59 protein-coding genes, 5 tRNA genes and 2 rRNA genes (1 of these 66 running past the window's edge) are annotated in these 56,279 nt (G+C 51.8%); 58 read left to right on the top strand and 8 right to left on the bottom strand.

The window, feature by feature from the left end:
- The first annotated feature begins 63 nt into the window (after positions 1-63).
- Both MJO52_RS02385 and rrf read left to right on the top strand, forming a co-directional pair.
- Positions 64-2,944, top strand: a 23S ribosomal RNA gene (locus MJO52_RS02385).
- A 204-nt stretch (positions 2,945-3,148) separates the two neighbouring features.
- A 5S ribosomal RNA gene (gene rrf, locus MJO52_RS02390) occupies positions 3,149-3,264 on the top strand.
- An 811-nt stretch (positions 3,265-4,075) separates the two neighbouring features.
- On the opposite strand, the gene MJO52_RS02395 is transcribed toward rrf, so the two are convergent.
- Positions 4,076-5,038 (bottom strand): hypothetical protein, encoded by a 963-nt coding sequence (locus tag MJO52_RS02395; protein WP_252084396.1) that lies wholly within the window; start codon positions 5,036-5,038, stop codon positions 4,076-4,078.
- 153 nt (positions 5,039-5,191) lie between these two features.
- Here MJO52_RS02395 and MJO52_RS02400 point away from each other — a divergent pair, with 153 nt between their 5' ends.
- From MJO52_RS02400 to tuf (MJO52_RS02520), 25 genes are all read left to right on the top strand, one after another.
- A complete protein-coding gene (locus MJO52_RS02400) occupies positions 5,192-6,652 on the top strand; it encodes an alpha/beta hydrolase (RefSeq protein ID WP_252084397.1) in 1,461 nt (486 codons plus the stop codon).
- Complete coding sequence (locus tag MJO52_RS02405) at positions 6,649-7,404, top strand: ABC transporter ATP-binding protein (RefSeq protein WP_252084398.1); 756 nt, start codon at positions 6,649-6,651, stop codon at positions 7,402-7,404. The genes MJO52_RS02400 and MJO52_RS02405 overlap by 4 nt, the downstream gene beginning before the upstream one ends.
- A complete protein-coding gene (locus MJO52_RS02410) occupies positions 7,401-8,591 on the top strand; it encodes an ABC transporter permease (RefSeq protein ID WP_252084399.1) in 1,191 nt (396 codons plus the stop codon). The genes MJO52_RS02405 and MJO52_RS02410 overlap by 4 nt, the downstream gene beginning before the upstream one ends.
- A 25-nt stretch (positions 8,592-8,616) precedes the next feature.
- On the top strand, positions 8,617-9,729 hold the full coding sequence (gene alr, locus MJO52_RS02415) for an alanine racemase (protein WP_252084400.1): 1,113 nt from the start codon (positions 8,617-8,619) through the stop codon (positions 9,727-9,729).
- Between the two features lie 5 nt (positions 9,730-9,734).
- Positions 9,735-10,736 carry a bifunctional biotin--[acetyl-CoA-carboxylase] ligase/biotin operon repressor BirA gene (gene birA / locus MJO52_RS02420; protein ID WP_252084401.1) on the top strand — a complete coding sequence of 334 codons (1,002 nt, stop codon included), beginning with the start codon at positions 9,735-9,737 and terminating at the stop codon, positions 10,734-10,736.
- Complete coding sequence (locus MJO52_RS02425; protein WP_252084402.1) at positions 10,733-11,470, top strand: type III pantothenate kinase; 738 nt, start codon at positions 10,733-10,735, stop codon at positions 11,468-11,470. Before birA ends, MJO52_RS02425 begins: the two co-directional genes overlap by 4 nt.
- Before the next feature lie 15 nt (positions 11,471-11,485).
- On the top strand, positions 11,486-12,175 hold the full coding sequence (locus MJO52_RS02430) for an SPOR domain-containing protein (RefSeq protein WP_252084403.1): 690 nt from the start codon (positions 11,486-11,488) through the stop codon (positions 12,173-12,175).
- Positions 12,176-12,367: 192 nt separating this feature from the next.
- Positions 12,368-12,443, top strand: a tRNA-Thr gene (locus MJO52_RS02435).
- Positions 12,444-12,554: 111 nt separating this feature from the next.
- Positions 12,555-12,638: transfer RNA gene (locus MJO52_RS02440), tRNA-Tyr, on the top strand.
- A 60-nt stretch (positions 12,639-12,698) separates the two neighbouring features.
- A tRNA-Gly gene (locus MJO52_RS02445) sits at positions 12,699-12,772 on the top strand.
- A gap of 68 nt (positions 12,773-12,840) precedes the next feature.
- Positions 12,841-12,915: transfer RNA gene (locus tag MJO52_RS02450), tRNA-Thr, on the top strand.
- A 130-nt stretch (positions 12,916-13,045) separates the two neighbouring features.
- On the top strand, positions 13,046-14,239 hold the full coding sequence (gene tuf, locus MJO52_RS02455; RefSeq protein WP_252084404.1) for an elongation factor Tu: 1,194 nt from the start codon (positions 13,046-13,048) through the stop codon (positions 14,237-14,239).
- A 101-nt stretch (positions 14,240-14,340) separates the two neighbouring features.
- Positions 14,341-14,416, top strand: a tRNA-Trp gene (locus MJO52_RS02460).
- 116 nt (positions 14,417-14,532) lie between these two features.
- Positions 14,533-14,901 (top strand): preprotein translocase subunit SecE, encoded by a 369-nt coding sequence (gene secE / locus MJO52_RS02465; protein WP_152451114.1) that lies wholly within the window; start codon positions 14,533-14,535, stop codon positions 14,899-14,901.
- Positions 14,902-14,911: 10 nt separating this feature from the next.
- Positions 14,912-15,445: a transcription termination/antitermination protein NusG gene (gene nusG, locus MJO52_RS02470; protein ID WP_252084405.1), complete on the top strand. Its 534-nt coding sequence runs from the start codon at positions 14,912-14,914 to the stop codon at positions 15,443-15,445.
- Positions 15,446-15,603: 158 nt separating this feature from the next.
- Positions 15,604-16,035, top strand: coding sequence for a 50S ribosomal protein L11 (rplK, locus tag MJO52_RS02475; RefSeq protein WP_252084406.1), 432 nt, complete (start codon positions 15,604-15,606; stop codon positions 16,033-16,035).
- A complete protein-coding gene (rplA, locus tag MJO52_RS02480) occupies positions 16,036-16,731 on the top strand; it encodes a 50S ribosomal protein L1 (RefSeq protein ID WP_152451120.1) in 696 nt (231 codons plus the stop codon).
- Between the two features lie 279 nt (positions 16,732-17,010).
- Positions 17,011-17,505 (top strand): 50S ribosomal protein L10, encoded by a 495-nt coding sequence (gene rplJ, locus MJO52_RS02485; protein ID WP_020411124.1) that lies wholly within the window; start codon positions 17,011-17,013, stop codon positions 17,503-17,505.
- Between the two features lie 78 nt (positions 17,506-17,583).
- The gene (rplL, locus tag MJO52_RS02490) at positions 17,584-17,952 is read left to right on the top strand and encodes a 50S ribosomal protein L7/L12 (RefSeq protein WP_252084407.1); all 369 of its coding nucleotides are present in this window, start codon (positions 17,584-17,586) and stop codon (positions 17,950-17,952) included.
- A gap of 294 nt (positions 17,953-18,246) precedes the next feature.
- The gene (gene rpoB, locus MJO52_RS02495; RefSeq protein ID WP_252084408.1) at positions 18,247-22,320 is read left to right on the top strand and encodes a DNA-directed RNA polymerase subunit beta; all 4,074 of its coding nucleotides are present in this window, start codon (positions 18,247-18,249) and stop codon (positions 22,318-22,320) included.
- 131 nt (positions 22,321-22,451) lie between these two features.
- Positions 22,452-26,681 (top strand): DNA-directed RNA polymerase subunit beta', encoded by a 4,230-nt coding sequence (gene rpoC / locus MJO52_RS02500; protein WP_252084409.1) that lies wholly within the window; start codon positions 22,452-22,454, stop codon positions 26,679-26,681.
- A gap of 249 nt (positions 26,682-26,930) precedes the next feature.
- Complete coding sequence (gene rpsL, locus MJO52_RS02505) at positions 26,931-27,305, top strand: 30S ribosomal protein S12 (RefSeq protein WP_067150990.1); 375 nt, start codon at positions 26,931-26,933, stop codon at positions 27,303-27,305.
- A gap of 110 nt (positions 27,306-27,415) precedes the next feature.
- On the top strand, positions 27,416-27,886 hold the full coding sequence (rpsG, locus tag MJO52_RS02510; protein ID WP_143729448.1) for a 30S ribosomal protein S7: 471 nt from the start codon (positions 27,416-27,418) through the stop codon (positions 27,884-27,886).
- A 90-nt stretch (positions 27,887-27,976) separates the two neighbouring features.
- Positions 27,977-30,082 carry an elongation factor G gene (gene fusA / locus MJO52_RS02515; protein ID WP_252084410.1) on the top strand — a complete coding sequence of 702 codons (2,106 nt, stop codon included), beginning with the start codon at positions 27,977-27,979 and terminating at the stop codon, positions 30,080-30,082.
- A gap of 76 nt (positions 30,083-30,158) precedes the next feature.
- Positions 30,159-31,352, top strand: a complete 1,194-nt coding sequence (gene tuf / locus MJO52_RS02520) for an elongation factor Tu (protein WP_252084404.1) — start codon at positions 30,159-30,161, stop codon at positions 31,350-31,352.
- Positions 31,353-32,020: 668 nt separating this feature from the next.
- Here tuf (MJO52_RS02520) and MJO52_RS02525 read toward each other — a convergent pair.
- The gene (locus MJO52_RS02525; protein ID WP_252084411.1) at positions 32,021-32,497 is read right to left on the bottom strand and encodes an aminoacyl-tRNA deacylase; all 477 of its coding nucleotides are present in this window, start codon (positions 32,495-32,497) and stop codon (positions 32,021-32,023) included.
- 175 nt (positions 32,498-32,672) lie between these two features.
- Between MJO52_RS02525 and rpsJ the strand changes: the two genes are divergently transcribed.
- The 30 genes from rpsJ to MJO52_RS02675 all read left to right on the top strand — a co-directional run bounded on the left by rpsJ (position 32,673) and on the right by MJO52_RS02675 (position 47,909).
- Complete coding sequence (rpsJ, locus tag MJO52_RS02530; RefSeq protein ID WP_010133849.1) at positions 32,673-32,984, top strand: 30S ribosomal protein S10; 312 nt, start codon at positions 32,673-32,675, stop codon at positions 32,982-32,984.
- A 111-nt stretch (positions 32,985-33,095) separates the two neighbouring features.
- Positions 33,096-33,731: a 50S ribosomal protein L3 gene (gene rplC, locus MJO52_RS02535; protein ID WP_252084412.1), complete on the top strand. Its 636-nt coding sequence runs from the start codon at positions 33,096-33,098 to the stop codon at positions 33,729-33,731.
- 18 nt (positions 33,732-33,749) lie between these two features.
- Positions 33,750-34,364 (top strand): 50S ribosomal protein L4, encoded by a 615-nt coding sequence (gene rplD / locus MJO52_RS02540; protein ID WP_252084413.1) that lies wholly within the window; start codon positions 33,750-33,752, stop codon positions 34,362-34,364.
- Positions 34,361-34,657, top strand: coding sequence for a 50S ribosomal protein L23 (rplW, locus tag MJO52_RS02545; protein WP_152451143.1), 297 nt, complete (start codon positions 34,361-34,363; stop codon positions 34,655-34,657). Before rplD ends, rplW begins: the two co-directional genes overlap by 4 nt.
- Positions 34,658-34,671: 14 nt before the next feature.
- Complete coding sequence (rplB, locus tag MJO52_RS02550) at positions 34,672-35,496, top strand: 50S ribosomal protein L2 (protein WP_020411387.1); 825 nt, start codon at positions 34,672-34,674, stop codon at positions 35,494-35,496.
- Positions 35,497-35,533: 37 nt separating this feature from the next.
- Positions 35,534-35,812, top strand: coding sequence for a 30S ribosomal protein S19 (rpsS, locus tag MJO52_RS02555; RefSeq protein WP_020411388.1), 279 nt, complete (start codon positions 35,534-35,536; stop codon positions 35,810-35,812).
- A 15-nt stretch (positions 35,813-35,827) separates the two neighbouring features.
- Positions 35,828-36,160 (top strand): 50S ribosomal protein L22, encoded by a 333-nt coding sequence (rplV, locus tag MJO52_RS02560; RefSeq protein ID WP_020411389.1) that lies wholly within the window; start codon positions 35,828-35,830, stop codon positions 36,158-36,160.
- A 19-nt stretch (positions 36,161-36,179) separates the two neighbouring features.
- A complete protein-coding gene (gene rpsC, locus MJO52_RS02565) occupies positions 36,180-36,860 on the top strand; it encodes a 30S ribosomal protein S3 (RefSeq protein ID WP_252084414.1) in 681 nt (226 codons plus the stop codon).
- A gap of 11 nt (positions 36,861-36,871) precedes the next feature.
- Positions 36,872-37,285, top strand: a complete 414-nt coding sequence (gene rplP / locus MJO52_RS02570; RefSeq protein WP_020411391.1) for a 50S ribosomal protein L16 — start codon at positions 36,872-36,874, stop codon at positions 37,283-37,285.
- Entirely contained in the window at positions 37,285-37,476 is a 192-nt protein-coding gene (rpmC, locus tag MJO52_RS02575; protein ID WP_020411392.1) for a 50S ribosomal protein L29, read from the top strand. Before rplP ends, rpmC begins: the two co-directional genes overlap by 1 nt.
- A gap of 2 nt (positions 37,477-37,478) precedes the next feature.
- A complete protein-coding gene (gene rpsQ, locus MJO52_RS02580; RefSeq protein ID WP_108731660.1) occupies positions 37,479-37,742 on the top strand; it encodes a 30S ribosomal protein S17 in 264 nt (87 codons plus the stop codon).
- 46 nt (positions 37,743-37,788) lie between these two features.
- The gene (gene rplN / locus MJO52_RS02585) at positions 37,789-38,157 is read left to right on the top strand and encodes a 50S ribosomal protein L14 (RefSeq protein ID WP_067151032.1); all 369 of its coding nucleotides are present in this window, start codon (positions 37,789-37,791) and stop codon (positions 38,155-38,157) included.
- A gap of 20 nt (positions 38,158-38,177) precedes the next feature.
- A complete protein-coding gene (rplX, locus tag MJO52_RS02590; protein ID WP_108731661.1) occupies positions 38,178-38,489 on the top strand; it encodes a 50S ribosomal protein L24 in 312 nt (103 codons plus the stop codon).
- Positions 38,490-38,520: 31 nt separating this feature from the next.
- Positions 38,521-39,060, top strand: coding sequence for a 50S ribosomal protein L5 (rplE, locus tag MJO52_RS02595; protein WP_020411396.1), 540 nt, complete (start codon positions 38,521-38,523; stop codon positions 39,058-39,060).
- A 9-nt stretch (positions 39,061-39,069) separates the two neighbouring features.
- Positions 39,070-39,375: a 30S ribosomal protein S14 gene (gene rpsN, locus MJO52_RS02600; protein ID WP_020411397.1), complete on the top strand. Its 306-nt coding sequence runs from the start codon at positions 39,070-39,072 to the stop codon at positions 39,373-39,375.
- Between the two features lie 40 nt (positions 39,376-39,415).
- Positions 39,416-39,808, top strand: coding sequence for a 30S ribosomal protein S8 (gene rpsH, locus MJO52_RS02605; protein WP_252084415.1), 393 nt, complete (start codon positions 39,416-39,418; stop codon positions 39,806-39,808).
- 12 nt (positions 39,809-39,820) lie between these two features.
- Entirely contained in the window at positions 39,821-40,354 is a 534-nt protein-coding gene (rplF, locus tag MJO52_RS02610; protein ID WP_252084416.1) for a 50S ribosomal protein L6, read from the top strand.
- A 13-nt stretch (positions 40,355-40,367) separates the two neighbouring features.
- Positions 40,368-40,718: a 50S ribosomal protein L18 gene (rplR, locus tag MJO52_RS02615; RefSeq protein WP_252084417.1), complete on the top strand. Its 351-nt coding sequence runs from the start codon at positions 40,368-40,370 to the stop codon at positions 40,716-40,718.
- A gap of 10 nt (positions 40,719-40,728) precedes the next feature.
- Positions 40,729-41,235, top strand: a complete 507-nt coding sequence (gene rpsE, locus MJO52_RS02620) for a 30S ribosomal protein S5 (RefSeq protein ID WP_252084418.1) — start codon at positions 40,729-40,731, stop codon at positions 41,233-41,235.
- Between the two features lie 38 nt (positions 41,236-41,273).
- The gene (gene rpmD, locus MJO52_RS02625; RefSeq protein ID WP_020411402.1) at positions 41,274-41,459 is read left to right on the top strand and encodes a 50S ribosomal protein L30; all 186 of its coding nucleotides are present in this window, start codon (positions 41,274-41,276) and stop codon (positions 41,457-41,459) included.
- A gap of 1 nt (position 41,460) precedes the next feature.
- On the top strand, positions 41,461-41,895 hold the full coding sequence (rplO, locus tag MJO52_RS02630) for a 50S ribosomal protein L15 (protein WP_020411403.1): 435 nt from the start codon (positions 41,461-41,463) through the stop codon (positions 41,893-41,895).
- 11 nt (positions 41,896-41,906) lie between these two features.
- Positions 41,907-43,253: a preprotein translocase subunit SecY gene (gene secY, locus MJO52_RS02635; protein ID WP_252084419.1), complete on the top strand. Its 1,347-nt coding sequence runs from the start codon at positions 41,907-41,909 to the stop codon at positions 43,251-43,253.
- A gap of 41 nt (positions 43,254-43,294) precedes the next feature.
- Positions 43,295-43,411 carry a 50S ribosomal protein L36 gene (rpmJ, locus tag MJO52_RS02640; protein ID WP_010133825.1) on the top strand — a complete coding sequence of 39 codons (117 nt, stop codon included), beginning with the start codon at positions 43,295-43,297 and terminating at the stop codon, positions 43,409-43,411.
- 348 nt (positions 43,412-43,759) lie between these two features.
- The gene (rpsM, locus tag MJO52_RS02645) at positions 43,760-44,116 is read left to right on the top strand and encodes a 30S ribosomal protein S13 (protein WP_152451165.1); all 357 of its coding nucleotides are present in this window, start codon (positions 43,760-43,762) and stop codon (positions 44,114-44,116) included.
- Positions 44,117-44,203: 87 nt separating this feature from the next.
- A complete protein-coding gene (gene rpsK / locus MJO52_RS02650) occupies positions 44,204-44,593 on the top strand; it encodes a 30S ribosomal protein S11 (protein ID WP_020411406.1) in 390 nt (129 codons plus the stop codon).
- A 15-nt stretch (positions 44,594-44,608) separates the two neighbouring features.
- Positions 44,609-45,229 (top strand): 30S ribosomal protein S4, encoded by a 621-nt coding sequence (gene rpsD, locus MJO52_RS02655; RefSeq protein WP_108731669.1) that lies wholly within the window; start codon positions 44,609-44,611, stop codon positions 45,227-45,229.
- Positions 45,230-45,273: 44 nt separating this feature from the next.
- Positions 45,274-46,278: a DNA-directed RNA polymerase subunit alpha gene (locus tag MJO52_RS02660; protein WP_252084420.1), complete on the top strand. Its 1,005-nt coding sequence runs from the start codon at positions 45,274-45,276 to the stop codon at positions 46,276-46,278.
- Positions 46,279-46,401: 123 nt separating this feature from the next.
- Positions 46,402-46,788, top strand: a complete 387-nt coding sequence (gene rplQ / locus MJO52_RS02665; protein WP_152451171.1) for a 50S ribosomal protein L17 — start codon at positions 46,402-46,404, stop codon at positions 46,786-46,788.
- Between the two features lie 72 nt (positions 46,789-46,860).
- Entirely contained in the window at positions 46,861-47,115 is a 255-nt protein-coding gene (locus tag MJO52_RS02670; protein WP_252084421.1) for a YeaC family protein, read from the top strand.
- Positions 47,116-47,273: 158 nt separating this feature from the next.
- The gene (locus MJO52_RS02675; RefSeq protein ID WP_252084422.1) at positions 47,274-47,909 is read left to right on the top strand and encodes a hypothetical protein; all 636 of its coding nucleotides are present in this window, start codon (positions 47,274-47,276) and stop codon (positions 47,907-47,909) included.
- A gap of 52 nt (positions 47,910-47,961) precedes the next feature.
- Here MJO52_RS02675 and MJO52_RS02680 read toward each other — a convergent pair whose 3' ends face one another.
- The 6 genes from MJO52_RS02680 to uvrA all read right to left on the bottom strand — a co-directional run bounded on the left by MJO52_RS02680 (position 47,962) and on the right by uvrA (position 55,949).
- The gene (locus MJO52_RS02680) at positions 47,962-49,416 is read right to left on the bottom strand and encodes a pectinacetylesterase family protein (RefSeq protein ID WP_252084423.1); all 1,455 of its coding nucleotides are present in this window, start codon (positions 49,414-49,416) and stop codon (positions 47,962-47,964) included.
- A 411-nt stretch (positions 49,417-49,827) separates the two neighbouring features.
- The gene (locus MJO52_RS02685; RefSeq protein ID WP_252084424.1) at positions 49,828-50,805 is read right to left on the bottom strand and encodes a biotin-dependent carboxyltransferase family protein; all 978 of its coding nucleotides are present in this window, start codon (positions 50,803-50,805) and stop codon (positions 49,828-49,830) included.
- 7 nt (positions 50,806-50,812) lie between these two features.
- Positions 50,813-51,517: a 5-oxoprolinase subunit PxpB gene (pxpB, locus tag MJO52_RS02690; protein ID WP_252084425.1), complete on the bottom strand. Its 705-nt coding sequence runs from the start codon at positions 51,515-51,517 to the stop codon at positions 50,813-50,815.
- 29 nt (positions 51,518-51,546) lie between these two features.
- Positions 51,547-52,296: a 5-oxoprolinase subunit PxpA gene (gene pxpA, locus MJO52_RS02695; protein WP_252084426.1), complete on the bottom strand. Its 750-nt coding sequence runs from the start codon at positions 52,294-52,296 to the stop codon at positions 51,547-51,549.
- A gap of 52 nt (positions 52,297-52,348) precedes the next feature.
- Positions 52,349-52,951, bottom strand: a complete 603-nt coding sequence (locus tag MJO52_RS02700) for a hypothetical protein (RefSeq protein ID WP_252084427.1) — start codon at positions 52,949-52,951, stop codon at positions 52,349-52,351.
- Between the two features lie 172 nt (positions 52,952-53,123).
- Entirely contained in the window at positions 53,124-55,949 is a 2,826-nt protein-coding gene (uvrA, locus tag MJO52_RS02705; RefSeq protein WP_252084428.1) for an excinuclease ABC subunit UvrA, read from the bottom strand.
- Between the two features lie 160 nt (positions 55,950-56,109).
- Between uvrA and MJO52_RS02710 the strand changes: the two genes are divergently transcribed.
- Positions 56,110-56,279, top strand: partial view of a mannose-1-phosphate guanylyltransferase/mannose-6-phosphate isomerase gene (locus tag MJO52_RS02710; RefSeq protein WP_252084429.1) — the 5' end (the start) only. Its footprint extends 1,237 nt past the window's final position; the window shows 170 of its 1,407 coding nt (coding positions 1-170); it begins with the start codon at positions 56,110-56,112; its stop codon lies beyond the right edge, outside the window.

Here is a 56,279-nt window from a genome sequence, read left to right on the forward strand (position 1 = left end):
TCAGGCCAATGATTTATCGTTGAGTCTGAATGTTAAAGTCGTTAGTAGTCGTTTGTGTTGTATGGTCAAGCGACTAAGCGTATACGGTGGATGCCTTGGCAGCTGGAGGCGATGAAGGACGTAGGAGCCTGCGAAAAGTCTAGGGGAGCTGGCACACAAGCTTTGATCCTAGAATGTCCGAATGGGGAAACCCACCTGTTTTACAGGTATCCATAACTGAATACATAGGTTATGGAGGCGAACCCGGGGAACTGAAACATCTAAGTACCCGGAGGAAAAGAAATCAACCGAGATTCCCTGAGTAGCGGCGAGCGAAAGGGGATTAGCCCTTAAGCTCTTTATGTTTTAGTGGAAGGTTCTGGAAAGTACCGCGATACAGGGTGATAGCCCCGTACACGAAAAGGCATTTAGAGTGAAATCGAGTAGGTCGGGACACGTGTTATCTTGACTGAATATGGGGGGACCATCCTCCAAGGCTAAATACTCCCAGCTGACCGATAGTGAACCAGTACCGTGAGGGAAAGGCGAAAAGAACCCCGGAGAGGGGAGTGAAATAGAACCTGAAACCGTATACGTACAAGCAGTAGGAGCCCTTCGGGGTGACTGCGTACCTTTTGTATAATGGGTCAGCGACTTATTGTCTGTAGCAAGGTTAACCGCTTAGGGGAGCCGTAGAGAAATCGAGTCTTAATAGGGCGTTTAGTTGCAGGCAATAGACCCGAAACCCGGCGATCTATCCATGGGCAGGTTGAAGGTTGAGTAACATCAACTGGAGGACCGAACCCACTAATGTTGAAAAATTAGGGGATGACCTGTGGATCGGAGTGAAAGGCTAATCAAGCCGGGAGATAGCTGGTTCTCCTCGAAAGCTATTTAGGTAGCGCCTCGCGTCTCACCCTCGGGGGTAGAGCACTGTTTGGGCTAGGGGGTCATCCCGACTTACCAACCCCATGCAAACTCCGAATACCGAGGAGTGCAATCGCGGGAGACACACGGCGGGTGCTAACGTCCGTCGTGGAAAGGGAAACAACCCAGACCGCCAGCTAAGGTCCCAAATACCAGTTAAGTGGGAAACGATGTGGGAAGGCCCAGACAGCTAGGAGGTTGGCTTAGAAGCAGCCATCCTTTAAAGAAAGCGTAATAGCTCACTAGTCGAGTCGGCCTGCGCGGAAGATATACCGGGGCTAAAACTGGTAACCGAAGCTGCGGATGCTCTTAGGAGCATGGTAGAGGAGCGTTGTGTAAGCCGTTGAAGGTGGATCGGGAGGTCTGCTGGAGGTATCACAAGTGCGAATGCTGACATGAGTAACGACAAGGGAGGTGAAAAACCTCCCCGCCGGAAGACCAAGGGTTCCTGTCCAACGCTAATCGGGACAGGGTTAGTCGACCCCTAAGGCGAGGGCGAAAGCCGTAGTCGATGGGAAACAGGTTAATATTCCTGTACTCGCTATTGCTGCGACGGAGTGACGGAGAAGGCTAGGCCGGCATGGCGATTGGTTGTCCATGTTTAAGGTTGTAGGCTGGGGACTTAGGCAAATCCGGGTCCCTAAGGCTGAGAACTGATGACGAAGCCCACTTGTGGGTGAAGTGGTTGATGCCCTGCTTCCAGGAAAAACTTCTAAGCTTCAGGCAATAGTGAATCGTACTCTAAACCGACACAGGTGGTCAGGTAGAGAATACCAAGGCGCTTGAGAGAACTCTGGTGAAGGAACTAGGCAAAATGGTACCGTAACTTCGGGAGAAGGTACGCCGGTTTTGGTGATGGGACTTGCTCCCTAAGCTGAGGCCGGTCGAAGTGACCAGGTGGCTGCGACTGTTTATTAAAAACATAGCACTCTGCAAACTCGTAAGAGGACGTATAGGGTGTGACGCCTGCCCGGTGCCGGAAGGTTAATTGATGGGGTTAGCTTCGGCGAAGCTCTTGATCGAAGCCCCGGTAAACGGCGGCCGTAACTATAACGGTCCTAAGGTAGCGAAATTCCTTGTCGGGTAAGTTCCGACCTGCACGAATGGCGTAACGATGGCCACGCTGTCTCCACCAGAGACTCAGTGAAATTGAAATCGCTGTTAAGATGCAGTGTACCCGCGGCTAGACGGAAAGACCCCGTGAACCTTTACTACAGCTTTGCACTGAACTTTGAGCCTACTTGTGTAGGATAGGTGGGAGGCTTTGAAGCAGTAACGCTAGTTACTGTGGAGCCGTCCTTGAAATACCACCCTGGTATGTTTGAGGTTCTAACTCTGGTCCGTTATCCGGATCGAGGACAGTGTATGGTGGGTAGTTTGACTGGGGCGGTCTCCTCCCAAAGAGTAACGGAGGAGTACGAAGGTGCACTCAGCATGGTCGGAAATCATGCAATGAGCATAATGGTATAAGTGCGCTTGACTGCGAGACAGACATGTCGAGCAGGTACGAAAGTAGGTCATAGTGATCCGGTGGTTCTGTATGGAAGGGCCATCGCTCAACGGATAAAAGGTACTCCGGGGATAACAGGCTGATACCGCCCAAGAGTTCACATCGACGGCGGTGTTTGGCACCTCGATGTCGGCTCATCACATCCTGGGGCTGAAGCCGGTCCCAAGGGTATGGCTGTTCGCCATTTAAAGTGGTACGCGAGCTGGGTTTAGAACGTCGTGAGACAGTTCGGTCCCTATCTGCCGTGGGCGTTGGAAATTTGAGAAGAGTTGCTCCTAGTACGAGAGGACCGGAGTGAACGAACCTCTGGTGTTCGGGTTGTCACGCCAGTGGCATTGCCCGGTAGCTATGTTCGGACGGGATAACCGCTGAAAGCATCTAAGCGGGAAGCCTCCTTCAAGATTAGATTTCCCTGACTCCTTGAGAGTCCTAAAGGGCCGTGGAAGACTACCACGTTGATAGGCTGGGTGTGGAAGCGTTGTGAGGCGTTGAGCTAACCAGTACTAATTGCCCGTGCGGCTTGACCATACAACAGAGATGGTTACTAACGACTAGCTAAGCTAGCGGATTGTGGAATGAAAGACACACAATGATCGCTTGCGGTGTATTACTACAGATTGTTTTACCGACTTATTTGGGGTTATCGCCGGTCAGCAGACCGAGGCAAACAGCGATAACACGGTAGGCCAAGCAAAATTGCTTATAAGACCAACGCCAACCCAAGCCAGTTTGCCTGACGACAATAGAGTTGTGGAACCACCTGATCCCTTGCCGAACTCAGAAGTGAAACGCAACATCGCCGATGGTAGTGTGGGGCTTCCCCATGTGAGAGTAGGTCATCGTCAGGCTTCTAATCCGAAAAGGGCCACCCAATAGGGTGGCCCTTTTTTTATGTGCAAAAAAATTGAATGCATAAAAAATAAAAACAGAGAATAAAAACAGAGAATAAAAACAGAGAATAAAAAAATAAATTCAAAATACAGAAAAAATAAAAAGCCCAATCGAATTTTTACTCGCAACACTCCCGCCGAAAAATCCAACTCGGTAAAAGCCAATGAAAAAAGCGCAGGCTCTAAAAAGCTCCGAAGAGCCTTCCCTCCTATAAATAAAGCACTTTCTTAAATTTTTTCTGTAAGGAAAAAATGGAAATACAAAAAAATAACGCGCTTTATTTAATCTGCACCTCAAGCACCACCAAAAAAACACCTGAAATTAAAAAGTGCTCTTTAGCCTAGAAAAATCATTGCGTTGAAAAAAACGGCGCAAAAATACCAATAAAAATACCGGTGATTTTTTGCACGTTTTAATGAACCTGTGCAACCACGGGGTCTGGCGCGGATATACCGCAGTTATGCACAAGTCTATCCAGACTTTCTGTTAATAACGCCAAGCGGTGGAAAGTGGATAAATGGCTGGTGTTTTTTTACCCGTTGAAAAGGGCCCCGCGGAAACAGGGGCCTGAGCGTGGATATCCCTGAGTTATACACAGCTCTATCCATGGATTCTGTTAGTAACAGCCTGTTAATGGAATGGTCATCAGCAGGAAACAGAAATATGCCTTGGTGTTGTGGGTAACTTGGAAGGATGTTCGGGTGTGTGTAAAAGGGGAGTAATAAAAAGCCCCTAGAGAGGGGCTTCAGAAAGTACTTACAACTTGAATTAATTTACCTGCTCATAGGCATTGTCCGGAACTAGATCATACTGCATTTCTTTCAAGCGTAATTCATCAAGGGGAACAAGAGCTGAGGGAAGAGTAAAGTGCCGAATAACTGTACCTGCCTGGCAGTCTATTATCTCAATATCCTCCTGTGTCTCCTGCAGACTATGTAACAAGCCCTTTAGGTGGGTTGCACTGGCATTGGAGAGGGATTGGTAATCATGTGTGCCATTGAGCCTGACAAAACGAGCTTCGGCGCCAGCTTCTTCTATACGGAGCCAGGCAATACCGGCTTCCTTTCCAGGTTCTCCAAAGACTATAGGGCCGAGAGAGTCTTCGTCGACAGGAGCAAAATCTGTGTCGGTTGGGGATAGTAAGGTACCTACCCAAACCCAGCCAGGGAGGCTTATACGGCTAAGCTGCCACTCACACAACCAGACAGTTTGATCGTCATCAATACGAAATTCTCGATAGTCTCTTTGGCTAAGGTAATTGTCAAAGGAGACTTTGGCGGTGGGGTTGTCTCTGCGGAAGCTGTGTAGTTGTTGGGTCATCTCATAATTGACTTCCCAGTGTTTTTTTAATCGCCATTGCATGGGGTATTGTCCCCACTCAACGATATATTCTTCCCGCTCAGAAATGGTTTCAACCACTCGCCAAAAAGCGCCATCAATAAGTATGCAAGTTTCACCAATTTTACATCCTGGCGCGATGATACTGCACTCGGGAGATGCTTCAGAAGCACTGACGATATGCTCAGCACGCCCCTCAATAACTTCATACCAAGGAAAACCGTGGCGCAGGGGGGGAGGAAAAGCCAGTGCTGGTCGGCCACCAAGTAAGCGACGGAAAAGTACAGACTTCTCAATTTCAAGGTCAGAAAGTGTATAGCCCTCCTGCTGGGTGATCTGGCCCCAGGCAAAAGCGGCTCGAATTAAGTGTTTTTCACGGTCTGAAAAGCTCATGGGTGCAGTCATGGGCAAGCTAAAACTGAAACCTTACCACTCAGAGCAGATGGGTGCTAATGCAATTCTTCGAGGTTGAGTGGCTGGGGACAGAGATGTTGGAAGTTGGATACACTGCGAAGCTTGGCACCATAGGTTAAGGAGAATAATAACGTGTTAGGGGTAAACAGTCTTCGAACTGCTATCGCCATATTAAGCGTCTTGTTATTAGCGCCAGTAATAACTGCAAAGGAATTGTCTAATACGCAGGAATGCTATTTGGATGGTTGGCGGCACCCATTAAGGTGCGAGCGAATTTCAGTCGGGCACGGAGATAGCAAGGTAAATTTAGCAGTATTTGTTTCACCGGCTCTAGATGAGACGCAGCGAGAGCCTTTATATCTTCTTGCTGGTGGTCCAGGTCAGGCCGCGAGTGGTTTGATTCCGCTATTGCACACATTCCGAAAAATTAATCAGAACCGGGCAATAGTCATGGTTGACCGGAGGGGAACCGGGCACTCTCGGTCATTTGATTGTGGTATAGATCGGCATACACCAATGGATTTATCACTGATTTCCAAAGAATTGAAGCAGTGTTATCTACAGCAGGCTACTTTTGCTAATTCATTGAGTAGTCGACAAGCGGTTGAGGACCTGGAAAAGGTACGAAAGTATTTTAATCACAAGCAAATATCTCTTTGGGGGGGATCTTGGGGGACCCGAACAGCACTTCTTTATCAACAGTGGCATCCGAACAGTTTGAAAACATTGGTGCTCGATGCGGTTGCACCTATCGATACTAAAGTCTTTCTAAGTGCGGCAGCTGCGGAAGACGCTATTCAAATACTGATGCGTGATTGCAGCTTAGAGCTGAGCTGCTCTAAGTTTGGAAACTGGAGGGAGGTATTGGATAAATTATTAAGTCAATGGGATGAGTCTAAATCTATGGATTTCCCTGATCCTGTGACAGGAAAGCCAATGAAGCATTCAATGTCTCGTTGGGTGCTACAAAATACCATACGTGCCGCCCTTTACTCTCCAGAAGCTGCTGCGCAATTACCCTTTGCTATTCAGCAGGCTGGCTTGGGGAATTATTATCCGCTTGCGGGTATTACTGGTTTATTTCCCGAGTCAGCTTTAGGTATGTTCCTTGGCTTAACGCTTTCTATTGCTTGTGCGGAAGAATTATCCCGTATCAGTGAGGAGGAGATTTTAGCTGATACTAATGGGTCTTTTGCGGGAAATGCTTTTCTTGAGATATTTGAACGTGGTTGTGAAGTTTGGCCTGTTGCCGATCGCTCCTATGCTAAACCACAACATCGAGAGCACCCGGTTTTACTAATTTCCGGGGAAGCCGATCCAATAACGCCTCCAAGATATGCCGAAAAACAACTTGGCTACTTGACCAATAAACAGCATTTAATCATTGCTAGCGGTGGTCATATTAATTCCATGAGAGGTTGTGTACCGCAGTTAATCGAAGAGTTCCTGGACTCTTCAGGGAAAGAATTGGCAACGACTTGTGTTGATGAAATTCACAGGCCACCGTTTGTGAGTGGAATTTATGGGCCAGAGATAATGCAGCGCGTAGCGCCTACCACTACAAGTGGAAAGCTTGGGGAGAATGCACTGTGATTAAGGTTGAGGGGGTAAATAAGCAATTTTCTGGGGTTTCTATACTGCGCAATCTTAGCTTTTCTGTGCCAGATGGTGAGATAACGGCCTTGCTTGGTGCTAACGGTGCTGGAAAGACCACGTGCCTGAGAATAATTGCCGGTCTTTTGAATGCAGATAGCGGCAAAGTTTTTGTTGGTGATATAGACCCTTGTAAAAATCCAAAAGGTGCTCGTAGGCAGCTTGGTATTGTAGGTGATAGGGAGGGGCTTTATGAGCGGCTCACTGTTGCAGAATATTTATCCTTTTTTGCCTGTGCTCAAGGGCTGACTGGGTCAGAATTAGAATTTGCACTGCAATCGGTTAAGGAAGAATTAGAACTATCGAACCTGTGGAATCGCCGAACCAAGGGGTTTTCTCAGGGAGAGCGGATGAAAGTTTCTCTCGCTAGAGCATTGGTGCATCGTCCGAGTCACTTGGTGCTCGATGAGCCAACCCGGGGGTTGGATATACTTGCTGCTCGCCTGTTACGTAAGACGCTTTTGCGCTTGAGGGCAGAGGGAACTGCTGTTTTATTTTCCAGCCATATTATGGCTGAAGTGCTCGAGCTATCCGACAGAGTTCTAGTTATGGCGGGAGGTTCGATAGTGGGGAGCGGGACCCCGGATGAACTTATGCAACAGACTGGCTCCGCAAGCCTTGAGGATAGCTTTGTGGAGCTTGCCTATGGGAATTTGTTAGAAAAAGACAAATGCGGTGAGCCGGTAGGATGAGTTTTAAAAATCTATTTTCTTTGCAGATGCGAGCATTACTTCTTAAAGAGTTACGCGAAGTTTGGCGTGATCGACGCGCCCTAATGATCACACTAGGTTTCACCTTATTGTTCCCTGTGCTGATCATTAGTAGTGGCGCTTTATCTTTGAAGGTAATGTCTGATACCTCCTTTGATGTAGCTATTATTGGGGCTGAGTATGCGCCGCTGTTGGAGGAGCAGTTACAGACAGGGGACTTGCGAATTGAGCGCTTGCAAGATGGGGCTCCTCAAGCGCTTTTAGCAGATACATATGATGTGGTTCTGCGAATAGAGCAAAACTTTACTGAAGATTATCGAAGCCTGTTGTCTCCCAAGATTTATCTGTATGTAAATAGTGCCGATCAGTCTGCGGGGCGTGCTGCACAGCTGGTGCAGCAGCAGTTGGCGCTATTTCAGCAGGTGATTGTGCGACAGCGTTTAGCGGCCAGAGGTTTAGCAACTCAGGTTTTAGCACCGTGGCAGCTTGAGGTGCGGGATGTCAGTACGCCGTCTAGTCGAGGATTGGCAATTTGGGGGCTGATGGTTCCCTTGTTACTGATAATGGCACTGCTAGTGTGTAGTGCGGCCGCTTCTATTGATACTTCTGCTGGGGAGCGTGAGCGCATGACCATCGAGGTATTATTACAGCAGCCTATAAGCAGCTGGCAACTTGTGGTGGCGAAAGCTGTAGCCGTTACCAGTATTGGTTGGTTTGGTGCACTTCTTTCTCTGGCAGTTTTAACTTTATCACTTGGCTTGCTTCCCTTGGCTGAGATTGGTGTCCGCTTTTCAGCTGGCATCAATGAACTGATGGCGATAAGTCTTATTTTACTGCCCTTAGCACTTCTGGTTGCTGTATTGCAGATTCTGTTATCTCTGCGTTCCCGTTCTTTTAAAGATGCTCAGATTCAGCTGAGTATTTTACAGGCTCTACCTGTCACACTGTTAATTGTATTGAAATTGTCCAATATTGAACTGGACTCGCCCTTGTGGCAGTTGACTCCACTTATCGGGCAGCAGCAGTGGTTGAGTGCATTAATGGCTGGTGAGTCCGTTTCTGTCTCCCTGGCGATAGCTGGTTCCCTGGTCACCCTTTCTTTGGTCGGGCTGTGTATATTAGTAGGTGCCCGTGCTTTACGGCGTGAAAGCTTACTTGGGGCAACCTAGCTGGTGAACTGAGAGTTGTAATGGCATGAACGATTTTCGCGAGGGTCTGCTGAGTATCAATTTGCAGTCCATTGCTGACAACTACCTGGATCTGACTAAGCGACTGGCAGCGGGTACTCGCTGTGGCGCAGTAGTCAAAGCGGATGCCTATGGCCTTGGTATGAATCAGGTAGTGCCGGCTCTGTATAGACAGGGTTGCCGAGACTTTTTTGTGGCAACGCAAACGGAAGGGGAGCGCCTGCGTAAAGAGCTGGGTGATAGCGTTCGCATTGTTATCTTGACTGGGGTGCGCACCGGAGCAGAGCTGGAATGTGTACGCGCAGGATTAATGCCGACACTTTTCACACTAGAGCAGTTGCGCAACTGGGTGGATATTTCCGTTAGTGAGGGGATTAAGGCGCCTTGTGCGCTAAAGATAGATTCGGGTATGACTCGCCTGGGTATGTCTCCCGAAGAGTTTGACCTACTGCTAAGAGATAGTCAGTTGTTGCGCTCGGCGGATATTCGTATTTTGCTGAGCCACCTTGCCTGTGCGGATGAACCCCAGCATCCACAAAACAATATTCAGTTGCGTAGCTTTAAAGCGGCTGGGGAAAGATTGAGGGCCCTGTGCCCTGAGGTTCAGCTGAGTCTCGCCAATTCATCGGGTATTTTCCTAGGTGAAGAGTATCACTTTGATATTGCGCGGCCGGGCTCTGCGCTTTATGGCGTCAATCCAATACCCGGGGCCACAAACCCTATGCGCTCAGCTGTGGCACTCAGTCTGCCTATCGTGCAAAAGCGATTTGTCAGCCGTGAACAGTGGGTAGGCTATGGAGCTACCCAACAAATAGCAGCGGGCAGCTGGTTGGCGGTAGCCCGTGGTGGATATGCCGATGGGATAATCCGGGCTCAGGGAGGGCGTGGTTGTGGCTGGGCCTATGGCCGCCAACTGCCGATAATTGGCCGGATTTCCATGGATTCCACAACGTTTGATATTTCTGCTCTCTCTCAAGAGGAGCGGGAATCCCTCCAATCGATTGAGATACTGAATAAAGACCTGACGGTAGATGAGGTGGCTGAATACGCTGGCACCATAGGTTATGAAGTGCTGACCAGCTTAGGGCACCGTTATTTCCGTCGCTATATAAAAAGTTAATTACCTTGCTAGACACTATTAAGAAAAGTCCACTGGAACCATTGCGCCCAGTTTTGGAATTATTGGCTGATGGCGAGACGCACTCTGGTGAGGCGCTCGGATTGGCTCTAGGAGTAAGCCGGGCTGCGGTTTGGAAGCAGTTACAGAAGCTAGAGCAGTACGGATTGGCTTTGGAGTCCATTAAGGGGCAAGGCTATCGCTTGCCTGGTGGTTTGGAGCTCCTGTCCTCAGAAAAAATTTACAGCACATTGGGTGAGCAAGCCGGGGTGCTATTGCGAGAGTTGATGTTATTTGATGAGGTCGACTCCACCAATACCGAGTTGCTATCACTCATGGAGGAGGGAAGAGGACACGGGGTTGCACTGCTCTCCGAGCGGCAGAGTGCCGGGCGCGGTCGTCGTGGTCGGCAATGGGTTAGCCCCTATGGGGCGGGCATCAGCCTATCCATTGGGTGGGAGTTCAATGGGGGGGTTCAATGCCTCGAAGGATTGAGCCTCGCCGTTGGGGTGGCTATTGCCCGGGCATTGGAGCGCTTTTCGGTACCGGATGTTCGCCTCAAATGGCCAAATGATGTTTGGTGTCGCGGTCGAAAGTTATCTGGTGTTTTACTGGAGCTTAAAGGCGATCTTACAGATCGCTGTGCTGTGGTGATTGGTATTGGTTTAAATAGTGGCCTGCGAAGTGAGATTGCCACGGCAATAGATCAGCCATGGGCAGACTTGCAACAAGTGAAGCCCGGAATATCTCGCAATCGATTGGTTGCAGCGATTCTGACTGAGCTGCTACCGCTTTTATACAGCTATACCGAACAAGGTTTTGTTGCTTACCGTGAAGCCTGGATGAAGCTGGATCAGTTTGCTGGGCAAAAGGTTACTCTGCAGGCAGGGAGTCAAACCTGGAGCGGAGTTGCAGTTGGCGTTAGTGAAAAGGGTGCTTTGAAGTTAAATATGGACGGGCAAGTGCAACACTTCCATGGTGGTGAGATTTCTTTACGGGGGCAGGTTTGATTCTCGAACTGGATATCGGTAATACCCGGGGCAAGTGGCGCCTGTTAGATGAATTACAGGTGAGCGCCAGGGGTAGCTTTATGACTGCTGATCTGCGCGATGGGCATTTGCCCGATGGGTGGGATCTGTTGGACCCGCGGAGAGTACGCGTGGTCAATGTGGCGGGACCGCAAGTTGCGGAGACGCTGATCGGGCATATTCAGGAGTTGTTTTCACTTGAGGTGGAGTTTTCGCAGGTTCTGCTGGAATGCGCTGGAGTAGCTTGTGGCTATGATAATCACCGCCTGCTCGGCACTGATCGCTGGCTGGCTATGCTGGCTGCCTATGATCGAGAGCGGCGGGCGGCCCTAATTGTCGACTGTGGCAGTGCGGTCACTCTGGATTTGGTCGACAATAGCGGGCGTCACTTGGGGGGCTACATTGTCCCTGGTGTCGGCCTTATGCAACGTTCTTTGTATCTGGATACTCATGCGGCTAAAAGTGCGCAGGATATTGCTCTAACTGAGTCCCTCGGTGCAGGCCGCAGTACCGATGAAGCCATAAACCGAGGCCTCCTGCTTATGGTACTTGGTGCCATCGATCGTGCACTGGAAGAGTTGCGTGGATACTGTGCTGAAGAACCGCTGTTGTGGTTGACAGGCGGCGATGCCCCAGTGCTGTCAGCTCTTTATCAGCGGGAGCACCATTTGGTTCCTGAGCTGGTAATGGATGGCTTGGCGTTAAGTAATCCTTGAAATAAATAACACCCTATGCGCTGGATAGCTTTTTTCTTAATACTGTTGAATTTCGGCGTCTTTGCTTGGTTTGTTGGTACTTCAACCTCTGATAAAGAGAGAATAAGGGTTGCCGATAAAAGGGCGGAGGTACAGGTCCAGAGTATTGCCCTGGTCAATGAAATATCTCCGCAGAAGCTGTCTCCTGTGCCGGTGGCTCCCATGTCGCCAGCAAAGGCAAGCTCTACTGAGCAGCTCTGCACTTTGCTTGGCCCATTTGCGGAGGAGTTATTTGGAGAGGCGATAGTACAGCGCTTAAAGTCCCTGCAGGTTTCTGCCGTATTGCGAGATGTGGAGATGCAAGGGCAGATGCGTTACTGGGTTTTTCTGCCACCATTGAATTCCAGGCGAGAAGCCTACAACCGTTTACGAGAATTGCAGGCACAGGGAATAGATAGTTATGTGATCCCCAAGGGTGCGTTGGCTGATGGTATTTCCTTTGGCATTTTCAGCGAGCGTTCGCGTGCTGAATCTCTGACAGGTGAGTTGATTGAGAAAGGCATACGGGCTCAATTCCGCGAGGAGCCTCAGACCCACGCCGAACGCTGGATCGTATTGGCGCCAGGTGCCTCAGATAGTTTAGCCCCGGATTTTTGGTTGCAGTTGCAGCAAGAGCATCCCGAGCTGGATCGTCGCCGTAATCTTTGTGCAGAAGTATCCGGTTGATGGGGTTGGGCTAGAGGTCTAGGTCCCCAGCCGTGAAACAAGGTTCACCGTATTTTTCTATACGTGGCAACAGGCGACATAAAAATTCTGATTTTTCTGCAAAAAGGGTGTTGCGTGTCGGGATAACTTCCCATAGAATCCCGCCTCCATTGACGAGGGTGACTATTCAACTTCGGCAATGGACGGGATAGGGCTGGCGTAGCTCAGTTGGTAGAGCAGCTGACTTGTAATCAGCCGGTCGGGGGTTCGACTCCTCTCGCCAGCTCCATTTTTATCCCGGCGCTGCTCGACATTAGATTTTTCAGCTAAGTCTGTGAAATTTAAAGAAAAAAATGTTGACAGTGCGGCGGAAGGTGTAGAAAATGCACCCCGCATTGAGGCAGGGGTTCCCGAGTGGCCAAAGGGATCAGACTGTAAATCTGACGCGAAAGCTTCGGTGGTTCGAATCCACCCCCCTGCACCATTTTTTACACCGTAAGGTGTTGCCGGCAAGACAGGTAGTTTTGTCTGGAGGCTCCCGCAAGCGGGCATAGTTCAATGGTAGAACCTCAGCCTTCCAAGCTGATGATGCGGGTTCGATTCCCGCTGCCCGCTCCAACTATGGGTTCGGCTGGAATGCTCTCCAAAATGGCAAGCCTTGTGGTTGCCTAGGAAGGCGTTGATTTGCTCATGTAGCTCAGGGGTAGAGCACACCCTTGGTAAGGGTGAGGTCGGCGGTTCAAATCCGCCCATGAGCTCCATTTTTCAATAGCCGCAAGAGTGAGAGCTCTTGCGGTTGTTTGTGTCCGGGGTCGGGCTTTTCCGGGTCGGATGCGCATGTTCTGTACGTGGGTGGTGCCGTTAGCGGCTCATCTATATTAGGAGGCTGCAATGGCAAAAGAAAAGTTTGAACGTTCCAAGCCCCACGTGAACGTGGGCACCATCGGTCACGTTGACCACGGTAAAACCACCCTGACCGCTGCTCTGACCCGCGTATGTGCGGAAGTTTGGGGTGGTGACGCTGTTGCTTTTGACGGTATCGACAATGCTCCGGAAGAGCGTGAGCGCGGTATCACCATCGCTACTTCTCACGTTGAGTACGAGTCCCCGACTCGCCACTACGCCCACGTAGACTGCCCGGGACACGCCGACTACGTTAAGAACATGATCACCGGTGCTGCTCAGATGGACGGCGCTATCCTGGTATGTTCCGCTGCTGACGGCCCCATGCCGCAGACTCGTGAGCACATCCTGCTGTCCCGTCAGGTAGGTGTACCTTACATCGTTGTATTCCTGAACAAAGCGGACATGGTAGACGACGAAGAGCTGCTCGAGCTGGTAGAAATGGAAGTTCGCGAACTTCTGGACCAGTACGAGTTCCCGGGTGACGACACTCCGATCATCGTTGGTTCCGCTCTGATGGCCCTGAACGGCGAAGACGACAACGAAATGGGTACTACCGCTGTTAAGAAGCTGGTAGAAACTCTGGACGAGTACATTCCTGAGCCGGAGCGTGCAGTAGATCAGCCGTTCCTGATGCCGATCGAAGACGTATTCTCCATCTCTGGCCGTGGTACCGTAGTAACTGGTCGTGTAGAGCGTGGTGTAATCAACACTGGCGACGAAGTTGAGATCGTTGGTATTAAAGAAACCACCACCACTACCTGTACTGGTGTTGAAATGTTCCGCAAGCTGCTCGACGAAGGTCGTGCTGGTGAGAACATCGGTGCGCTGCTGCGTGGCACCAAGCGTGACGAAGTAGAGCGTGGTCAGGTACTGGCTAAGCCGGGCTCCATCACTCCGCACACCAAGTTCGAAGCGGAAGTGTACATCCTGTCCAAGGACGAAGGTGGTCGTCACACCCCGTTCTTTAAAGGCTACCGTCCTCAGTTCTACTTCCGTACTACCGACGTAACTGGTGCGGTTGAGCTGCCGGAAGGCACTGAAATGGTAATGCCGGGCGACAACATTCAAATGGTTGTTACCCTGATCGCTCCGATCGCCATGGAAGACGGCCTGCGCTTCGCTATCCGCGAAGGTGGTCGTACCGTAGGTGCGGGCGTTGTTGCTAAGATCATTGAGTAATCTTTGATCTTCGTGTCGCCAGGGTTCCCTGGTGGCGCAGTAGATAAGAGGGTGGTCTGTAGCCCTCTTTATCTTCGGGTGCTAAGGCATCCAAGCTGTACAGGCCAGTAGTTCAATTGGTAGAGCACCGGTCTCCAAAACCGGGTGTTGGGGGTTCGAGTCCCTCCTGGCCTGCCATTTTAAACACTCCACTTGAAATAAGTTTAGGGGTGTCGCAAGACCCTACTTGTCAGTGGGGCTTTTGTGTTTTTGAGCACTAAGGGCTTATCTGTAGTGCGCTAAGGGCTTCATATATGAATGCTAAAGCAGAAGCGAAAACCTTTCGTCTTGACGGCCTGAAATGGCTGCTAATAGTGCTGCTGGTTGGTGGTGCTGTAGCGGGCAATTCTTATTATGCCGAATTCCCCCTGATTTACCGCGTGCTGGCAGTGACTGCAATCTGCCTGGCTGCCCTGGTTGTCGCGGTGAATACTGCGAAGGGTAATGCACTCTGGCAACTGTTGCGCGAAGCGCAAACGGAAGTCAGGCGCGTGGTTTGGCCGACTCGTCAAGAGGCCACCCAGACGACTGTGATTGTGGTGGTTTTTGTGTTGATTATGGCGCTAATTCTCTGGGCGCTGGACTCCGCTTTAGGTTGGGCGGCATCCAAACTCATCGGCTAAAGGTTGATACATGTCAAAGCATTGGTATGTGGTCCAGGCTTACTCGGGCTATGAGAAGCGTGTAGCTAGCTCTCTCAAGGAGCGAATTGAGCTGCACGAAATGGATCACCTGTTTGGTGAAGTGCTGGTTCCCACCGAAGAAGTGGTGGAGATGCGAGCAGGGCAAAAGCGCAAGAGTGAGCGCAAGTTCTTCCCCGGTTATGTCCTGGTGGAAATGGAACTGAATGACGATACTTGGCACTTGGTAAAAGAAACTCCTCGAGTGCTCGGTTTTATCGGAGGCAAGGCGGATAGGCCGGCCCCGATCACTGATCGCGAAGCGCAGGCTATCCTGAATCGAATCGACGATTCCGCCGATAAGCCCAAGCCCAAGACCCTATTTGAGCCAGGTGAAATGGTTCGGGTTATCGATGGTCCGTTTAACGATTTCAACGGTGTGGTCGAAGAGGTCAACTACGAGAAGAGTCGCTTGCGAGTGGCTGTGTTGATCTTTGGACGCTCCACCCCAGTTGAACTGGAGTTCAGTCAGGTAGAGAAAACCTGATTCCAGTATAAATTTTTTGCCCTCTTTCGCCGCAAGGTGGAAGGGGGTTTTCGCGTCCCCGGAAAATAGATTTTATTGGTCGGGGCGGGGAGCCAGTTGCAGTAACCATTAACGGTTAGGTGTAGCGGGCGTTACCACCCATCTAGAGGAGAGCTGTAATGGCTAAGAAAGTAGAAGCTTATATCAAGCTGCAAGTTAAGGCCGGTCAGGCCAACCCAAGTCCGCCCGTTGGTCCTGCACTGGGTCAGCACGGCGTGAACATCATGGAATTCTGTAAGGCGTTCAACGCCCAGACTCAAGGCCTTGAGCCGGGTCTGCCGGTGCCGGTTGTGATCTCTGTATACAGCGATCGTTCCTTCACCTTCATCATGAAGTCCCCGCCCGCCGCAGTACTGCTGCGCAAGGCCGCCAAGATCAAGAGTGGTTCCGGTCGCCCGAATACCGACAAGGTCGGTAAGGTTACCCGCGCTCAGATCGAAGAGATCGTAGAAATGAAAAAGGCTGACCTGACTGCATCCGATATGGACGCGGCCGTGCGCACAATCGCCGGTTCCGCACGCAGTGCCGGTATCGAAGTGGAGGGTCTCTAAGTGGCTAAATTGAGCAAGCGTCAGCGCGTAATCGCTGAGAAAGTTGAAGCTGGTAAAGCATACGGCATCGAAGAAGCCGTAGCTCTGCTGAAAGAGCTGTCCAACGTTAAGTTTGCAGAGACTGTAGACGCTTCTGTAAACCTGGGTATCGATCCGCGTAAATCCGACCAGGCTGTTCGCGGTGCGACCACTCTGCCGCACGGTACTGGTAAAGAAGTTCGCGTAGCTGTTTTCACCCAGGGTGCAAACGCTGATGCCGCTAAAGAAGCGGGCGCTGACCTGATCGGTATGGACGAGCTGGCTGCCGACGTTAAAGCGGGCAAGATGGACTTCGACGTAGTAATCGCTTCTCCCGATGCGATGCGCGTTGTAGGTCAGCTGGGTCAAATCCTCGGCCCGCGCGGCCTGATGCCGAACCCGAAGACTGGCACTGTAACTCCAGACGTTGCTACCGCAGTTAAAAATGCCAAAGCTGGTCAGGTGCGTTTCCGCGCTGACAAAGGCGGCATCATCCACGGTGGTATCGGCAAAGTTGCTTTCGATGCGAACTTGCTGAAAGAGAACTTGGAAGCTCTGGTAGCAGACCTGAAGAAGGCCAAGCCGGCTTCTGCAAAAGGTGTGTACCTGAAGAAGATCACCCTGAGCACCACTATGGGCCCAGGTCTGGTTATCGACCAGTCTTCCCTGAACATCTAATTGAAGCTGTGCGCTGACACTGTTGGCGCATAGTAAATCGAACTTTGGGGTCCACTTGATGCTTAGGCAGAAATGTGGGCCGTCAAAGACCGTAGGTGCCAGATGCGTTGAGGTTTAACGTGTCTGGCTTAATCCAAATCTCGGCCAGGTTGGCCGTTGAGAGGTTTGAGCCTACGCAGACGGTGTCGCCCAAACCAGTATTTTTACTGGATTTGAGCTTTATGCACCGGAACGGATCGGGCTTTGAGCCCGGTTTTTTTCAAATCCAGGAGTGACACTATGGCTATTGGACTCGAAGACAAGAAAGCGATTGTCGCAGATGTCCAGCAAGCTGCTGAGGGTGCTCTGTCTGCGGTAGTTGCGGATTCCCGCGGCGTTACCGTAAATGACATGACTGCCCTGCGCAAAGAGGCTCGCGAGAACGGCGTTTGGTTAAAAGTCGTCCGCAATACTCTGGCGCGTCGCGCTCTGGCAGGAACCGATTACGAATGTCTGACTGACAAATTCGTAGGTCCTAGCATCATTGCATTCTCTAACGAACACCCAGGTGCCGGCGCGCGCATCCTGAGCCAGTTCGCCAAGGGCAATGACAAGCTGGAACTGAAAGGTGCTGCCTTCGAAGGCGCGATCACCGACGTCGCATTGTTGGCAAGCCTGCCGACTTACGACGAGGCGATCGCCAAGCTGATGAGCGTGTTGAAAGAAGCATCTGCTGGCAAGCTGGTCCGCACTATTGCGGCCGTTCGCGACCAAAAAGAGCAGGAAGCTGCGTAATTGAATTCGCTTTAGCGAATCGCGGTTTCAAAACGAAATACGAGCAGCTACTGCTCAAACCAATTCAGGTAATGACTCATGTCTCTGACTAAAGAAGATATCATCAACGCTGTTGCCGAAATGTCTGTTAAAGACGTTGTTGAGCTGATCGAAGCAATGGAAGAGAAGTTCGGTGTAACTGCTGCAGCAGCAGTTGTAGCCGGCCCGGCTGGTGGCGAAGCTGCCGCTGAAGAGAAAGACTCTTTCGACGTAGTTCTGACTTCTGCAGGCGACAAGAAAGTGAACGTGATCAAGGTTGTTCGCGGCATCACCGGCCTGGGCTTGAAAGAAGCCAAGGCATTGGTTGACGGCGCTCCAAGCCCGCTGAAAGAAGGCGCAACCAAAGACGAAGCTGAAGCCGCTAAGAAAGAGCTGGAAGAAGCTGGCGCAACTGTAGAACTGAAGTAATTCGGTTGTTGCGATTCCCGCTATTGGTCGCCTAAAACGACACATAGCGGTAAGGCTGGTGGACTTTTGTCCGCCGGCCTTTTTGCCGTTTGCGGTACTGAGGTTTTAGCGGTGCCGGCGGTATAAAACCGTGGCAAACCTCATTTAACCATAGCGCAGTTGCGCTGCCCGAAAGCAAGCGGAGAGGTTTCTGAACAGCACAGGCAATCTGTGTTGTTCAGAGGCTTCTCGCCCGGAGGGGCTCCCGAATGGAGTCCCACGAAGTCTTGTCACTGATCAAGCTGGGGAATTTGAATGGCTTACTCATATACTGAGAAAAAACGTATCCGCAAGGATTTTGGCAAACTGCCTAAGGTCATGGATGTGCCCTTCCTGCTTGCGATACAGCTGGATTCATATCGCAATTTTACACAGGCCGACAAGCGCCCCGACGATCGCTTAGATGTCGGCCTGCAGGCGGCGTTTAAATCCGTATTTCCGATTGTCAGCTATTCAGGCAATGCCGCTCTGGAGTACGTGAGCTACACACTGGGTAAGCCCGCTTTCGATGTTAAGGAATGTACTCTACGCGGCGTGACCTACGCCTGTCCGCTGCGTGTACGTGTGCGCCTGATTATTTACGATAAAGAGTCTGCGAATAAGTCCATTAAGGACATCAAAGAGCAGGAAGTTTACATGGGCGAAATCCCGCTCATGACGGACAACGGCACCTTTGTAATTAATGGTACTGAGCGTGTTATCGTATCCCAGCTACACCGTTCCCCGGGTGTATTTTTCGATCACGACAAAGGCAAGACCCATTCCTCCGGTAAGCTGCTGTACGCCGCGCGTGTAATTCCTTATCGTGGCTCCTGGCTGGACTTCGAATTCGATCCAAAGGACTTGGTATTCGTTCGTATCGACCGTCGCCGCAAACTGCCTGCGACAATTCTGTTGCGTGCACTGGGATATAGCTCCCAGGAAATGCTGGAGATGTTCTTCGAGACCAGCAAGTTTGAGCTGCAGGAAGACCGCGTTAGCCTGGAACTGATTCCCTCCCGCTTGCGCGGTGACGTGGCCTCTTTTGATATTAAAGATGGCCAGGGCAAGGTGATTGTGGAAGAGGGGCGTCGTATCACCCCGCGTCATATTCGCCAGCTGGAGAAAGCCGGCGTAGAAAAGCTGGACGCGCCACTGGAATACCTGTTTGGCCGTATTCTGGCTCACGATATTGTCGATGAGTCTACTGGTGAAATTGCAGTTGAGTGTAATGCTGAGATTACCGCTGAAGTAATCGCCCAGTTACGCACACTCAATATTAAGACTTTCGAAACGCTGTACACCAATGATCTAGACCGTGGACCGTTTATCTCCGATACCCTGCGTGCAGAGCCTTCCCGCACTCAGCTGGAAGCGCTGGTAGAGATCTACCGCATGATGCGCCCAGGCGAGCCGCCCACCAAGGAATCTGCGGAATCCCTGTTTGAAAACCTGTTCTTCACCGACGAGCGCTACGATCTGTCCGCCGTTGGTCGCATGAAGTTCAATCGTCGCCTGGGCCGTGAAGACGAGACCGGCGAAGGCACCCTGAGCAAAGAAGATATCGTCGATGTACTGAAGACCTTGATCGATATCCGTAACGGCCAGGGCATGGTGGACGATATCGATCACCTGGGGAACCGCCGCGTGCGCTCCGTTGGTGAGATGGCCGAGAACCAGTTCCGCGTTGGTCTGGTACGTGTGGAGCGCGCGGTCAAAGAGCGCCTGTCCATGGCGGAGTCCGAAGGCCTGATGCCGCAGGACCTGATCAATGCCAAGCCGGTTGCCGCTGCAGTGAAGGAATTCTTCGGTTCCTCGCAGCTGTCCCAGTTTATGGACCAGAACAACCCGCTGTCGGAAGTGACTCACAAGCGTCGTGTTTCCGCACTGGGCCCAGGTGGTTTGACCCGTGAGCGCGCTGGCTTTGAGGTGCGCGACGTGCACCCGACTCACTACGGCCGCGTATGTCCGATTGAGACGCCGGAAGGACCGAACATTGGTCTGATCAACTCCCTGGCCACTTACGCTCGCGCTAACCACTACGGTTTCCTCGAAAGTGCTTATCGCAAAGTGGTTGATGGCAAGGTAACCGACGAAATCGCTTACCTGTCAGCGATCAATGAAGCAAATTACATTATTGCCCAGGCGTCTGCGGAAGTAGATGACAACGGCAACTTCATTGATGACCTGATCAGCGTGCGTCACCATGGCGAATTTACCCTGAAGGCACCGGGTGAAATCCAGTATATGGATGTTTCCGCCAAGCAGGTGGTTTCTGTCGCTGCGGCGATGATCCCGTTCCTTGAGCACGATGACGCCAACCGTGCATTGATGGGCTCGAACATGCAGCGTCAGGCGGTACCGACCCTGCGTGCTGAAAAGCCGCTAGTAGGCACCGGTATGGAGCGCACCGTAGCGCGCGACTCCGGGGTATGTGTGGTAGCCAAGCGTGGCGGTGTGATTGAGCGTGTTGATTCAAGCCGTGTGGTAGTCCGCGTGGCGGACGCTGAGGTGGAAGCCGGTGATGCAGGTGTAGATATTTATAACCTGACCAAATACATCCGCTCCAACCAGAATACCTGTATCAATCAGCGCCCGATTGTTAACACTGGTGATCGCGTAACCCGCGGCGATATCCTCGCCGATGGTCCTTCTGTAGATCTGGGTGAGCTGGCTCTTGGCCAGAATATGCGCATCGCCTTTATGCCCTGGAATGGTTACAACTTTGAGGATTCCATCCTTATTAGTGAGCGCGTTGTACAGGAAGATCGCTTCACCACTATTCACATCCAGGAACTGACCTGTATTGCCCGAGATACCAAACTGGGTAGTGAGGAGATCACTGCGGATATCCCCAATGTGGGTGAGTCTGCGCTGAATAAGTTGGACGAGTCCGGCATTGTATATATCGGTGCGGAAGTAGGTGCCGGCGATATCCTGGTCGGTAAGGTTACTCCTAAAGGCGAAGCACAGCTGACCCCAGAAGAGAAGCTGCTGCGTGCAATCTTCGGTGAAAAAGCTTCCGACGTTAAAGACACTTCCCTGCGCGCGCCCAGTGGCACCCGCGGTACGGTGATCGACGTTCAGGTATTCACCCGTGACGGCCTGCAGAAAGATCAGCGTTCCATCGATATCGAGAAGGCGCAGCTGGATGAGGTTCGCAAGGACCTGAATGAAGAGTACCGCATTGTTGAAGGCGCTACCTTTGAGCGTCTGCAGCAAGCGCTGCAGGGTCAGAAGGCTGCCGGTGGTAAAGGTATCAGCAAGGGCCAGGAGCTCACCACTGAAGTACTCGCCACTCTGCCACGTGAAGACTGGTTCAAGCTGCGCATGGAAGACGAGGGTCTCAACGAGCAGCTGGAGAAGGCAGAAGTACAGCTGAAAGAGCGTCGCAAGCTGCTCGACGAAGCCTTTGAAGACAAGAAGAAAAAACTGGAGTCCGGCGATGACCTGGCTCCGGGCGTATTGAAAATCGTCAAGGTCTACCTAGCGATCAAACGCCGCATCCAGCCGGGCGACAAGATGGCCGGTCGCCACGGTAACAAGGGTGTGATCTCTGTAATCAAGCCCGTTGAAGACATGCCTTACGACCAAAACGGTGAGCCGGTAGACATCGTTCTGAACCCACTGGGTGTTCCCTCGCGGATGAACGTTGGTCAGGTTCTGGAAATGCACCTGGGTATGGCTGCTAAAGGTCTTGGCGTCAAAATCGACAAGATGATCAAGGAGCAGCAGGAAGTCGCCAAGGTGCGCGGATTCCTGGAAGAGGTCTACAACTCCACAGGCGGTCGCAAGGAAGAACTGGATCAGTTCTCCGATCAGGAAGTCATGACCATGGCGCAAAACCTGCGTCGCGGTGTACCCATGGCGACCCCGGTATTCGACGGTGCCGATGAGAGCGAGATCAAGCAATTGCTGCGCCTTGCCGATATCCCCGATTCCGGCCAGATCACTCTGCACGACGGTCGTACCGGTGATGCTTTCGAGCGCCCGGTTACCGTGGGCTACATGTACATGCTGAAGTTGAACCACCTGGTGGACGACAAGATGCACGCGCGTTCCACTGGCTCCTACAGCCTGGTTACCCAGCAGCCGCTGGGTGGTAAGGCACAGTTCGGTGGTCAGCGTTTCGGGGAGATGGAAGTGTGGGCGCTGGAAGCCTACGGCGCCGCATACACCCTGCAGGAAATGCTCACGGTCAAATCCGACGACGTGGAAGGGCGGACCAAGATGTACAAAAACATCGTGGATTCCGACCACCGTATGGAGCCTGGCATGCCGGAGTCCTTCAATGTACTGGTTAAGGAAATCCGCTCTCTCGGTATGAACTTCGAGCTCGAGCACGAGTAAGACCGATTGGTGCAAAAGCCTGTTCGCAGGTGAATTGAGACAAGCGCCGGCACCCTGGAAGCAGTGGGGTTGCCGGCCCGCCCGGCCCGGCGTAACGGCCGGGTTGACTACCCCCTAGTGGAGGAAAGGCCTTGAAAGATTTATTAAATCTGGTGAAGTCCCAGGAGCACCTGGAAGAGTTTGATGCGATTCGTATCGGTCTGGCCTCGCCGGACATGATCCGCTCCTGGTCCTACGGCGAAGTGAAGAAGCCGGAGACCATCAACTACCGTACCTTCAAGCCTGAGCGTGAAGGCTTGTTCTGCGCCAAGATCTTCGGCCCGGTTAAAGACTACGAGTGCTTGTGCGGTAAGTACAAGCGCATGAAGCACCGCGGTATTATCTGTGAGAAGTGCGGCGTTGAGGTCACCAAAGCCAAGGTGCGCCGTGAGCGTATGGGCCACATTGAACTGGCCAGCCCGGTTGCGCATATCTGGTTCCTGAAATCCCTGCCATCCCGTATCGGCCTGTTGCTGGATATGACCCTGCGCGATATTGAGCGCGTGCTGTACTTCGAATCCTACGTGGTAACCGAGCCCGGCATGACCACCCTGGAGCGCGGCCAGCTACTGAACGATGAGCAGTACTTTGAGGCGATGGAAGAGTTCGCCGATGAGTTTGAAGCGAAAATGGGTGCCGAGGCTATCCAGGAATTGATGGCAGATATTGAACTGCCGGTTGAGATCCAGCGCCTGCGGGAAGAGATCCCGGCGACCAATTCCGAAACCAAGATCAAGAAACTGTCCAAGCGCCTGAAGCTGCTGGAAGCCTTCTACAAATCCGGTAACAACCCGGAGTGGATGGTAATGAAGGCTTTGCCGGTTCTGCCACCGGATCTGCGTCCGCTGGTGCCGCTGGATGGTGGCCGCTTTGCGACCTCCGATCTAAACGACCTCTACCGTCGTGTGATCAACCGTAACAACCGCCTGAAGCGTCTGCTCGAGTTGAATGCGCCGGACATTATCGTGCGTAACGAAAAGCGCATGCTGCAGGAATCTGTCGATGCACTGTTGGATAACGGCCGTCGCGGCCGCGCTATCACCGGCTCCAACAAGCGCCCGCTGAAGTCCCTGGCTGACATGATTAAAGGTAAGCAGGGTCGCTTCCGTCAGAACCTGCTGGGTAAGCGTGTGGACTACTCCGGTCGTTCCGTGATCGTGGTTGGCCCGACCCTACGCCTGCACCAGTGTGGTCTGCCCAAAAAAATGGCTCTGGAGCTGTTCAAACCGTTTATTTTCGGCAAGCTCGAAACTCGCGGTCTGGCCACTACCATCAAAGCCGCCAAGAAAATGGTGGAGCGCGAAGAGGCCATCGTTTGGGATATCCTCGACGAGGTGATCCGCGAGCACCCGGTACTACTCAACCGAGCACCGACCCTGCACCGTCTGGGTATTCAGGCGTTCGAGCCGGTACTGATTGAAGGTAAGGCGATCCAGCTACATCCGCTGGTTTGTGCTGCCTATAACGCCGACTTCGACGGCGACCAGATGGCGGTACACGTACCTTTGACCATCGAAGCGCAGCTTGAATCCCGCGCGCTGATGATGTCCACCAACAACATCCTGTCGCCCGCCAATGGTGAGCCGATCATCGTACCGTCCCAGGACGTGGTACTGGGCCTGTACTGGATGACCCGAGAGCGCGTCAACGATAAAGGCGAGGGCATGTCCTTCTCCGATATCAAAGAGGTGAGCCGTGCCTTTTATGCCAAGCAGGTTGGCTTACAGGCGAAGGTTAAAGTGCGTATCCGCGAAAATATCGTGGGTGAAGATGGTGAGAAACACGAAACCATCTCTGTACAGGACACCACTGTAGGCCGCGCGCTGCTGTGGAATATTGTCCCGGAAGGCCTGCCCTTCGAGCTGGTTAACCAGCCGATGAAGAAGAAGTCTATTTCCCGTGTACTGAACGAGTGCTACCGCAAGGTGGGCCTGAAGGCGACGGTTATCTTCGCCGACCAGCTGATGTACACCGGTTTTGATTTCTCTACCAAGTCCGGTTCCTCCATTGGTGTGAACGACTTCGAAATCCCGGCGGAGAAAGCTCAGTTGATCGAATCCGCGGAAGCGGAAGTGAAGGAAATTGAAAGCCAGTTTGCCTCCGGTCTGGTAACCCAGGGTGAAAAATACAACAAGGTCATCGATGTTTGGTCCCGTACCAACGATAAGGTGACCCAGGCGATGATGGCGGGGATTAAGAAAGAGAGGGTGACTGACCGAGAGGGCAAAGAGACCCAGCAGGACTCTTTCAACTCTGTTTTCATGTATGCAGACTCCGGTGCACGGGGCTCCGAAGCACAGATTCGTCAGCTCGCTGGTATGCGTGGTCTGATGGCCCGTCCAGACGGCTCCATTATCGAGAACGCCATTACCGCAAACTTCCGTGAAGGTCTGACCGTACAGCAGTACTTCATCTCGACCCACGGTGCTCGTAAAGGTCTGGCGGATACCGCACTGAAAACCGCGAACTCTGGTTATCTGACCCGTCGCTTGGTGGACGTTGCTCAGGACGTGGTAATTACCGAACTGGATTGTGGCACTGACGACGGCCTGACCATGGCGCCGGTGATCGAGGGCGGTGACGTTATCGAATCTCTCGGTGACCGTATCCTCGGTCGTGTTGTGGCTCGCGATGTATTGAAGCCCGGCAGCGATGAAATCGCCGTTTCCGCCGGCACCATGATCGACGAGAAGTGGGTAGAGCGCATCGAAGCCATGGGTATCGATGAGGTTCTGGTTCGCTCCCCGATCACCTGTACTACTGCACACGGTATCTGTGCCCAGTGTTACGGCCGTGACCTGGCCCGAGGCCACCGCGCCAACCCGGGTGAATCTGTGGGCGTTGTTGCCGCACAGTCCATCGGTGAGCCGGGTACCCAGCTGACCATGCGTACCTTCCACATCGGTGGTGCTGCGAGCCGCGCCTCTGCTGCAGACAGCATTCAAGTGAAGCTGGGCGGTACCGTCCGTCTGCACAATGTGAAGACCGTTAAGACTGAAGCTGGCAACCTGGTAGCGGTTTCCCGCTCCGGTGAATTGGCGATTGCCGATAGCGCTGGGCGCGAGCGCGAGCGCTACAAGCTGCCTTACGGTGCTGTAATCAGTGTCTATGAGGGTGCTGAGGTTGATGGTGGCCAGATTGTGGCCAAGTGGGATCCGCACACCCACCCGATCATCACCGAAGTTGCCGGTTGGGTGAAACTGTCCGGTATGGAAGAGGGTCTCTCCATCCGCAAGCAGACCGATGAAATTACCGGTCTGTCCTCGATCGAAATTATCGATCCAGCCGAGCGTCCGGCGGCAGGTAAAGACCTGCGTCCGGCGGTAACTCTGTTGGATGAGAATGGCGAAGAACTGACTCTGGCCAACAGTAATGCGCCTGCGCACTACGCATTGCCGGCGCGTGCGATTCTCAGCCTGAAGAATGGTGACAAGGTGAACGTGGGTGACGTAATCGCACGTATCCCGCAGGAATCTGGCGGTACCAAGGACATCACCGGTGGTCTGCCCCGCGTTGCCGACCTGTTCGAAGCGCGTAAGCCGAAAGAGCCGTCCATCCTGGCGGAAATCTCCGGTACCGTTTCCTTCGGTAAAGAGACCAAAGGCAAGGTGCGTCTGCAGATCACCCCGCGCGACGGCAAGCCACTGGCCAACGGTAAGGACCACTACGAGGTTCTGATTCCGAAGCACCGCCAGCTGACTGTGTTCGAAGGTGAAACTGTAGAGAAGGGCGAGGTTATCTCCGATGGCCCGTCCAACCCGCACGATATTCTGCGTCTGAAAGGCGTTGAAGAACTGGCGCGCTACATCACTAACGAGATCCAGGAAGTTTACCGTCTCCAGGGTGTAGGTATTAACGATAAGCACATCGAGACTATCGTGCGCCAGATGCTGCGCAAGGTGGAAATCCTGGAGATGGGCGATTCCAGCTTAATTAAGGGCGACCAGGTGGAATACCAGCGCGTGATCGAAGAGAACGAGCAGTTGCGCGCCGAAGGCAAACAGCCCGCTCAGTTCGAGCGCCTGTTGCTGGGTATTACCAAAGCGTCTCTGGCCACTGAGTCCTTCCTGTCTGCGGCTTCGTTCCAGGAGACTACCCGCGTTCTGACCGAGGCGGCGGTAACCGGTAAAGAAGATAGCCTGCGCGGTTTGAAAGAGAACGTGGTTGTGGGCCGCTTGATTCCGGCCGGTACCGGTCTGGCCTACCACGCAGAACGCAAGCGCAAGCGCAACCTGCAGCTGGAAGAAACCTTCGGCGAAGGTCCTTCTGCAGCAGAGGTAGAAGCGGCACTGACCGAGGCCCTCAAGTCCTCTGGCGAATAAGGCGTATTCCACTCCATCCGATGATGGAGTGGGGTAGGTCGGGGCACTTCGGTGCTCGATCTGATATTGGCGACTGTCTGTGATGTAAGCACTTACTTCTGTCGCCGATTGACTAGGCGGGTTGTCGCTTATAGAATGCGGCCCCCGCTGATGTGGGGTGTTTCGTTCGGCCTCTCGGTCGGCGCTACACACAGACGACAGGCCCTCACTGTTAGAGGTGGGGGCATTTTATTTTTGGAGTGATTTTTAATGGCAACGATCAACCAGTTGGTTCGTAAGCCGAGAAAACGCAAAGTCGAAAAAAGCGACGTTCCCGCTCTGCAGGCTAGCCCGCAGCGTCGTGGAGTTTGCACTCGCGTGTACACCACTACACCGAAAAAGCCGAACTCCGCACTGCGCAAAGTTTGCCGTGTGCGTCTGACCAACGGTTACGAAGTAACTTCGTACATCGGTGGTGAAGGCCACAACCTGCAGGAGCACAGCGTGGTACTGATTCGCGGCGGTCGTGTAAAAGACCTGCCGGGTGTGCGCTACCACACTGTACGCGGTGCACTTGACTGTGCCGGCGTAAACGATCGCAAGCAGGGCCGTTCTAAATACGGCGCCAAGCGTCCTAAAGGTTAATCGCCTTTAACGATTTGCGTTTCGGTTTCCAACCGGAGTAAGGCTGAGCTCGCCGGATTGTAAGGTTTTACGGCGGCGTCTCAGAATAACCCTGAAGAGAGGCAATTCCCATGCCGAGAAGACGAGTAGTCGCTAAGCGCGAAGTACTGCCCGACCCCAAGTTCGGGAACGTCACCCTAGCCAAGTTCATGAACCACGTCATGATCAGCGGCAAGAAATCAGTAGCAGAGCGCATTGTATACGGTGCCCTTGATACTATTTCTGAAAAATTGAACAAAGACCCGATCGAAGTATTTGAAGAGTCTTTGGAAAACATCGCGCCTATGGTGGAAGTTAAATCCCGCCGTGTTGGTGGTGCGACCTATCAGGTGCCTGTAGAAGTGCGCCCCTCGCGCCGTACGGCTCTGGCAATGCGTTGGCTGGTAGAGTTCTCCCGCAAACGCGGCGAGAAGTCTATGGCTCAGCGCCTGGCCAATGAAATGATCGATGCAGCTCAGAACAAGGGCGGCGCGGTCAAGAAGCGTGAAGATGTACACCGCATGGCGGAAGCCAACAAGGCGTTCTCTCACTACCGCTTCTAAGTCTGATGATTACCAACATCGGAAATTAATACCGAAAGGCAGCACGGAAATTTCCAGGCTGCCTTTTGCCGTTATATCGAGGATACAACTGTGGCACGTAAAACGCCTATCGCACGCTACCGTAACATCGGTATCTGTGCCCACGTAGACGCCGGTAAAACCACCACTACTGAGCGCGTACTTTTCTACACTGGTCTGTCCCACAAAATTGGTGAGGTGCACGAAGGCGCCGCAACCATGGACTGGATGGAGCAGGAGCAGGAGCGTGGTATTACCATCACCTCCGCTGCAACCACCTGTTTCTGGGCTGGCATGCAGCAGCAGTTCGATCAGCACCGCGTAAACATCATCGACACCCCAGGACACGTTGACTTTACCATTGAAGTAGAGCGCTCCTTGCGCGTACTCGACGGCGCGGTTGTTGTACTGTGTGGTTCCTCTGGTGTTCAGCCGCAAACTGAAACCGTTTGGCGCCAGGCCAACAAATACCACGTGCCGCGTATGGTATTCGTGAACAAAATGGATCGCGCCGGTGCGAACTTCCGCAACGTTGTGGACCAGCTGAAAGATCGTTTGAACGCGAACGCCGTACCGCTGCAAATGACCATCGGTGCTGAGGACGAGTTTAAGGGTGTTGTTGACCTGGTGAAAATGAAGGCCATTCTGTGGAATGAAGCCGATCAGGGCATGACCTTCGACTACGCTGACATCCCCGCTGAGCTGCAGGACGAGTGCGACGAAATGCGCGAGTACCTGGTAGAAGCGGCCGCTGAAGCCAGCGAAGAGCTGATGGAAAAATACCTGGAAGAGGGTGAGCTGACCGAAGAAGAGATCAAGGCAGCTATCCGTCAGCGTACCCTGGCCAATGAAATCGTACCGGTTCTGGGCGGCTCTGCGTTCAAGAACAAGGGCGTGCAGGCCATGCTGGACGCGGTTATCGAATACCTGCCGGCGCCGACTGAAGTGAAGGCGATCGAAGGTACTCTGGAAGACGGCGAAACCGTTGAGACTCGCGAAGCCGACGATGACGCTCCGTTCGCCGCTCTGGCGTTCAAAATTGCTACCGACCCCTTCGTTGGTACTCTGACTTTCTTCCGCGTTTACTCCGGTAAGCTGGAGAGCGGTACTGCGGTATACAACTCCGTAAAAATGAAGAAAGAGCGCGTTGGTCGTATGGTGCAGATGCACTCCAACGATCGTAAAGAGATTAAAGAAGTACTGGCGGGTGACATCGCAGCTGCGATTGGTCTGAAAGACGTGACCACTGGTGACACTCTGTGTGCCGAGAGCAACAAAATTGTTCTGGAGCGCATGGAATTCCCAGAGCCGGTAATCTCCGTAGCGGTTGAGCCCAAGTCCAAGCCGGACCAGGAAAAAATGGGTATTGCCCTCGGCAAGCTGGCCCAGGAAGACCCGTCTTTCCGCGTGAAGACCGACGAAGAAACTGGCCAGACCATTATCTCTGGTATGGGTGAGCTGCACCTGGACATCATCGTCGACCGTATGCGTCGCGAGTTCAATGTTGAAGCGAACATCGGTAAGCCTCAGGTGGCCTACCGCGAAGCGATCCGTAACACCTCTGAGATCGAAGGTAAGTTCGTTCGTCAGTCCGGTGGTCGCGGTCAGTTCGGGCACGTTTGGGTGAAATTCGAGCCCGCTGAGGATGAGTCCGCAGAAGGCCTGGAATTCGTTAACGAAATCGTGGGCGGTGCAGTACCTAAGGAATATATCCCTGCGGTATCAAAAGGTATCGAAGAGCAGATGCAAAACGGTGTTCTGGCTGGCTACCCGCTGCTAGGCCTGAAAGCGACTCTGTATGACGGTTCCTACCACGATGTGGACTCCAGTGAAATGGCGTTTAAAATCGCCGGTTCTATGGCGACCAAGAAGCTCTCCTCTGTGGGTGGCGCGGTATTGCTTGAGCCGATGATGAAGGTGGAAGTAGTAACTCCAGAAGAGAACATGGGTGACGTAGTTGGCGACCTCAACCGTCGTCGCGGCCTGATCCAGGGTATGGAAGACAACCCCGCTGGTAAGGTGGTAAACGCAGAAGTGCCTCTGGCAGAGATGTTCGGTTACGCAACCGACCTGCGTTCTGCTACTCAGGGCCGTGCTACCTACACCATGGAATTCCTGAAGTACTCCGAAGCGCCGAAAAACGTTGCCGATGAGATCATCGCCAAGAACAAAGCCTAATTAACTTCTGCTCAAAGGGGGCCGGGCCAACAGCTGGGGCCCCTTTGGCAAACTTTTAGCTAGAGGACATCTAAAGATGGCAAAAGAAAAGTTTGAACGTTCCAAGCCCCACGTGAACGTGGGCACCATCGGTCACGTTGACCACGGTAAAACCACCCTGACCGCTGCTCTGACCCGCGTATGTGCGGAAGTGTGGGGCGGTGACGCTGTTGCTTTTGACGGTATCGACAATGCTCCGGAAGAGCGTGAGCGCGGTATCACCATCGCTACTTCTCACGTTGAGTACGAGTCCCCGACTCGCCACTACGCGCACGTAGACTGCCCGGGACACGCCGACTACGTTAAGAACATGATCACCGGTGCCGCTCAGATGGACGGCGCTATCCTGGTATGTTCCGCAGCTGACGGCCCCATGCCGCAGACTCGTGAGCACATCCTGCTTTCCCGTCAGGTAGGTGTACCTTACATCGTTGTATTCCTGAACAAAGCGGACATGGTAGACGACGAAGAGCTGCTCGAGCTGGTAGAAATGGAAGTTCGCGAACTTCTCGATCAGTACGAGTTCCCAGGTGACGACACTCCGATCATCGTTGGTTCCGCTCTGATGGCCCTGAACGGCGAAGACGACAACGAAATGGGTACTACCGCTGTTAAGAAGCTGGTAGAAACTCTGGACGAGTACATCCCTGAGCCGGAGCGTGCAGTAGATCAGCCGTTCCTGATGCCGATCGAAGACGTATTCTCCATCTCTGGCCGTGGTACCGTAGTAACCGGTCGTGTAGAGCGTGGTGTAATCAACACTGGCGACGAAGTTGAGATCGTTGGTATTAAAGAAACCACCACCACTACCTGTACTGGTGTTGAAATGTTCCGCAAGCTGCTCGACGAAGGTCGTGCTGGTGAGAACATCGGTGCGCTGCTGCGTGGCACCAAGCGTGACGAAGTGGAGCGTGGTCAGGTACTGGCTAAGCCGGGCTCCATCACTCCGCACACCAAGTTCGAAGCGGAAGTGTATATCCTGTCCAAGGACGAAGGTGGTCGTCACACCCCGTTCTTTAAAGGCTACCGTCCTCAGTTCTACTTCCGTACTACCGACGTAACTGGTGCGGTTGAGCTGCCGGAAGGCACTGAAATGGTAATGCCGGGCGACAACATTCAAATGGTTGTTACCCTGATCGCTCCGATCGCCATGGAAGACGGCCTGCGCTTCGCTATCCGCGAAGGTGGTCGTACCGTAGGTGCGGGCGTTGTTGCCAAGATCATTGAGTAATAGTTACTTTTGATCTAAATAAAAAACCGCAGCGGACGCGCTGCGGTTTTTTTTTGCCTGATATTTTTTTGTTTTTTCTCGCCAATACAGCCTGTTAAGTGTTTATTTGAATTGGCTGCTCGGGAGAGTTTTGTGGGCAAGTGCTTGCAAAGAAAAACCGAAAAAAAGGTTGTCGGAGAGGTTCAAGTTTAGCCTCGTAATTTATGATGAGCGTAGCTGTAGTTGTGCAATTTGATAAAGATTTATAAAGGCTTTATTTGAGACATATTTATTCGCGATAGCGTATTGGAGAGAGTTAAATTGGGGGTTGTTTTATCTTGTGTATAGCTTTTTGAGCGTTAGGATTTGCTGTGTTCTCATTGTGGCTCTGCAGGGCTTTAAGTAGCGTAGGTGTCCTGCTTTACAAGCTAAAACCTCTTCAGGGTATGTATTTGTTTTGTGTTTTGCAGAGATGTTTGGGGTGGTTAAAACAAATATCCCTGTGCCCAGCGATTTGCTGGTCTAGCCTGGTAGCTGGTGGGGTGCTTATCTAATTGGATAGGTTAGTGGAAGGCAGTGTTTGCTGGTCAGAATCCTGTGGCTCTGGCTTGAGCAGCACCACAGGATTACATTTCTTTGTGGCGCCTTATTCAGGCAGGTATTTCAAATCCTTCTGTTTCTGGGGCTGCTTATGGCCAGTCCTTACTAAGATCAGCGCTTCGACACCCGGCAAACAGTTTATTGAATTGTGGTCCATTCATTTCTACCAGTTCTTCGTGGTCACCCGCCTCAAAAAAGATCGTCTCACAGCGGCTGAGCCCACTGTCTATCAGGGTAGTAATGCCATAAGCCTGGCCGACAGGGGGTAGGGCGCCCAGCTCGCAGTCTGGGAAGATCGACCCCAGCTCATTTTCTGCAACCATCTCCAGGTCGTTGCGGCCGGTTTCAGTGTGCACTGCGCGTAGATCCAGGCTGCTGCTGGCGGGTATTACCGCCATCACGAACCCCTCCTTATCGCGCAACAGGATTGCCTTGGCTACCTGGTCTTCGCGCACATGAGCAGCGTGGGCGCTCTCTCGACTGGTGCGTGTGTGGGGATGCTGTATTAGGTGGTAGTCAACTGACTGGTCATTCAAGTATTGACTTAATCTCGCAGCAATAGTCATGTCGTTACCCTCGATTTACCTAAGGTACTCCATTGTAGTTTGAGCCGATTGAAATTTGATCATGCTGTACAGTTGACAGCCTCTTGTGCGCCCCGTAGAATTCGCGCTCCTTTTCGCCCGCCCTCGGGGTTGCGAGAAAGGACGTTCTTTAGTTCATAAGTTGGAGTTTGATTCCATGCAGGGTCAACGTATCCGAATTCGCCTGAAGGCCTTCGATCACAAGCTGATCGACGCGTCTACTCAGGAGATCGTAGAGACGGCTAAGCGCACTGGCGCACAAGTTCGCGGTCCTATCCCGCTGCCGACTCGCAAAGAGAAGTACACCGTACTGATTTCCCCGCACGTTAATAAAGACGCTCGCGACCAGTATGAGATCCGTACTCACAAGCGTTTGCTGGACATCGTTGAGCCTACCGAGAAAACCGTCGACGCGCTGATGAAGCTCGATCTGGCGGCCGGTGTTGAGGTCCAAATTAGTCTCGGCTAAACACTTTTAACTAACTACCGAACCCCAGGCGAAAAAGGTCTGGGTAGTGTAACGCTCTGAAATTGGGCGGCCGCAGTGGGTTAAAGCCCCGTGCACTGAGAGGTTAATAAGATGACTATAGGTATTGTCGGCCGCAAGAGCGGCATGACTCGCGTCTTCACTGAAGATGGCGTATCCATTCCGGTAACCGTTGTTGAGGTTGCTCCGAATCGCGTCACCCAGGTGAAAACTGTGGAAACCGATGGCTATGCCGCTGTTCAAGTAGCAGTGGGTAACCGTAAGGCTTCCCGTGTCTCCAAGCCCGAAGCGGGCCACTTCGCCAAAGCCAATGTAGAGGCTGGCACTAATCTTTTCGAACTGCGTACTGACGCTTCCGAAGAGACTTTCGAAATCGGTTCTGAAATCACTGTAAGCAGCTTTGAAGCTGGCCAGAAGATCGATGTAACCGGCACTTCCAAGGGTAAAGGCTTCCAGGGTGGCGTTAAGCGCTGGAACTTCCGCACTCAGGACGCAACCCACGGTAACTCCCTGTCTCACCGCGCTCCCGGTTCTATCGGTCAGTGCCAGACTCCTGGCCGCGTATGGAAAGGCAAGAAAATGGCCGGACACATGGGTGCTGAGCGTGTAACCGTGCAGAACCTGGAAGTAGTTCGTGTCGATGCCGAACGCAACCTGCTGCTGGTTAAAGGCGCTGTTCCCGGTGCTCCCGGTGGCAACGTTATCGTTCGTCCGGCAGTAAAAGCCTAAGTCTGAGGGGAATTAGATATGGAACTGAATATCGCTACTCCCGAAGGCGCTAAAGGCACAGTAGCTGTCTCTGAAGTGACTTTCGGACGTGAGTTCAACCAAGATCTGGTACACCAGGCAGTTGTCGCCTACATGGCTGGCGCTCGTCAGGGTACCAAGGCGCAGAAGAACCGTTCTGATGTTTCCGGTGGTGGTAAAAAGCCCTGGCGCCAAAAAGGTACTGGCCGCGCACGTGCCGGTACTATCCGCAGCCCGCTGTGGCGCTCCGGTGGTGTAACTTTCGCCGCTGACCCGCGTGATCACAGCGTTAAGCTGAACAAAAAGATGTACCGCGCTGCACTGCGCTGCATCCTGTCTGAGCTGGCTCGTCAGGAGCGCTTGATAGTGGTTGAGTCCTTCGATGTGGACGCGCCCAAGACCAAGCAACTGGTTAGCAAACTGGCTCAGTTTGACCTGTCCGATGCGCTGATCGTGACTGAAGAGGTTAGCGAAAACCTGTACCTGGCCGCTCGCAACTTGCACAAAATCGATGTTCGTGATGTGCAGGCGATCGATCCAGTAAGCCTGATTCGCTTTGATAAGGTCGTGGTTACCGTTTCTGCGCTCAAGAAAATTGAAGAGGTGCTGGGATGAACCAAGAGCGACTCTACAAAGTACTGCTGGGCCCGGTAATTTCCGAAAAAGCTGCTGTGCTGGCCGATAGCGCCAACCAAGTAGTTTTCAAGGTTTCCACCGATGCCGAAAAAGCTGAGATCAAGGCCGCGGTTGAAAAGCTGTTTAACGTTTCTGTTGAGCAGGTTCGCACCGTGAACGTTAAAGGTAAAACCAAGCGTACCCGCTACGGCATGGGCCGTCGCAGCGATTGGAAAAAAGCCTACGTTCGCCTGGCCGAAGGCAGCGACATCAACTTTGAAGCTGCTGAGTAAAGGGGACTGTTACAATGGCAATTGTAAAAACAAAACCGACCTCCGCCGGCCGTCGACACCTGGTTAAGGTTGTTAACCCCGACCTGCACAAGGGTGCTCCTTACGCTCCTCTTTTAGAGAGCAAGAGCAAAAGCGGTGGCCGTAACAACAACGGTCGTATCACCACTCGTCATATCGGCGGTGGTCACAAGCAGCACTACCGCGTAATCGACTTCAAGCGCAACAAAGACGGTATCCCCGCTAAAGTTGAGCGTCTGGAGTACGATCCCAACCGCAGCGCACATATCGCTCTGGTTTGTTACGCGGATGGTGAGCGTCGTTACATTATCGCACCGAAAGGCCTTAAGGCTGGCGCCACCATTCAGTCCGGCGATGCCGCACCGATTGCTGTGGGCAACACCCTGCCTCTGCGCAACGTTCCGGTGGGTTCTGTAATTCACGGTATCGAGCTGAAGCCTGGTAAAGGCGCTCAGTTGGCCCGCTCTGCGGGTGCTTCTGTACAGCTGGTAGCCCGTGAAGGCCAGTACGCGACTATTCGTCTGCGTTCCGGCGAAATGCGCAAGGTTCTCGCTGAGTGCCGCGCAACCCTGGGTGAAGTGAGCAACTCCGAGCACAGCCTGCGCAAGCTGGGTAAAGCTGGTGCTGCACGCTGGCGTGGTGTTCGTCCTACCGTTCGCGGTGTGGCGATGAACCCGGTAGATCACCCGCACGGTGGTGGTGAAGGTCGTACCTCTGGTGGCCGTCACCCTGTTACTCCGTGGGGCGTTCCGACCAAGGGTAAGAAAACGCGCAAGAACAAGCGCACCGATAAGATGATTGTACGTCGTCGCGGCAAGTAAGCCGCGCGATGTCTGAGCAGCTAGAGAGGAATCGACAGTGCCACGCTCATTAAAAAAAGGTCCCTTTATTGATCTGCATTTGATCAAGAAGGTGGAGGCGGCGATTGAAGCAAACGATCGTCGACCGATTAAAACCTGGTCCCGCCGTTCCATGATTATGCCGGAAATGGTTGGACTGACGATTGCCGTTCACAACGGTCGTCAACACGTGCCCGTTTTGGTTAACGAAGAAATGGTTGGCCATAAACTGGGCGAGTTCGCTGCTACCCGCACTTACCGCGGTCACGCTGCGGACAAGAAAGCGAAGAAGCGCTAAGCCGAGGTTAAAAAGATGGAAGTAGCAGCAAAATTACGCGGCGCACGTCTATCGGCGCAAAAGGCGCGACTGGTAGCTGATCAGGTTCGCGGCAAAGGCGTTGAAGAAGCCCTGGATATTCTTGCATTTAGCAATAAAAAGGGTGCGGCGATCGTCAAGAAAGTACTGGAATCGGCCATTGCCAACGCTGAGCACAACGAAGGTGCTGACGTTGACGAGCTGAAGGTTTCCACAATTTTTGTGGACGAAGGTATGACCATGAAGCGCATTAAACCGCGTGCGAAAGGTCGTGCAGATCGCATTCTTAAGCGTACTTGTCACATCACTGTGAAAGTGGCCGAGAAATAAGAGAGCAGGCGAGAAAACCATGGGACAAAAAGTACATCCTACCGGCATTCGTCTGGGTATCGTTAAAAAGCATACCTCTGTGTGGTATGCCGGCAGCGACGAGTACGCAGACAAGCTGTACACGGATCTGAAAGTTCGCGAATTTATTCGCAAAAAACTGGCCCACGCTTCTGTGAGTCGTATCGAGATCGAACGTCCGGCGAACACCGCTCGTGTGACTATTCACACTGCGCGTCCGGGTATCGTGATCGGTAAAAAAGGTGAAGACGTAGAACGTCTGCGCAACGCTGTTAGTGCGCAGATGGGCGTACCTGTGCACATCGACATCGAAGAAGTGCGCAAGCCTGATATGGACGCCGCTCTGGTTGGCCAGAACGTTGCCCAGCAGCTGGAACGCCGCGTTATGTTCCGTCGCGCGATGAAGCGCGCCGTACAGAACGCTATGCGTCAGGGCGCCGAAGGTATCAAAATTCAGGTAAGTGGTCGTCTCGGTGGTGCGGAAATCGCACGTACCGAATGGTACCGCGAAGGTCGTGTGCCTCTGCACACCCTGCGTGCCAACATCGACTACGCCACTGCTGAAGCGATGACTACCTACGGCATCATCGGTATCAAGGTGTGGATCTTTAAAGGCGAAGTCATCGGTGACGAAATGCCCGATGAGAAGCCGGCTAAGACCCGCAAGAAAGCTGCTAAATAAGGGGTACGCAGATGCTGCAACCAAAGCGTACAAAATTCCGCAAGGTACAGAAGGGTCGCAACCGCGGTCTTTCTCAGCGCGGCTCTAAAGTGAGCTTTGGCGAGTTTGGCCTCAAGGCCATCGGTCGCGGTCGCATTACTGCGCGCCAGATCGAAGCGGCTCGTCGCGCAATGACTCGTCACGTTAAACGTGGCGGCAAAATCTGGATTCGCGTGTTTCCGGACAAGCCAATTACCAATAAGCCCCTCGAAGTCCGTATGGGTAAAGGTAAAGGTGGCGTTGAATACTGGGTAGCTCAGATCCAGCCGGGCAAAGTCCTCTATGAGATGGAGGGTGTGTCCGAGGAGCTGGCTCGTGAGGCTTTCGCACTTGCTGCGGCCAAGCTGCCTGTAAAAACAACTTTCGTTAAGCGTTCGGTGATGTAATGAAGACTGCAGATCTACGCGAAAAGTCAGTTGAAGAGCTGAACCAGGAACTGCTGAACCAGCTCGAAGCTCAATTCAAGCTTCGTATGCAAAAGTCCACCGGTCAGCTGGCTCAGACTCATCTGCTGAAGCAGACTCGTCGCGACATTGCTCGCATAAAGACTGTGTTGACCGAGAAGGCAGGTAACTAATCATGGCTGAAGCAAAACTGAAGCGTACTCTGACCGGTAAGGTCGTGAGTGACAAGATGGATAAAACCATCACCGTTTTGATCGAGCGCCGTGTTAAGCACCCGATCTACGGCAAAATTGTAAACAAGTCCACAAAGCTTAAGGCACATGACGAGAACAATGATTGCAGCATCGGCGATGTTGTAACCATCGAGGAATCTCGTCCGCTGTCCAAGAGCAAATCTTGGGCTTTGCAGAAAATTGTAGAGCGTGCGGCGAAGGTATAACCCCTAGCGCATTGACTGCCGAATTGAAAGGTTTCGGAGAGAGACAATGATTCAAGCGGAATCCTACTTAGAAGTAGCTGACAACAGTGGGGCTCGCCGCGTCATGTGCATCAAGGTGCTGGGCGGCTCCCATCGTCGTTATGCCGGCGTGGGCGACATTATTAAGGTAACCGTTAAGGAAGCCATTCCCCGCGGTAAAGTGAAGAAAGGTCAGGTAATGAACGCCGTAGTGGTTCGCACCAAAAAAGGTGTGCGTCGCGCGGACGGTTCCCTGATTAAATTTGACGATAACGCAGCGGTGCTGCTGAACCAGCAACTGGCGCCGGTTGGCACCCGTATTTTTGGTCCGGTAACTCGCGAATTGCGCGGTGAGAAGTTCATGAAGATCATCTCCCTCGCTCCCGAAGTTATCTAGGCCTCGAGCGGAGAAGAGTTATGCGCAAGATCAAGCGTGACGACGAAGTGATCGTTATCGCCGGTCGTGACAAGGGCAAACGTGGTTCAGTACGTAAAGTACTGAACGACGGCCGCCTGATTGTCTCCGGCATACAGATGATCAAAAAGCACCAAAAGCCAAACCCACAGATGGGTATTGCGGGTGGCATCGTTGAGAAAGAAGCTGCTATCCAAGCTTCCAACGTAGCCATCTTCAACCCTAACACCCAGAAGGCTGACCGGGTGGGCTTTAAAGTACTGGAAGACGGCACTAAGATTCGCGTCTTCAAATCCAGCGGCGAAGCCATCTAAGGCTCTTGACGCAAAAGCAGGTTGGTAGATCATGGCAAAGCTTAAAGAGCTCTACACTAAGGACCTCGTGGCCAAGCTAAAAGAAGAGCTTGGTCTCGAGAATGTGATGGCAGTGCCGCGCATCACCAAGATCACCATCAACATGGGTGTTGGTGAAGCGATTGGTGATAAGAAGGTGCTGGAGCACGCTGTCAACGATATGACAGCAATTACTGGTCAAAAGCCCATCGTTACTAAAGCGCGCAAATCTATTGCGGGCTTTAAGATTCGCGACGGTTGGCCGATCGGCTGCAAGGTAACTCTGCGCGGTGAGCGCATGTATGAGTTCCTGGAGCGTTTGGTTGATATCGCGATTCCTCGTATCCGCGACTTCCGTGGCATTAGCCCGAAGCAGTTCGACGGCCGCGGTAACTTCTCTATGGGCGTGACTGAGCAAATCATCTTCCCGGAAATTGACTACGACAAAGTAGACAAGCTCCGCGGTCTGGATATTTGTATTACCACTACAGCTGCAAACGACGATCAAGGTCGTGCGCTGCTGAAAGCGTTCAACTTCCCTTTCAAGGGTTAAGAGGATTCCATGGCGAAGAAATCCATGATTGCGCGCGAAAATAAGCGCGCTCGAACCGCAGCTAAGTACGCCGAAAAGCGTCAAGAGCTGAAGGCGATCATCGCCAGTTCCACTGCTTCCGAAGAGGAGCAGTGGGAGGCTCAACTCAAGCTGCAGAAAATGCCGCGCGATGCAAGCCCGGTACGTCAGCAACGCCGCTGTCGTATTACTGGTCGCCCCCACGCTGTATACCGCAAGTTCGGCCTGTGCCGTAACAAGCTTCGCGAAGCTGCGATGCGTGGTGATGTTCCTGGCCTCGTGAAGTCCAGCTGGTAATTACCAGCTGGTTTAAGGCAGATTTGAGGAGTCTCATAAGATGAGTATGCAAGATCCGTTGGCAGATATGCTGACTCGCATCCGCAATGCCCTGGCACGCGGAAAGGCGGAAGTCACCCTGCCATCATCCAAACTGAAAGTAGCAGTGGCCAAAGTCCTAAAAGACGAAGGTTACGTTACTGATTTAAATGTAAGCGAAGGCGCAAAGCCGGAACTGACCATTGCTCTGAAATACTTCCAGGGCAAGCCGGTTATTGCCGAGCTGAATCGCGTTTCCCGTCCGGGCCTGCGCGCTTACACTGGTAAAAAAGCTCTGCCTACCGTACGCGGTGGCCTGGGTATCGCGATCGTTTCCACCTCTAATGGTGTGATGACTGATCGCGCTGCACGCCAGGCTGGTGTCGGTGGCGAAGTGCTTTGCACCGTATTCTAAGCGGGGGTTGCAATGTCTCGAGTAGCAAATAGTCCGGTAGTTCTCCCCGCAGGTGTTACCGTAGACCTGAAAGGTCAGAACATCGCTGTTAAAGGCGGTATCGGTAACCTGGATATGGTTATTCACGGTGATGTAGAAGTAAGCCAGGCTGAAAGCCAGCTGACTTTTGCCGCGCGCAATAACTCCAAACAGGCCAAAGCGCTGGCGGGTACTACCCGTGCTCTGGTCAATAACATGGTGATAGGCGTAAGCAAGGGCTTCGAGAAGAAGCTGCAGTTGCTGGGTGTTGGTTATCGTGCGAAAGCCGCCGGTAAAGCGGTTAACCTTACCCTGGGCTTCTCCCATCCGATCGATTATCAGTTGCCGGAAGGTGTGACTGCGGAAACGCCATCCCAGACTGAAATCGTACTTAAGAGCAGCAATAAACAGCTGCTGGGCCAAGTGGCCGCTGAGATCCGTGCGTTCCGTCCGCCGGAGCCCTACAAAGGTAAGGGTGTCCGTTATGCCGATGAACGCGTGTATCGCAAAGAGGCCAAGAAGAAGTAAATAGGGCATAGATATGAACGTTAAGAAAGCATCTCGCTTGCGTCGTGCACGTCGTGCCCGCGCCAAGATCCGTGAGCTGGGCGCCGTTCGCCTCACCGTGAACCGCACACCGCGTCACATTTACGCACAGATCCTGTCTGCCGAAGGCAATGCGGTATTGGCTTCCGCCTCTACCCTGGACAAGGACCTGCGCGAAGGTAAAACCGGTAACGTCGACGCCGCTTCCGCGGTTGGCAAACTGATCGCTGAGCGCGCGAAAGCCGCTGGTGTTGAAGAAGTTGCCTTCGATCGCAGTGGCTTCAAGTTCCATGGCCGTGTAAAGGCTCTGGCTGACGCTGCCCGCGAAGCCGGTCTGAAATTCTAAGGGTTGAGTTATGGCTAGAGAGAAAGACAAAAGCAACGACGAAGGCCTGCAGGAGAAGCTGGTCCAGGTCAATCGCGTTGCCAAGACTGTTAAAGGTGGTCGTATCTTCGCCTTTACCGCACTGACCGTAGTTGGTGACGGCAATGGCCGTGTCGGTTTCGGGCGTGGCAAGGCGCGTGAAGTGCCTGTTGCGATCCAGAAAGCGATGGAAGCTGCACGCCGCAACATGATCCAGGTAGAGCTGAATGGTGACACCATCCAGTACGCTACCAATGGTCGCCACGGCGGTTCCAAGGTTTACATGCAGCCCGCCTCCCAGGGTACCGGTGTAATTGCCGGCGGTGCCATGCGCTCCGTACTGGAAATGGCTGGTGTACACAACGTACTGGCTAAGTGCTACGGCTCCACCAACCCGGTGAACGTAGTACGTGCAACTTTCAAAGCTCTGGATCAAATGCAGAGCCCGGAAGATGTAGCTGCCAAGCGCGGTAAATCAGTCGAAGAGATTCTGGGCTAATCACAGCCCAGATTTAAGGTTATTGGTGGGTTAAGACCATGGCTAAGAAGACCATTAAAGTCACCCAGACCAAAAGCATCAACGGACGCCTGAAAAGTCATCAGGCGTGCGTTGCGGGTCTGGGCCTGCGCCGCATCGGCCACACAGTGGAAGTGGAAGATACTCCTTCCGTACGCGGCATGATCAACAAAGTAAACTACCTGGTTAAGGTTGAGGGGGAATAACATGCGTTTGAATGACCTGTCTCCCGCACAAGGCCACAAGCACAGCGCCAAGCGCGTTGGCCGTGGTATTGGTAGTGGTTTAGGTAAGACCGGTGGCCGCGGCCACAAAGGTCAAAAAGCGCGTTCCGGCGGCAGCGTTCGTCCGGGCTTCGAAGGCGGTCAGATGCCTTTGCAGAAGCGTCTGCCTAAGTACGGTTTCACCGCTCGTGTTTCTCGCTTCACCGCAGAAGTACGTCTGGCAGAGCTGGCCAAGGTAGAAAGTGACGTAATCGATTTGGCAGCGCTGAAGAATGCCGATATCATCGGCAGCCATATTAAACGCGCCAAAGTGTTTCTCTCAGGCGAGCTGACTAAAGCTGTAACCGTAAAGGGGCTGGGAGTGACCAAAGGTGCAAAGGCGGCTATCGAAGCTGCTGGCGGTAAAATAGAAGACTAATCGAGGCGCCAATGGCACGACCAGGATCCGGTGGAAATCCCCTGGGCAACAGCAAGGGATTGGGTGAGCTCTGGGCTCGCCTTCGTTTTCTGTTTCTAGCGATACTTGTTTATCGTTTGGGAACACACATTCCGGTGCCCGGCATTGATCCGGAAAAGCTGTCAAACATGTTTAGCCAGAACCAGGGAACCATCCTTGGTCTGTTTAACATGTTTTCAGGCGGCGCCCTGGAACGGATGAGTATTCTGGCTTTGGGCATCATGCCCTACATCTCCGCATCCATCATTATGCAATTGATGAGTGCGGTGACTCCCTCTCTGGAAGCGTTGAAGAAAGAAGGGGAGGCCGGAAGGCGTAAGATCAACCAGTACACCCGTTATCTGACGGTGGTGTTGGCCCTGATTCAGGGTATCGGCATGGCCTTCGGGTTGGCAGGGCAAAATCTGGCTTACTCACCTGAGCCTGCGTTTGGTTTTTACTTTGTGGCGGTAACGTCACTGGTGACCGGTGCCGTATTCATGATGTGGCTCGGTGAGCAGATCACTGAGCGCGGTGTGGGCAACGGCATTTCCATGCTGATTTTTGCCGGTATCGTTGCTGGGTTACCCGGCGCTATCGGACAGGCGTTTGAGCAGGCCCGACAGGGTGAGTTGCATATTCTTATGCTGCTTATCATCGGTGTTATCGCTTTAGCTGTGGTGTTCTTTGTTGTAGTAATGGAGCGCGGTCAGCGCCGAATTACGATCAACCACGCCAGACGACAAGCCGGTCGCTACTCCGCAGCTCCGGCTGCGCAGGCGAGCCACCTGCCTCTGAAGGTGAATATGGCCGGTGTTATCCCGGTGATCTTCGCCAGCAGTATCCTGCTATTCCCAGCGACGCTGGCACAGTGGTTTGGACAAGGTGGTGAAGGTGTCGGTGCCCAGATTCTGCAGTGGATGGCATTGCAGCTGGGGCCAGGGCAGCCGCTGAACATTATTCTGTTCGCACTGCTGATTGGTTTCTTCTGTTTCTTCTATACGGCGTTGATGTTCAACCCGAATGAAGTTGCAGATAACCTGAAAAAGTCTGGTGCCTATGTACCTGGTATTCGTCCAGGTGAGCAGACAGCCCGCTATATCGATAGTGTGTTGACCCGACTCACTCTGGTAGGTGCTGTGTATATCGCACTGGTATCCCTGCTGCCGCAGTTCCTGGTGGTTGGGTTTAATGTTCCCTTCTATCTGGGGGGTACCTCATTGCTGATCGTTGTAGTAGTAGTGATGGACTTTATGGCACAGGTACAATCGCATCTGTTGTCACACCAGTACGAAGGCTTGATGAAAAAAGCGAACCTGCAAAGCTACGGTCGTCGCTAGTGCGTCACCTGCTCGCAGTTTGATTGAATTGAGGTAAGGTCATGAAAGTACGCGCTTCTGTAAAAAAGATCTGCCGTAACTGCAAAATCGTGCGTCGCAAGGGCGTTCTGCGGGTAATCTGCAGCGCTGAGCCACGTCACAAGCAGCGTCAAGGCTAATAGGGGCCAGCCCCTTACAGAGAGCGTCCGTTGGGCGCCTCTGTAAAAGCTGGAAAAATTCGCTATTTGTTACAGCCCCGTAATGAATGGCAACACCATAAAGAATTTCTTTATGGTGGGAGGTCAGCCTAAAGGTTGGACCTCCGCTAGGGGGCGTTGACTGTCGTCCACATCCGCTGCGGGAGGCCGTGGTGGGCGTGGGCTATTGCAATTTGGTGTCTGAAAAGCTATTCTTGCGCGCCTTTTTGGTGGCGCCGTCGGTTTTTTAGTCGCTGTCAGCGCCGAAATCAAAGTAGAGTCACATACTTAATATAAAGCAGTGGCTCCCAATACGTGGAGTACGCCTCTATGGCACGTATTGCTGGTGTCAATGTACCAGACCACAAGCACGCCGTGATCTCCCTGACCCACATTTATGGGGTAGGTCTTACTACGGCTAAGTCTATTTTGGCAGCGGTTGGTATCGCTGAATCCACCAAAATCCGCGACCTGTCTGAAGAGCAGATCGAAACCATCCGCGGTGAAGTTGCAAAGCTTACCGTAGAAGGCGACCTGCGCCGTGAAGTATCCATGAACATCAAGCGTTTGATGGACCTGGGTTGCTATCGCGGTCTGCGTCACCGTCGCAGCTTGCCGCTGCGTGGTCAGCGCACCAAGACCAATGCTCGTACCCGTAAGGGTCCGCGCAAGCCGATTCGCAAGTAAGCCTTAACTAAGGCGCGAAATCGCGGTTCAAGATGCCCCGGCCGGCTAATCGCCGAGGGGATTTGATACAGGATTTAGGATACTGGTATGGCTAAGCCAAAAACTACTGTTCGCAAAAAGGTCAAAAAGACCGTTGTCGACGGTATTGCCCACATCCACGCATCGTTCAACAACACGATCGTGACGATCACTGATCGCCAGGGTAATACCCTCAGCTGGGCCACCGCAGGTGGATCTGGCTTCCGTGGCTCACGTAAGAGCACCCCGTTTGCAGCCCAGGTTGCCGCTGAGCGCGCAGGTACTGCAGCTCAGGAATACGGCCTGAAAAACCTCGACGTAGAAGTGAAGGGCCCTGGCCCCGGTCGCGAATCCGCTGTTCGCGCACTGAACAACTGCGGCTACAAAATCACCAACATCACCGACGTGACGCCTATCCCGCATAACGGATGTCGTCCGCCCAAGAAACGTCGCGTGTAAGAGGGGGCTGATAGAATGGCACGTTATATTGGACCAAAATGTAAACTGTCCCGTCGTGAAGGGACTGACCTGCAGCTGAAGAGTGGTGTACGTCCGCACGACTCCAAGTGTCGCGCAGAATCTAAGCCCGGTCAGCATGGCGCTGGTCGCGGCCGTCTGTCCGACTACGGCATCCAGCTGCGTGAAAAGCAAAAAGTTCGTCGTATCTACGGCGTACTGGAAAAGCAGTTCCGTAACTACTATAAGGAAGCAGCACGTCTGAAGGGCGCTACAGGTGAAAACCTGCTGCAACTTCTCGAGCAGCGTCTGGACAACGTGGTTTACCGCATGGGCTTCGGCTCAACTCGCTCTGAAGCGCGTCAGCTGGTTTCCCACAAAGCAATTCTTGTAAACGGCACTACCGTTAACATCCCTTCTTTCCAAGTTAAAGAAGGCGACGTTATCGCTGTACGTGAGAAAGCCAAGAAGCAGCTGCGTATCCAGAATTCCGTTTCCCTCGCTGCCCAGCGTGGCGATGTCGAGTGGGTAGACGTAAACGCGAGCAAACTGGAAGGCACTTTTAAGCGCACTCCGGATCGTGTCGATCTGCCGGCAGAGATCAACGAAAACCTTATTGTGGAACTGTACTCCAAGTAACAATTAGTCCACTTTAAGGAATGCAACTGTAAACAGGTATGGCTATGCAGACTGCTGTCAACGAGTTTTTGACACCGCGTCGTATTGACGTCACCGAGTACAATCCGAATCACGCCAAAGTGGTTCTGGAGCCCCTGGAGCGTGGTTTCGGCCACACTCTTGGCAATGCGCTGCGTCGCATCCTGCTGTCCTCCATGCCGGGCTGCGCCGTCACCGAAGTAGAAATCGACGGTGTCGAGCACGAGTACAGCGCGATTGAAGGTGTGCAAGAAGATGTTATTGAAATCTTGCTCAACCTGAAAGAAATCGCGGTTGTTATGCACGGCAAAGATCAGGCGGTATTAAGCCTGAGCAAGAAGGGCCCGGGTGCAGTGACCGCTGGAGATATCCAGGTAGATCACGATATCGAGATTGTGAATCCTGAACACGTGATTGCCAATATCACAGGTGATGTAGAACTCAACCTGCGACTCACTGTTGCGCGTGGGCGTGGTTATCAGCCCGCCGATGCTCGCCGTGATGAGGAAGAGGAAAGCCGCGCGATTGGCCGTCTGCAGCTGGACGCATCTTACAGCCCGGTTCGCCGTGTATCTTACAGCGTGGAAAGCGCGCGTGTAGAGCAGCGTACCGATCTGGATAAGCTGGTTTTGGACCTGGAGACCAATGGTACTCTGGACCCAGAAGAAGCTATTCGTCGTGCAGCCACTATTCTGCAGCAACAGCTGGCAGTATTTGTGGACCTGGAAGGCGAGAAAGATGCGCAACCGAAGGCGGAAGAGCCCGAAGTTGACCCAGTATTGCTGCGCCCGGTTGACGACCTGGAACTCACCGTACGTTCGGCTAACTGTCTGAAAGCGGAAAACATCTACTACATCGGTGACCTGATTCAGCGCACTGAAGTAGAGCTGCTGAAGACTCCGAACCTTGGCAAGAAGTCTCTGACTGAAATCAAGGATGTACTGGCTTCCCGTGGTTTGTCACTGGGTATGCGTCTGGAAAACTGGCCACCGGCCAGCCTTAAAGGCGATAGCAAATTAAGCCCCCTGTAAGCATTTGGTAGTCGCGGCGATGTCGCGACTAGTAGAAAGAACCCGAGCGGTGCCACAGCTTAGCGCGACACCGCTCCAGAACGACCTGCTGAGACAGCAACTGTGGTCGTAAGGAATTGAGTCATGCGTCATCGCTATAGTGGCCGTAAATTCAGCCGTACCAGCGCTCACCGCAAGGCCATGTTCAAGAACATGACCGCTTCTCTGGTAGAGCACGAACTGATCAAAACTACACTGCCAAAAGCCAAGGAGCTGCGTCGCGTCGCCGAGCCGCTGATTACCCTGGCTAAGAAAGACAGTGTTGCCAACCGTCGTCTGGCTTTCGCTCGTATCCGTGATAAGGATGCTGTGCGTAAGCTGTTCGATGAGCTGGGTCCTCGTTACGAAGCCCGTCCAGGTGGATATATCCGTATCCTGAAGTGTGGTTTCCGCGCTGGTGACAAAGCACCGATGGCTTACGTAGAACTGGTGGATCGTCCACAAGTTGAAGACGAAGCTGCTGAAGCATAAGTTGCACTAGCAATTTTGCTACGGAAGGCCGGTCATAGACCGGCCTTTTTTGTATATACGGGAGAATTTTGTATGCCTTTTGAGCAGTTGTTAAATAATTTGAACCCGCAAATTGTTGCCAGCCTGCGGCGAGCAATTGAGTTGGGCAAATGGCCCAGTGGTGTTGTGATTACTGCAGAGCAACGTAGTCTCTGTGCAGAGGCGGTTGCCAGCTGGGAGGCCCAAAATCTGCCTAAAGAGCAGCAGCTAGGCTATGTAGCACCAAAGACCTCCAAAGACCCCTGTTCTGCTAAAAAAGGTGATGAACAACCTTTGAGCTGGGTATAAGTCGCTTTAACTGATTCACTTACTTTCCAGCTGTTTAATAGATATTGGCGCATATCTCTTCAGCTGGGACGCCCTTCCCATTCATCCCCCCGCTTTTCTCTGCTTATATAGTTACCGACATAACGAAATATAAATTTAAATTTGCTCGGTAATTGGATATGAAAAAACTGATATTGCTTGCCGGTGCAGTAAGCCTAGCTGTTGTCGGCATTGATCATTACGATATTAATGTCAAAGAAAGTGTGGCGAGAGTGCAACAGTTTGTGCAGCCATTAAAGGAAAATAATAGGTTGGCACAGGATATCTCTGAAAAAATACCTTGGTCAGAGCTGGATACAACGGAGATGGTGGAACTACTGGACCATCCTCGGGTGAAGGCCTATCTCGATCGTGAGAAGTTAAAGCAGGAGTTAAAAGATTACTTTGCCGACCTGGGGAACTTATCCAGTGCTGAGGCCTGGGACGCGATTGAGCAGGTGGAGAATGAAAAACGAGTAACGGGTTATGAAGCACTGTCGATGAAACTAGCCTGGTTAGAAAAAAATAGTCTTAACGAAGCCGATTTCAAGCAGCGCGCCGAACAGCTTTTTAATATTTATCGAGAAAAGGCTCAGTCAGTGATTAGTCGCTATGACCCACATACCCAAGTGCCAGGCTTCTCTACCTATAAAGATCTAGAGCGTTCTATTGTTGAAGAGGTTCAGCAAATGACATCTTTCCCCAATGGAATGAATAAGCAAGAATATTTGCGACAACGCTTACAGGAAGCTCGGGAAACAGTGTACGGTAGCTAATCAAATAACAGTGCTGCTGTAAGTCAGCAGCACTGTCTTCCGCTTAGCTCTCTTACATAAATAAGCCAATCAAGTCATAGAACCAATTACTGTTGTTATTAAAGTCAGATACTTTATCTGTCTCATAGGCGCGAATCATTCCACCACCGTTGTGGTTCACGATGTTGTTTAGGAAGTCCTCTAACTCCAATCCATGCTCAGCAATTTCACCGTACTTGAGGTCAATAATCGTGGTGCAGTGGCTCTCATTTAGGTTGCGAAACATTGGGAAGTAGTAGCCCCAATTACTGGTTTGATCCAAGAGTGGTATTAGATTTTCATGGGTGTCCTTTTGCCAGCGCTGGCGCAGTTTATCTAAACGAGAGTTGGCATCTGGGTCGTTGTAAATATCTTCGTAGAAGCGCTCATAGGAGTATGAAGAAAAGTTACCATCCGCCAGGAAGTGCGTGATACCCAGGCGATCTGTAGGGAATTTATCTGACAGTGCGCGGTATATCGAAGCCAGCTGATTGCTGTCAAATCCTGGAGTAAAAGATTTTATCGCATTAATAGGATTCTCTTCATTGGGATCCCCATCAGTTGTATAAGTAGTCCAGGAATGAAGCACTTCGTTGTGTAACGGTAAGGATGGGTATTGAGTGTTGTTATCACTGTCCAGAGGCGCTTTGTAAAGCGGGCCGGAATCATCTATCAGATAGCCGTATTCGACATCCATATCCTCACGAAGCTTCGTGTAATTTAACAGAGCCCCTACGCTGCCTGCACTGCAACCAGCGGCAAGCATTTGCTTGGGTTTCTGCAAATTATTCTTTACCCATGAGGTTACTGCCTGCACATTGCGCAGGCCATTATGATGCCAAATTAGATCCGAATTCTGTCCAGTCTTATCCTTATATATCTCTGTCTTATCACCAACATAAATATCACCAGTGCAGTATGGAACGTAAACCATGTTCCACTCGCCAGTTTTATACTGGTTGTAAGGATGGTGAGTATAAATAAGGGGTGAAACACCTGCGGTAGTGAGATTATCGAAATTTGTGAAATCTAAGAGGTGTACATTACTGAGATAGTCATCAGGGATGCCATTAGGGTTGCGTGCCCCGCGAATACCAGCCTGGCCGGAGCAGCTTTCGTAGTCCCAACAGGCACCGCCACCTTCAAAATAAAAAATGGTATTACTGGTATCGGGCACCCGATAAACAAAAAATTTATAGGGGGAGCCATTACCGCACATGGCGCCAGTACTGGCAGGAACATCTACTTTTTGCCAAGTATTAAAATCTTTAGGCTCGAAGTCATCGTTAAAGCTTGGGTCATGCATGGTCAGAGGGTACATTCCCTGAGCTTGCTGGGTAGAGACCGGTGCATCAGCGTTGGGAGGATCAAAGAGGTGTTTGAGGGTTTTCCAGAAATTGTAATCACCTGGTTCTGCTTGTGCATATGAGGTGATAAGGAGTGAGCTGGCAATAAATGCCATGATTAAACCACGGAGAATTTTTATCATTATTAATCCCCTTCCGGTAATTGGTGTTTTCTCTCTGGACCAGGCCGCATCGCGAACACAAGTTGTAGAAAATAACGTCACTTCAACGCTTGCAGTTAGCCAAGTAGGACACTCGTCCAAATCGCGCTTTAGGTAAAACCCAAGAAGACTAGTTAATAATGGAGTTTTGGTCTAGCTAAAGACTAGTTAAAACTGATAAGTCATGCTGGACCAATTGGTCTGACAGGTTTCGTGGAAAATATTTTATTAAGCTGGGGTTGTCGATGGTTTTTGGAACGCGCGTTGGTTTTAAGGGTTTGGATAAATATTGCTTAGCCACAATGTGTGACCAGGCTGCTACATAAGTAGGCGACTTTCGTAGTTTAATTGTTTGTCTTACATAAAGTGAAAAGCGTTAACCTAAGCCTTGCTTTAGAGGATGAAAGACTCATTATTTTCTGGTGCTAGATTATTTTTAAGGTTCTCAAGATACTTCATTTTTTTTAATAGTATCTCTCTTGCCTGTGCTTGATGAACTAGTTGAAAGTTAATTTTATCCTGAGCCTTGAGTTGTCCTAATCTATGCAGGTCGGCTCGAATAATATGGGCAATACGAGGATATCCGCCGATAGTTTGCCCCTCAATAAAAGAAATGATGGGTTCGCCATTGTTAGGTATCTGAATACTGCCAGGGTAAAGTCCGGAGGAAATCATTTCATCCGAACTGTCCGTAATAGCTTTTGAATCTACAATGATTGATGGGGATAGGCGAATCCCCATGCGATTGTTCTGGGCGGATACTTGAAAGGTTTTTCTGAAAAAATTACTTAATGCTAACTCTGTAAATCGCTTTTTTTCTGGTCCGTAGATAACTCTCAAAAGTGGTCGAGATTGATAGCAGGGTTGCAGGTTTCGATTTATGTGAGCGGATTTTGCGATGCGAATATTTTTCAAATGAAGGCGTTCTTCGTAACTGATAGCCTTTCCTTTGTTGCCTCCAAAGTGACTGATTAAGTGTGTTGATACGCTGTTGAAAGACTGAGAGGTGAAAATTGTGGCGGATAAACCAATATATGCTCTGGTGCCACTTAGTAGTTGACCAAATTCTAAAATATCTCCCCGCTTAACTTGGATGACCTTGTAATTTTCTACAGTTATTTTATTTAACAGAACATTGAATTGTGCTCCTGCGATAGCTATTGATATGTCACATTCGAACTTAATAACTGGACCAGTTAACGTTAATTCCAATACAGGGTTGTTAAGGCAGTTACCCAATAGCAGATTGACAAGTTGCATGGACAGGATGTCGGCTGCGCCCCCCTGGGGAATTCCACAGTGCATTAGACCTGGGCGTCCAAAGTCTTGAATGCTCGTTTGTAGTCCTGGACGAATAAAATAGATACTCATAGTTGGATCAGTTCCATATTCTAGACTGATGAATATCGTCAAATTCTGCTTGATTGATCGAATAGAACTTAATGATATCTAATGGATCTGCAAGAAATGGATGGCTGCTATAGGGGTGGAATAATTGAATGGGAGTCTGGCCGATAATTTGCCACCCCCCTGGTGTGGCCTGTGGGTAAACTCCTGTCTGGCTGCCGCCGATGCCAACAGCTCCTGCAGGTATGCGCACTCGTGGATTTTTTTTACGAGGACATTCCAGTCTAGGGTTGAGGCCGCCGAGATACAAAAATCCGGGAGTAAAGCCCAGCATATGTACGAGATAAGAGGGTGCTGTATGCAGCTTAATGATTTCTTTTCTGGATAAGCCAGTGTGTTTACTCAATATTGAAATGTCTGGAGCAAAAATTGATTCATAGCACACAGGAATGCGAATAGTGCGGGATTTTCGTGAAATGTTTTTATGGGCTTTAAGGAAGTCTTGAATTGATTGTTGAACTTTCTGTGAGAGCATCTCGCTATCAAATAAAGCAGGGTTAAAAATCAGAGTCAGACATTGATAGGCAGGAATTAATTCAATAAAGTTATTGGGGTTTTTGTTAAGGAGATATTCTTTAAGCCCAATAATATGACGGCTAAGGTTTTCACTTGGCTTTGAGTTGAAGCGGATATCTAACGCACTATCTCCATTTGGGTAAACACTAAAATCGAGCATAGTCGAGTGATTTCTTTGTTTGGAGGATGTCACGATTGTATGTTCAGGCCATGATGTTGTAGGTGCTTGACTAGTGCTTTTGCGATTTTTAGAGCGGCAGGATTGTCACCATGTAAACAAATCGTATCCACAGAGAATTTCAGCGGTGTGCCATAATAGCTTGTGAAGTCTGTACCCTTTGCCAATGCGATAGCTCGTTCTAGGCAGTTTTCAATATTATTTAGCACTGAGCCAGGTAGATTACGTGGGGCCAATTTTTCTTTGTTTAAGTAGTGCCTATCTATAAAACCCTCCCGATAAAAGGTGCACTGCTTCTCTATTGCCACAGACTCCATCGCACCGTTGGCTAAACCGATAATTTTCAGAGAGGGATACTCTTTGGCGAAGAGTGAGATAATTTCTTTAGAGAGTAACCTATCTGCTTCGGCATCGTTATATAAAGCGCCATGTAGTTTAACGTGATCCAGCAGTACACCTGCTTCAGTAGTCAGGGATTGCAGCTGCTCGATCTGTTGAAACAATGAGTCAAGTAATAGATTTATTGGGAGTTTGACAGACTTTCTTCCAAAATTTTCCCGGTCTGGATAGCCGGGGTGTGCTCCAATTTTTAAATGATGTTTTTGTGCATTGAAAATGGAAAGGCGCATAATGTCCCGGTTTCCTGCGTGAGCGCCACAGGCGATATTGCAGCGGGAAATAAAGGGCATGATTTGCGTGTCCCTAATGCAGCTTTTTAGATCGCTACCTTCACCCAGGTCACAGTTGATGTCTATGCGCATAATATCAGTCCCTTCGACTTACACTCATCTTTAGGCCTAAACTATTTCATTTTCAACTTGTAGGGCAAGACTTCACCTCTGAAGAAATTTGCACACCTTTTGATTCATAGCAGTCGCCCAGAGGTGAGCAAAAACATGCTTTCACTTCAATGTCATTTCTTAATGCATTTAACTTTGTCCAAAGTGGTTCATTGGCGGCTGTTCTTTGAAGTGTCAAGAATTTTAGGGATAAATGTGAAGCGATAATGGCTTGTTCCAATATTACTGTGTTTAAGCCACTCCTTGCCGCGAGAGTGCTTTCTCCTTTATTTTCTAGATTGTGAATCGTCTGATATAGATTTTTTTCTTCTTTGTGGCAGCAAGAGGTTAGAAAAGCTTCAAGGTCTGAGTAAGTCTTATCATGATAAGTGAACTCTAGAGACTTCAGGATTGCGGGTCCCGAGCCGGCGTTATGAAATGAGAAAATTATGGTTGGTTTTTGTGTCGCTCCATCAAAGTTTCCTTGGTCAAATTTAACCACAGGCATAGTCATAACTCGGACTTGTTTATTTGCGGCCTTGGCTTGCAGATAAGTGGCATAAAAAGAGGCTATAGAAATTAAAATTGCGCATAATGCAATTATTAAGTTGAGCCTTTCTTTATTGAGAAAATTCATTTGTTTAGGTCTTTAAAAGGTAAGGGGAGCCTTCGAGTAATTCACAGAGGCACTTCTCTTGCTTCAGGGGGATAGCCCCCCTGAAGCAAGACAAAATACTTAGAGTCTTTTAAGAGCAGCATAGAGATTTGCCAGAAAAGTGCCGAGGGGGCCAAGCGTTCTGGCCATCAATTTATCCAAGCATGGGTTTAAGGAAACGCCCTGTATGAGAAACTTTCATTTCTGCCACATCCTCTGGAGTCCCTGCTGCAATAATCTGTCCTCCACCGGAGCCGCCTTCCGGGCCCAGGTCCACAATCCAGTCGGCAGTTTTAATGACGTCCAGATTGTGTTCGATAACCACGATGGTATTGCCGTGATCGCGCAGGCGATGTAAGACATCCAGTAATAATTGGATGTCGGCAAAATGCAGGCCAGTGGTGGGTTCGTCAAGGATATACAAGGTTTGGCCGGTGTCGCGCTTGGACAGTTCACGGGAGAGTTTTACTCGCTGTGCTTCGCCGCCGGAAAGTGTGGTGGCCGCCTGGCCAAGTTTGATATAGGAGAGACCGACATCCATCAGGGTTTGTAATTTCTTGGCAATTGCGGGCACGGGGTCAAAAAACTCTCGCGCATCTTCCACTGTCATTTCCAATACCTCGTGGATATTTTTGCCTTTGTAATGTACTTCCAGGGTTTCGCGGTTGTACCGTTTACCATGGCAGGTGTCGCAGGGCACATAGATATCCGGTAGAAAATGCATTTCGACTTTGATCACACCGTCGCCCTGACAAGCCTCACAGCGACCACCTTTTACATTAAAGCTGAAACGGCCTGGCTTGTAGCCACGTGAACGCGCTTCCTGGGTACCGGCAAATAGCTCTCGAATCGGGGTAAAAATACCTGTGTAGGTGGCCGGATTAGACCTTGGGGTGCGGCCTATAGGGCTCTGATCGATATCCACACATTTATCGAAATGCTCTAACCCATGAACGGACTCATATGGGGAGGCCTTCAAGGTGGTGGCTTTATTGAGTGCTGTGGCAGCAAGAGGGTAGAGGGTGGTATTGATTAGGGTAGATTTACCAGAGCCCGAGACACCAGTGACACAGGTAAAGAGGCCTACGGGGATTTCCAGGTCTACGTTTTGCAAATTGTTGCCGCTGGCACCTTCGAGGCGCAGCATATAGTCCTCGTTGGGGATATAGCGCTCTTCCGGTACAGCAATTTTCTTTTTTCCGGACAGGTATTGTCCGGTGAGAGATTTTTTACATTTGGTGATTTTATCCGCGGTACCAGCCGCGACTACTTCGCCACCATGAACACCGGCACCGGGGCCTATATCGACAATAAAGTCGGCACTGCGGATAGCGTCCTCATCGTGCTCAACGACAATGACTGTGTTACCGATATCGCGTAGATGGGTAAGAGTGTTAAGTAGGCGTTCGTTGTCCCGTTGGTGTAAGCCAATAGAAGGCTCGTCGAGGATATACATTACGCCCACCAGGCCGGCCCCGATCTGGCTGGCCAAGCGAATCCGCTGTGCCTCACCGCCAGATAGAGTTTCTGCGCTGCGATTCAGAGTTAGGTAGTTGAGCCCCACATCTACCAGGAAGCGAAAGCGATCGCGCAGCTCTTTAAGAATTTTATCGGCAATTTCTTTTTGGGCACCTCTGAAGGTCAGCTCGTGATCAAAATAGTTGAAAGCATCGCCGACGGGCAGCTCGGTAATCTGTGCCAGGGTGCGATTGTCCACAAAGATATGACGGGCCTCGCGGCGCAGTCGGGTGCCATGGCACTCAGGGCATTTTTGTGTGCTCAGGTATTTGGCCAGTTCTTCGCGTACAGATTGGGATTCGGTGTCCCGATAACGGCGTTGGAAGTTGGGAATAATGCCCTCGAAAGTGTGCTGCCGCACGGTAACATCGCCGCGATCATTCACATAGCTGAAGTCGATTTCCTCATCGCCACTGCCCTGTAAAATGATCTTGCGGTGCCCCTTGCGTAGTTTCTTCCAGGGTTTGTCCAGATCGAAGCCGTAGTGCTCGGCGAGGGAGTCGAGCATGTGATAGTAGTAGATGTTGCGTCTGTCCCAACCGCGAATAGCACCCTCGGAGATGCTGCTCTCTGGGTCGAGAATCACCTTATCCTCATCAAAGAACTGCTTAACCCCCAGGCCGTCGCAACTGGGGCAGGCGCCGGCCGGGTTGTTGAAGGAAAACAGGCGCGGTTCCAGTTCGTCCAGTGAATAGTCACAGACGGGGCAGGCGTGGCGTGCGGAAAAAAGTCGGTCTTCCTGGTCACCATCCATAAAGCTGATGGAAGCGATGCCATCGGTGAGATTCAAAGCAGTTTCGAAGGACTCCGCCAGGCGTAACTGCAGGTCATCGCGCACCTTAAAGCGGTCTACCACAACCTCTACGGTGTGCTTGCGTCGCTTGTCCAGCTTGGGCGTGTCATCCAGATCACAGATAACGCCATCGATACGTGCTCGAACGAAGCCGTCACGGCGCAGCTGTTCAAATACATGCTGGTGCTCGCCCTTGCGGTCGCGTACTACGGGTGCCAGTAGCATCAGCTTAGTGCCCTCCGGCAGGGTCAGTACCTGATCCACCATCTGGCTCACGGTCTGGGCCTGTAGCGGTTCGTCGTGTTCAGGGCAGCGCGGTTCGCCGACACGGGCGAACAGCAGTCTGAGGTAGTCGTAAATCTCAGTAATGGTGCCTACGGTGGAGCGCGGGTTGTGGGAGGTGGACTTCTGCTCAATGGAGATGGCCGGCGACAGTCCCTCAACAGTATCCACATCCGGCTTTTCCATCATCGATAGGAATTGCCGTGCATAGGTGGACAGGGATTCCACATAGCGGCGCTGGCCTTCAGCGTAAAGGGTGTCAAAGGCCAGGGAGGATTTACCGGAACCAGACAGTCCGGTTATCACGATCAGCTTGTCGCGGGGGATGTCCAGATCGATATTTTTCAGGTTGTGGGTGCGAGCACCCCTCACATAAATCGTGTCCACGCTCTACCTATATTGCTGCTAATACTGGGCCGGGCCACGGACTTGCTCCGCACGGGGCGATCACAACTGCGGTGCCGGGAAAACAGCCGAGTATAAACTCGCGACCCAATGTGCCAAAATCGTCTACCGCAAAAAACCAACCGATGAACAGAAAGCGCTGATGATCCCTGTAATTCTTTGTGGCGGCACTGGCTCGCGCCTGTGGCCACTGTCCCGGGAAACCTACCCAAAGCAATTTTTGCCGCTAACAGGTGAAGAAACCATGTTGCAGGCCACCGCGAGGCGGTTGGAAGGCGTGGCACAGCTACAGGCTCCGATTTTAGTGTGCAA

Source organism: Microbulbifer variabilis, from assembly GCF_023716485.1.
In the GTDB taxonomy this organism is placed as follows: domain Bacteria; phylum Pseudomonadota; class Gammaproteobacteria; order Pseudomonadales; family Cellvibrionaceae; genus Microbulbifer; species Microbulbifer variabilis_B.

What these genes read in the sequence shown, in the direction of transcription:
- MJO52_RS02395 (WP_252084396.1), bottom strand. Translation starts at nt 5,038, where the DNA reads ATGAGCTTTTCAGACCGTGAAAAACACTTAATTCGAGCCGCTTTTGCC.
- MJO52_RS02410 (WP_252084399.1), top strand. Translation starts at nt 7,401, where the DNA reads ATGAGTTTTAAAAATCTATTTTCTTTGCAGATGCGAGCATTACTTCTT.
- alr (WP_252084400.1), top strand. Translation starts at nt 8,617, where the DNA reads ATGAACGATTTTCGCGAGGGTCTGCTGAGTATCAATTTGCAGTCCATT.
- MJO52_RS02430 (WP_252084403.1), top strand. Translation starts at nt 11,486, where the DNA reads ATGCGCTGGATAGCTTTTTTCTTAATACTGTTGAATTTCGGCGTCTTT.
- tuf (WP_252084404.1), top strand. Translation starts at nt 13,046, where the DNA reads ATGGCAAAAGAAAAGTTTGAACGTTCCAAGCCCCACGTGAACGTGGGC.
- secE (WP_152451114.1), top strand. Translation starts at nt 14,533, where the DNA reads ATGAATGCTAAAGCAGAAGCGAAAACCTTTCGTCTTGACGGCCTGAAA.
- nusG (WP_252084405.1), top strand. Translation starts at nt 14,912, where the DNA reads ATGTCAAAGCATTGGTATGTGGTCCAGGCTTACTCGGGCTATGAGAAG.
- rplK (WP_252084406.1), top strand. Translation starts at nt 15,604, where the DNA reads ATGGCTAAGAAAGTAGAAGCTTATATCAAGCTGCAAGTTAAGGCCGGT.
- rplJ (WP_020411124.1), top strand. Translation starts at nt 17,011, where the DNA reads ATGGCTATTGGACTCGAAGACAAGAAAGCGATTGTCGCAGATGTCCAG.
- rplL (WP_252084407.1), top strand. Translation starts at nt 17,584, where the DNA reads ATGTCTCTGACTAAAGAAGATATCATCAACGCTGTTGCCGAAATGTCT.
- rpoB (WP_252084408.1), top strand. Translation starts at nt 18,247, where the DNA reads ATGGCTTACTCATATACTGAGAAAAAACGTATCCGCAAGGATTTTGGC.
- rpsL (WP_067150990.1), top strand. Translation starts at nt 26,931, where the DNA reads ATGGCAACGATCAACCAGTTGGTTCGTAAGCCGAGAAAACGCAAAGTC.
- rpsG (WP_143729448.1), top strand. Translation starts at nt 27,416, where the DNA reads ATGCCGAGAAGACGAGTAGTCGCTAAGCGCGAAGTACTGCCCGACCCC.
- tuf (WP_252084404.1), top strand. Translation starts at nt 30,159, where the DNA reads ATGGCAAAAGAAAAGTTTGAACGTTCCAAGCCCCACGTGAACGTGGGC.
- MJO52_RS02525 (WP_252084411.1), bottom strand. Translation starts at nt 32,497, where the DNA reads ATGACTATTGCTGCGAGATTAAGTCAATACTTGAATGACCAGTCAGTT.
- rpsJ (WP_010133849.1), top strand. Translation starts at nt 32,673, where the DNA reads ATGCAGGGTCAACGTATCCGAATTCGCCTGAAGGCCTTCGATCACAAG.
- rplC (WP_252084412.1), top strand. Translation starts at nt 33,096, where the DNA reads ATGACTATAGGTATTGTCGGCCGCAAGAGCGGCATGACTCGCGTCTTC.
- rplD (WP_252084413.1), top strand. Translation starts at nt 33,750, where the DNA reads ATGGAACTGAATATCGCTACTCCCGAAGGCGCTAAAGGCACAGTAGCT.
- rplW (WP_152451143.1), top strand. Translation starts at nt 34,361, where the DNA reads ATGAACCAAGAGCGACTCTACAAAGTACTGCTGGGCCCGGTAATTTCC.
- rplB (WP_020411387.1), top strand. Translation starts at nt 34,672, where the DNA reads ATGGCAATTGTAAAAACAAAACCGACCTCCGCCGGCCGTCGACACCTG.
- rplV (WP_020411389.1), top strand. Translation starts at nt 35,828, where the DNA reads ATGGAAGTAGCAGCAAAATTACGCGGCGCACGTCTATCGGCGCAAAAG.
- rpsC (WP_252084414.1), top strand. Translation starts at nt 36,180, where the DNA reads ATGGGACAAAAAGTACATCCTACCGGCATTCGTCTGGGTATCGTTAAA.
- rplP (WP_020411391.1), top strand. Translation starts at nt 36,872, where the DNA reads ATGCTGCAACCAAAGCGTACAAAATTCCGCAAGGTACAGAAGGGTCGC.
- rpmC (WP_020411392.1), top strand. Translation starts at nt 37,285, where the DNA reads ATGAAGACTGCAGATCTACGCGAAAAGTCAGTTGAAGAGCTGAACCAG.
- rpsQ (WP_108731660.1), top strand. Translation starts at nt 37,479, where the DNA reads ATGGCTGAAGCAAAACTGAAGCGTACTCTGACCGGTAAGGTCGTGAGT.
- rplN (WP_067151032.1), top strand. Translation starts at nt 37,789, where the DNA reads ATGATTCAAGCGGAATCCTACTTAGAAGTAGCTGACAACAGTGGGGCT.
- rplX (WP_108731661.1), top strand. Translation starts at nt 38,178, where the DNA reads ATGCGCAAGATCAAGCGTGACGACGAAGTGATCGTTATCGCCGGTCGT.
- rplE (WP_020411396.1), top strand. Translation starts at nt 38,521, where the DNA reads ATGGCAAAGCTTAAAGAGCTCTACACTAAGGACCTCGTGGCCAAGCTA.
- rpsN (WP_020411397.1), top strand. Translation starts at nt 39,070, where the DNA reads ATGGCGAAGAAATCCATGATTGCGCGCGAAAATAAGCGCGCTCGAACC.
- rpsH (WP_252084415.1), top strand. Translation starts at nt 39,416, where the DNA reads ATGAGTATGCAAGATCCGTTGGCAGATATGCTGACTCGCATCCGCAAT.
- rplF (WP_252084416.1), top strand. Translation starts at nt 39,821, where the DNA reads ATGTCTCGAGTAGCAAATAGTCCGGTAGTTCTCCCCGCAGGTGTTACC.
- rplR (WP_252084417.1), top strand. Translation starts at nt 40,368, where the DNA reads ATGAACGTTAAGAAAGCATCTCGCTTGCGTCGTGCACGTCGTGCCCGC.
- rpsE (WP_252084418.1), top strand. Translation starts at nt 40,729, where the DNA reads ATGGCTAGAGAGAAAGACAAAAGCAACGACGAAGGCCTGCAGGAGAAG.
- rpmD (WP_020411402.1), top strand. Translation starts at nt 41,274, where the DNA reads ATGGCTAAGAAGACCATTAAAGTCACCCAGACCAAAAGCATCAACGGA.
- rplO (WP_020411403.1), top strand. Translation starts at nt 41,461, where the DNA reads ATGCGTTTGAATGACCTGTCTCCCGCACAAGGCCACAAGCACAGCGCC.
- secY (WP_252084419.1), top strand. Translation starts at nt 41,907, where the DNA reads ATGGCACGACCAGGATCCGGTGGAAATCCCCTGGGCAACAGCAAGGGA.
- rpmJ (WP_010133825.1), top strand. Translation starts at nt 43,295, where the DNA reads ATGAAAGTACGCGCTTCTGTAAAAAAGATCTGCCGTAACTGCAAAATC.
- rpsM (WP_152451165.1), top strand. Translation starts at nt 43,760, where the DNA reads ATGGCACGTATTGCTGGTGTCAATGTACCAGACCACAAGCACGCCGTG.
- rpsK (WP_020411406.1), top strand. Translation starts at nt 44,204, where the DNA reads ATGGCTAAGCCAAAAACTACTGTTCGCAAAAAGGTCAAAAAGACCGTT.
- rpsD (WP_108731669.1), top strand. Translation starts at nt 44,609, where the DNA reads ATGGCACGTTATATTGGACCAAAATGTAAACTGTCCCGTCGTGAAGGG.
- MJO52_RS02660 (WP_252084420.1), top strand. Translation starts at nt 45,274, where the DNA reads ATGCAGACTGCTGTCAACGAGTTTTTGACACCGCGTCGTATTGACGTC.
- rplQ (WP_152451171.1), top strand. Translation starts at nt 46,402, where the DNA reads ATGCGTCATCGCTATAGTGGCCGTAAATTCAGCCGTACCAGCGCTCAC.
- MJO52_RS02670 (WP_252084421.1), top strand. Translation starts at nt 46,861, where the DNA reads ATGCCTTTTGAGCAGTTGTTAAATAATTTGAACCCGCAAATTGTTGCC.
- MJO52_RS02675 (WP_252084422.1), top strand. Translation starts at nt 47,274, where the DNA reads ATGAAAAAACTGATATTGCTTGCCGGTGCAGTAAGCCTAGCTGTTGTC.
- MJO52_RS02680 (WP_252084423.1), bottom strand. Translation starts at nt 49,416, where the DNA reads ATGATAAAAATTCTCCGTGGTTTAATCATGGCATTTATTGCCAGCTCA.
- MJO52_RS02685 (WP_252084424.1), bottom strand. Translation starts at nt 50,805, where the DNA reads ATGAGTATCTATTTTATTCGTCCAGGACTACAAACGAGCATTCAAGAC.
- pxpB (WP_252084425.1), bottom strand. Translation starts at nt 51,517, where the DNA reads ATGCTCGATTTTAGTGTTTACCCAAATGGAGATAGTGCGTTAGATATC.
- pxpA (WP_252084426.1), bottom strand. Translation starts at nt 52,296, where the DNA reads ATGCGCATAGACATCAACTGTGACCTGGGTGAAGGTAGCGATCTAAAA.
- MJO52_RS02700 (WP_252084427.1), bottom strand. Translation starts at nt 52,951, where the DNA reads ATGAATTTTCTCAATAAAGAAAGGCTCAACTTAATAATTGCATTATGC.